Annotated in this window: 53 protein-coding genes (2 of these 53 running past the window's edge); 28 read left to right on the forward strand and 25 right to left on the reverse strand. The window is 75.3% G+C overall.

From position 1 onward, the window contains the following. Positions 1-144, forward strand: partial view of an amino acid ABC transporter permease gene (locus ACFU9A_RS03195; RefSeq protein ID WP_430573814.1) — the final stretch only. It extends 816 nt beyond the left edge of the window; the window shows 144 of its 960 coding nt (coding positions 817-960); the start codon falls outside the window, past its left edge; it ends in the stop codon at positions 142-144. A 41-nt stretch (positions 145-185) separates the two neighbouring features. Next, entirely contained in the window at positions 186-953 is a 768-nt protein-coding gene (locus ACFU9A_RS03200; protein WP_430575331.1) for an amino acid ABC transporter ATP-binding protein, read from the forward strand. Between the two features lie 15 nt (positions 954-968). Here ACFU9A_RS03200 and ACFU9A_RS03205 read toward each other — a convergent pair whose 3' ends face one another. After that, the gene (locus ACFU9A_RS03205; protein ID WP_430573815.1) at positions 969-1373 is read right to left on the reverse strand and encodes a hypothetical protein; all 405 of its coding nucleotides are present in this window, start codon (positions 1371-1373) and stop codon (positions 969-971) included. A 43-nt stretch (positions 1374-1416) separates the two neighbouring features. Further along, positions 1417-2163 (reverse strand): hypothetical protein, encoded by a 747-nt coding sequence (locus ACFU9A_RS03210; protein WP_430573816.1) that lies wholly within the window; start codon positions 2161-2163, stop codon positions 1417-1419. Positions 2164-2281: 118 nt separating this feature from the next. Here ACFU9A_RS03210 and ACFU9A_RS03215 point away from each other — a divergent pair, with 118 nt between their 5' ends. Continuing rightward, entirely contained in the window at positions 2282-2815 is a 534-nt protein-coding gene (locus ACFU9A_RS03215) for an RNA polymerase sigma factor (RefSeq protein ID WP_430573817.1), read from the forward strand. Then, positions 2812-3594 carry a hypothetical protein gene (locus ACFU9A_RS03220; RefSeq protein ID WP_430573818.1) on the forward strand — a complete coding sequence of 261 codons (783 nt, stop codon included), beginning with the start codon at positions 2812-2814 and terminating at the stop codon, positions 3592-3594. The genes ACFU9A_RS03215 and ACFU9A_RS03220 overlap by 4 nt, the downstream gene beginning before the upstream one ends. Positions 3595-3597: 3 nt before the next feature. Here the strand turns inward: ACFU9A_RS03220 and ACFU9A_RS03225 are convergent, their stop codons facing one another. The 3 genes from ACFU9A_RS03225 to ACFU9A_RS03235 all read right to left on the reverse strand — a co-directional run bounded on the left by ACFU9A_RS03225 (position 3598) and on the right by ACFU9A_RS03235 (position 6586). Continuing rightward, complete coding sequence (locus tag ACFU9A_RS03225; RefSeq protein ID WP_430573819.1) at positions 3598-4635, reverse strand: excalibur calcium-binding domain-containing protein; 1038 nt, start codon at positions 4633-4635, stop codon at positions 3598-3600. A 104-nt stretch (positions 4636-4739) separates the two neighbouring features. Then, positions 4740-5930, reverse strand: a complete 1191-nt coding sequence (locus ACFU9A_RS03230) for an MFS transporter (RefSeq protein WP_430573820.1) — start codon at positions 5928-5930, stop codon at positions 4740-4742. Beyond that, positions 5927-6586, reverse strand: a complete 660-nt coding sequence (locus ACFU9A_RS03235; RefSeq protein ID WP_430573821.1) for a GntR family transcriptional regulator — start codon at positions 6584-6586, stop codon at positions 5927-5929. The genes ACFU9A_RS03230 and ACFU9A_RS03235 overlap by 4 nt, the downstream gene beginning before the upstream one ends. An 80-nt stretch (positions 6587-6666) precedes the next feature. Between ACFU9A_RS03235 and ACFU9A_RS03240 the strand changes: the two genes are divergently transcribed. Next, complete coding sequence (locus tag ACFU9A_RS03240; protein ID WP_430573822.1) at positions 6667-10437, forward strand: TM0106 family RecB-like putative nuclease; 3771 nt, start codon at positions 6667-6669, stop codon at positions 10435-10437. A gap of 68 nt (positions 10438-10505) precedes the next feature. Here ACFU9A_RS03240 and ACFU9A_RS03245 read toward each other — a convergent pair whose 3' ends face one another. Together ACFU9A_RS03245 and ACFU9A_RS03250 are read right to left on the reverse strand one after the other, a co-directional pair. Next, positions 10506-11234 (reverse strand): hypothetical protein, encoded by a 729-nt coding sequence (locus ACFU9A_RS03245; RefSeq protein WP_430573823.1) that lies wholly within the window; start codon positions 11232-11234, stop codon positions 10506-10508. 246 nt (positions 11235-11480) lie between these two features. After that, positions 11481-11684, reverse strand: coding sequence for a cold-shock protein (locus ACFU9A_RS03250; RefSeq protein ID WP_430573824.1), 204 nt, complete (start codon positions 11682-11684; stop codon positions 11481-11483). A 268-nt stretch (positions 11685-11952) separates the two neighbouring features. On the opposite strand from ACFU9A_RS03250, the gene ACFU9A_RS03255 reads away from it, so the two are divergent. Both ACFU9A_RS03255 and ACFU9A_RS03260 read left to right on the forward strand, forming a co-directional pair. Beyond that, the gene (locus ACFU9A_RS03255; protein WP_430573825.1) at positions 11953-12807 is read left to right on the forward strand and encodes an aldo/keto reductase; all 855 of its coding nucleotides are present in this window, start codon (positions 11953-11955) and stop codon (positions 12805-12807) included. 240 nt (positions 12808-13047) lie between these two features. Continuing rightward, a complete protein-coding gene (locus ACFU9A_RS03260) occupies positions 13048-14340 on the forward strand; it encodes an ABC transporter substrate-binding protein (protein WP_430573826.1) in 1293 nt (430 codons plus the stop codon). 151 nt (positions 14341-14491) lie between these two features. On the opposite strand, the gene ACFU9A_RS03265 is transcribed toward ACFU9A_RS03260, so the two are convergent. Then, positions 14492-15589, reverse strand: a complete 1098-nt coding sequence (locus ACFU9A_RS03265) for a pectin acetylesterase-family hydrolase (RefSeq protein ID WP_430573827.1) — start codon at positions 15587-15589, stop codon at positions 14492-14494. Between the two features lie 114 nt (positions 15590-15703). Between ACFU9A_RS03265 and ACFU9A_RS03270 the strand changes: the two genes are divergently transcribed. From ACFU9A_RS03270 to ACFU9A_RS03280, 3 genes are read left to right on the forward strand one after another with little or no spacing between them, the layout of a single operon-like run. Beyond that, positions 15704-16783: a histidine kinase gene (locus tag ACFU9A_RS03270; protein WP_430573828.1), complete on the forward strand. Its 1080-nt coding sequence runs from the start codon at positions 15704-15706 to the stop codon at positions 16781-16783. Then, entirely contained in the window at positions 16731-16997 is a 267-nt protein-coding gene (locus ACFU9A_RS03275; RefSeq protein WP_430573829.1) for an ATP-binding protein, read from the forward strand. Before ACFU9A_RS03270 ends, ACFU9A_RS03275 begins: the two co-directional genes overlap by 53 nt. Next, a complete protein-coding gene (locus tag ACFU9A_RS03280; RefSeq protein WP_430573830.1) occupies positions 16994-17656 on the forward strand; it encodes a response regulator in 663 nt (220 codons plus the stop codon). Before ACFU9A_RS03275 ends, ACFU9A_RS03280 begins: the two co-directional genes overlap by 4 nt. Positions 17657-17678: 22 nt before the next feature. Here ACFU9A_RS03280 and ACFU9A_RS03285 read toward each other — a convergent pair whose 3' ends face one another. Genes ACFU9A_RS03285 through ACFU9A_RS03300 form a run of 4 tightly spaced genes read right to left on the reverse strand, consistent with a single transcriptional unit; the run spans position 17679 to position 21945 of the window. Beyond that, positions 17679-18458 (reverse strand): ABC transporter ATP-binding protein, encoded by a 780-nt coding sequence (locus ACFU9A_RS03285; protein ID WP_430573831.1) that lies wholly within the window; start codon positions 18456-18458, stop codon positions 17679-17681. Further along, on the reverse strand, positions 18455-19453 hold the full coding sequence (locus tag ACFU9A_RS03290; RefSeq protein ID WP_430573832.1) for an ABC transporter ATP-binding protein: 999 nt from the start codon (positions 19451-19453) through the stop codon (positions 18455-18457). Before ACFU9A_RS03290 ends, ACFU9A_RS03285 begins: the two co-directional genes overlap by 4 nt. 1 nt (position 19454) lies before the next feature. After that, positions 19455-20456 carry a branched-chain amino acid ABC transporter permease gene (locus ACFU9A_RS03295; protein ID WP_430573833.1) on the reverse strand — a complete coding sequence of 334 codons (1002 nt, stop codon included), beginning with the start codon at positions 20454-20456 and terminating at the stop codon, positions 19455-19457. 13 nt (positions 20457-20469) lie between these two features. Then, positions 20470-21945, reverse strand: a complete 1476-nt coding sequence (locus ACFU9A_RS03300; RefSeq protein WP_430573834.1) for a branched-chain amino acid ABC transporter permease — start codon at positions 21943-21945, stop codon at positions 20470-20472. 225 nt (positions 21946-22170) lie between these two features. Here ACFU9A_RS03300 and ACFU9A_RS03305 point away from each other — a divergent pair, with 225 nt between their 5' ends. From ACFU9A_RS03305 to ACFU9A_RS03320, 4 genes are all read left to right on the forward strand, one after another. Next, on the forward strand, positions 22171-24468 hold the full coding sequence (locus ACFU9A_RS03305; RefSeq protein ID WP_430573835.1) for a S9 family peptidase: 2298 nt from the start codon (positions 22171-22173) through the stop codon (positions 24466-24468). Positions 24469-24631: 163 nt separating this feature from the next. Continuing rightward, complete coding sequence (locus ACFU9A_RS03310) at positions 24632-25654, forward strand: 3-oxoacyl-ACP synthase III (protein WP_430573836.1); 1023 nt, start codon at positions 24632-24634, stop codon at positions 25652-25654. Further along, positions 25651-28311, forward strand: coding sequence for an alpha/beta fold hydrolase (locus ACFU9A_RS03315; RefSeq protein WP_430573837.1), 2661 nt, complete (start codon positions 25651-25653; stop codon positions 28309-28311). The genes ACFU9A_RS03310 and ACFU9A_RS03315 overlap by 4 nt, the downstream gene beginning before the upstream one ends. Further along, positions 28308-29351, forward strand: a complete 1044-nt coding sequence (locus ACFU9A_RS03320) for an NAD-dependent epimerase/dehydratase family protein (RefSeq protein WP_430573838.1) — start codon at positions 28308-28310, stop codon at positions 29349-29351. Before ACFU9A_RS03315 ends, ACFU9A_RS03320 begins: the two co-directional genes overlap by 4 nt. On the opposite strand, the gene ACFU9A_RS03325 is transcribed toward ACFU9A_RS03320, so the two are convergent. After that, a complete protein-coding gene (locus ACFU9A_RS03325; protein WP_430573839.1) occupies positions 29331-30254 on the reverse strand; it encodes a hypothetical protein in 924 nt (307 codons plus the stop codon). The two genes, ACFU9A_RS03320 and ACFU9A_RS03325, sit on opposite strands and share 21 nt — an antisense overlap. 2 nt (positions 30255-30256) lie before the next feature. Continuing rightward, positions 30257-31288 (reverse strand): SPFH domain-containing protein, encoded by a 1032-nt coding sequence (locus ACFU9A_RS03330; RefSeq protein ID WP_430573840.1) that lies wholly within the window; start codon positions 31286-31288, stop codon positions 30257-30259. Between the two features lie 108 nt (positions 31289-31396). On the opposite strand from ACFU9A_RS03330, the gene ACFU9A_RS03335 reads away from it, so the two are divergent. The 3 genes from ACFU9A_RS03335 (at position 31397) to ACFU9A_RS03345 (ending at position 33906) form a co-directional block, all read left to right on the forward strand. Then, positions 31397-32200 (forward strand): NUDIX domain-containing protein, encoded by an 804-nt coding sequence (locus ACFU9A_RS03335; protein ID WP_430573841.1) that lies wholly within the window; start codon positions 31397-31399, stop codon positions 32198-32200. 141 nt (positions 32201-32341) lie between these two features. Next, entirely contained in the window at positions 32342-33622 is a 1281-nt protein-coding gene (locus ACFU9A_RS03340) for an anion permease (protein WP_430573842.1), read from the forward strand. Beyond that, positions 33619-33906: a hypothetical protein gene (locus tag ACFU9A_RS03345; protein ID WP_430573843.1), complete on the forward strand. Its 288-nt coding sequence runs from the start codon at positions 33619-33621 to the stop codon at positions 33904-33906. The genes ACFU9A_RS03340 and ACFU9A_RS03345 overlap by 4 nt, the downstream gene beginning before the upstream one ends. A gap of 22 nt (positions 33907-33928) precedes the next feature. Here the strand turns inward: ACFU9A_RS03345 and ACFU9A_RS03350 are convergent, their stop codons facing one another. From ACFU9A_RS03350 to ACFU9A_RS03370, 5 genes are all read right to left on the reverse strand, one after another. Then, the gene (locus ACFU9A_RS03350) at positions 33929-34804 is read right to left on the reverse strand and encodes a CHAD domain-containing protein (RefSeq protein WP_430573844.1); all 876 of its coding nucleotides are present in this window, start codon (positions 34802-34804) and stop codon (positions 33929-33931) included. 80 nt (positions 34805-34884) lie between these two features. Beyond that, positions 34885-35745 carry a class I SAM-dependent methyltransferase gene (locus ACFU9A_RS03355; RefSeq protein WP_430573845.1) on the reverse strand — a complete coding sequence of 287 codons (861 nt, stop codon included), beginning with the start codon at positions 35743-35745 and terminating at the stop codon, positions 34885-34887. A gap of 84 nt (positions 35746-35829) precedes the next feature. Next, positions 35830-37098, reverse strand: a complete 1269-nt coding sequence (locus ACFU9A_RS03360) for a glycoside hydrolase family 3 N-terminal domain-containing protein (protein WP_430573846.1) — start codon at positions 37096-37098, stop codon at positions 35830-35832. Further along, positions 37095-37559 (reverse strand): SRPBCC family protein, encoded by a 465-nt coding sequence (locus tag ACFU9A_RS03365; protein ID WP_430573847.1) that lies wholly within the window; start codon positions 37557-37559, stop codon positions 37095-37097. Before ACFU9A_RS03365 ends, ACFU9A_RS03360 begins: the two co-directional genes overlap by 4 nt. A gap of 38 nt (positions 37560-37597) precedes the next feature. Further along, entirely contained in the window at positions 37598-38497 is a 900-nt protein-coding gene (locus tag ACFU9A_RS03370) for a winged helix-turn-helix transcriptional regulator (RefSeq protein WP_430573848.1), read from the reverse strand. Between the two features lie 134 nt (positions 38498-38631). Between ACFU9A_RS03370 and ACFU9A_RS03375 the strand changes: the two genes are divergently transcribed. Then, positions 38632-39882 carry an MFS transporter gene (locus tag ACFU9A_RS03375; RefSeq protein ID WP_430573849.1) on the forward strand — a complete coding sequence of 417 codons (1251 nt, stop codon included), beginning with the start codon at positions 38632-38634 and terminating at the stop codon, positions 39880-39882. A gap of 12 nt (positions 39883-39894) precedes the next feature. Here the strand turns inward: ACFU9A_RS03375 and ACFU9A_RS03380 are convergent, their stop codons facing one another. Together ACFU9A_RS03380 and ACFU9A_RS03385 are read right to left on the reverse strand one after the other, a co-directional pair. After that, on the reverse strand, positions 39895-41028 hold the full coding sequence (locus tag ACFU9A_RS03380; protein ID WP_430573850.1) for a threonine aldolase family protein: 1134 nt from the start codon (positions 41026-41028) through the stop codon (positions 39895-39897). 19 nt (positions 41029-41047) lie between these two features. Next, the gene (locus ACFU9A_RS03385) at positions 41048-42112 is read right to left on the reverse strand and encodes a LacI family DNA-binding transcriptional regulator (RefSeq protein ID WP_430573851.1); all 1065 of its coding nucleotides are present in this window, start codon (positions 42110-42112) and stop codon (positions 41048-41050) included. 116 nt (positions 42113-42228) lie between these two features. On the opposite strand from ACFU9A_RS03385, the gene ACFU9A_RS03390 reads away from it, so the two are divergent. Beyond that, on the forward strand, positions 42229-43395 hold the full coding sequence (locus ACFU9A_RS03390; protein WP_430573852.1) for a Gfo/Idh/MocA family protein: 1167 nt from the start codon (positions 42229-42231) through the stop codon (positions 43393-43395). After that, complete coding sequence (locus ACFU9A_RS03395; protein WP_430573853.1) at positions 43392-44480, forward strand: Gfo/Idh/MocA family protein; 1089 nt, start codon at positions 43392-43394, stop codon at positions 44478-44480. Before ACFU9A_RS03390 ends, ACFU9A_RS03395 begins: the two co-directional genes overlap by 4 nt. A gap of 56 nt (positions 44481-44536) precedes the next feature. On the opposite strand, the gene ACFU9A_RS03400 is transcribed toward ACFU9A_RS03395, so the two are convergent. After that, positions 44537-45667 (reverse strand): ScyD/ScyE family protein, encoded by a 1131-nt coding sequence (locus ACFU9A_RS03400; protein ID WP_430573854.1) that lies wholly within the window; start codon positions 45665-45667, stop codon positions 44537-44539. 318 nt (positions 45668-45985) lie between these two features. Further along, positions 45986-47287, reverse strand: coding sequence for an endonuclease/exonuclease/phosphatase family protein (locus ACFU9A_RS03405; protein WP_430573855.1), 1302 nt, complete (start codon positions 47285-47287; stop codon positions 45986-45988). A 126-nt stretch (positions 47288-47413) separates the two neighbouring features. Here ACFU9A_RS03405 and ACFU9A_RS03410 point away from each other — a divergent pair, with 126 nt between their 5' ends. After that, a complete protein-coding gene (locus tag ACFU9A_RS03410; RefSeq protein WP_430573856.1) occupies positions 47414-47977 on the forward strand; it encodes a GNAT family N-acetyltransferase in 564 nt (187 codons plus the stop codon). Between the two features lie 38 nt (positions 47978-48015). After that, positions 48016-48867: a VOC family protein gene (locus tag ACFU9A_RS03415; RefSeq protein ID WP_430573857.1), complete on the forward strand. Its 852-nt coding sequence runs from the start codon at positions 48016-48018 to the stop codon at positions 48865-48867. A gap of 14 nt (positions 48868-48881) precedes the next feature. Here the strand turns inward: ACFU9A_RS03415 and ACFU9A_RS03420 are convergent, their stop codons facing one another. Further along, on the reverse strand, positions 48882-49685 hold the full coding sequence (locus ACFU9A_RS03420; RefSeq protein ID WP_430573858.1) for a class I SAM-dependent methyltransferase: 804 nt from the start codon (positions 49683-49685) through the stop codon (positions 48882-48884). Between the two features lie 48 nt (positions 49686-49733). Between ACFU9A_RS03420 and ACFU9A_RS03425 the strand changes: the two genes are divergently transcribed. From ACFU9A_RS03425 to ACFU9A_RS03445, 5 genes are all read left to right on the forward strand, one after another. Beyond that, positions 49734-50111, forward strand: a complete 378-nt coding sequence (locus tag ACFU9A_RS03425; RefSeq protein WP_430573859.1) for a DoxX family protein — start codon at positions 49734-49736, stop codon at positions 50109-50111. Between the two features lie 68 nt (positions 50112-50179). Beyond that, the gene (locus tag ACFU9A_RS03430) at positions 50180-50701 is read left to right on the forward strand and encodes a toxin-antitoxin system HicB family antitoxin (protein WP_430573860.1); all 522 of its coding nucleotides are present in this window, start codon (positions 50180-50182) and stop codon (positions 50699-50701) included. 76 nt (positions 50702-50777) lie between these two features. Then, complete coding sequence (locus tag ACFU9A_RS03435) at positions 50778-51617, forward strand: DUF4097 domain-containing protein (protein ID WP_430573861.1); 840 nt, start codon at positions 50778-50780, stop codon at positions 51615-51617. A gap of 26 nt (positions 51618-51643) precedes the next feature. Beyond that, positions 51644-52456 carry an ABC transporter ATP-binding protein gene (locus tag ACFU9A_RS03440; protein ID WP_430573862.1) on the forward strand — a complete coding sequence of 271 codons (813 nt, stop codon included), beginning with the start codon at positions 51644-51646 and terminating at the stop codon, positions 52454-52456. Next, positions 52456-53220 (forward strand): ABC transporter permease, encoded by a 765-nt coding sequence (locus ACFU9A_RS03445; RefSeq protein ID WP_430573863.1) that lies wholly within the window; start codon positions 52456-52458, stop codon positions 53218-53220. Before ACFU9A_RS03440 ends, ACFU9A_RS03445 begins: the two co-directional genes overlap by 1 nt. 77 nt (positions 53221-53297) lie before the next feature. Here ACFU9A_RS03445 and ACFU9A_RS03450 read toward each other — a convergent pair whose 3' ends face one another. Next, the gene (locus tag ACFU9A_RS03450) at positions 53298-54545 is read right to left on the reverse strand and encodes an NAD(P)/FAD-dependent oxidoreductase (protein WP_430573864.1); all 1248 of its coding nucleotides are present in this window, start codon (positions 54543-54545) and stop codon (positions 53298-53300) included. A 105-nt stretch (positions 54546-54650) separates the two neighbouring features. Here ACFU9A_RS03450 and ACFU9A_RS03455 point away from each other — a divergent pair, with 105 nt between their 5' ends. Then, a protein-coding gene (locus ACFU9A_RS03455; RefSeq protein ID WP_430573865.1) for a hypothetical protein crosses the window boundary here: on the forward strand, positions 54651-54660 show its beginning. The gene runs 539 nt beyond the window's last position; the window shows 10 of its 549 coding nt (coding positions 1-10); the start codon lies at positions 54651-54653; the stop codon falls past the right edge of the window.

The raw sequence follows: 54660 nt of genomic DNA on the forward strand, positions 1-54660 counted from the left end.
CACTACGGCCGCGGGTTCGACGGCGACCGCGGTGGCCGTGGTGGCCGCGGCCCCCGCGGTGGCCGGCGCAAGCCCAGCAAGCAGGACCTCATCGGCGCGTCCGGCACCACCAAGGACGACCCCTTCCTGGAGGTGACCCCGTGAGCGACGCCACGACCCACCCTGCGAGCACGACCTCCGACGCGATGGTCGAGGTCCGCGGCGTGCACAAGGTCTTCGGCCACGGGCACGAGGCCGTGCACGTGCTCAAGGGCGTCGACCTGGACGTCGCGCGCGGCTCCGTCACCGTGGTGCTCGGGCCGTCCGGCTCCGGCAAGTCCACGCTGCTGCGCTGCGTGAACGAGCTGGAGGAGATCACCGCCGGCTCCATCCACGTCGACGGCGACCTCATGGGCTACCGCCGCGACGCCAAGGGCGTGCTGCACCGCCTGCACCCCAAGGTGATCGCGAAGCAGCGCTCCCGCATCGGGATGGTCTTCCAGCGGTTCCACCTGTTCCCGCACATGACGGCGCTGGAGAACGTCATGGAGGCGCCCGTGCAGGTGCGCGGGCTGTCCAGGACGGCGGCGCGGCAGCGGGCGCTCGAGCTGCTCGACCGCGTGGGCCTGACCGACCGGGTGGGGCACTACCCGGCGCAGCTGTCCGGCGGCCAGCAGCAGCGCGTCGCCATCGCACGGGCGCTCGCCATGGACCCGGAGCTCATGCTCTTCGACGAGCCCACGTCCGCGCTCGACCCGGAGCTCGTGGGCGAGGTGCTCGCCGTCATGAAGGACCTGGCGCGCTCCGGCATGACGATGATCGTCGTGACGCACGAGATCGGCTTCGCCCGCGAGGTCGCCGACCACGTCGTCTTCATGGACGACGGCGTGATCGTCGAGGAGGGCCGCCCCGGCGACGTGCTCGACAACCCGTCCGAGCCGCGGCTGCGCGACTTCCTCGCGCACGTGCTCTAGCCGCAGGCGGGCGCCCTAGCTCGGCACGGCCTGGCGCGGCGCCCGGACCAGGGCGACGAGCCAGACCGCGAGGGCGGCGAGCGACGCCGCGGCCCACCCGGCGACGATCTGGCGCGCCAGGTCGCGGCAGGCCAGGCGGAGTGCCTCCGGGGTCTCCGCATCGGTCATGTCGAGGCTGTCGTCGAGCAGGCCCCACACGGCCGAACCCGACATGCAGGTCGTGCCGTCGATGACGACGGGGGACAGCACGAACCACCAGCCGACACCGACCACGGCGAAGGCCAGCACGGCGAGGGCCACGAGCCCGGGCCCGACCCGCCGCCGGTGGCGCAGGACCGCCACGATCGTCGTCGCGGGGACTGCCACCAGCGCGACGGTCCACACCACGAAGACCACGACCCCGAGCTGGTCGCTCGTCACGCCACCACCTCGGCTCGTCGGTCGGATGCTCGTCGGTGGGGCCTCAGAGGGACGAGCAGGCGCCGCCCCAGTCGGTGTGCCCGACCAGGACCTTCTTCCACATGTGGGCGGAGTAGCCGCCCGCCGTCGTGCGGGTCTTGGAGATGGTGCGGGTGTCGCCGTTGCTCCAGGTGGCGGAGGCGCCGGTGAGCCAGGTGGTGCCGGTGGGGCAGCCGTCGACGCCCGTGGGCACGCGGTAGATGCGCAGGAACCCGGTGACCGACCCGGACCCGCGGTACTGCCACGAGGCGTAGATGCGGCCGCTGCTCTTCGTCAGGCACATCGTGCCCGGGCCGGACGTCGTCGCGCACCGGTCGCCCGACGGCAGGCTGAGCGTGGCGGCGTCGGACGTCGCCGCCCGGGCCGCGGTGTCGGAGGCGCCGGCGGTGTCGGCGCACTTCTCGAGCAGGTCGACGCGGTGGGTCCTCAGGTCGGCGGGGGCGCCCATCGCGAGGTTGTAGTCGGTGTCGACCTCCTCGGAGATCGTCACCTCCTCCAGGGTGCAGCCGCGGGCGGCGGCGTCGGCCTTCCAGTCGGTGGCCTCGGCGTCGGCGCGCTCCTGCGCGGCCCAGGCCTCCCACGCGTCGGCGGGGCTGCCGGGGGCCGGTACGCCCGGCAGGTTCTCGCCGGCCGCGGTGCCGTCGGTCGCGGCCTGGCTGCTGGTCGCGGCGCCGAGGGCGAGCCCCAGTGCGAGGACGGTGGCACCCAGACCTGCGGCGACGTTCCGGTGGACGTTCCTGCCTCGGCTCATGACACTCCTCGGGGGGCTCCGGCGCGCTGCTGCGACGTCGTCGTCGACGCTTGCGGTGACTACGGTGTAGCACTCGGGGGGTTGCCGGCAACTCCTGTGGTAGACGGAAGGTTTCTTTGTGGACGACGCCCACGCCCGTGAGCTGCTGACGCAGATGTGGGTGGACCAGCACGAGGCGGTGACGAGATTCGTGGCGCGTCGGGTGGAGGCGAGCCTGGTGGACGACATCGTGTCGGAGACGTTCCTGGTCGCGTGGCGCCGTCTGGCGGACGTCCCCGAGAACGCGAAGCCGTGGCTGCTCGGCGTCGCGCGCAACGTGCTCGCCACCCACCTGCGCACGCACGGCCGCTGGCGGGCGCTCGGCGTCCGGCTCGAGCGCGAGCCCTCGGCCGGCAAGGAGGGCACGGACGACCTGGCGGCCGACCGTGCCGACCTGCTGCGGGCGTGGGACATGCTGACCGACGCCGACCGGGAGGTCATCGCCCTGGTCGCCTGGGACGGGCTCACCGCCGTCGAGGGGGCGCGCGTCCTGGGGATCCGACCGTCGACGTTCTCCGTCCGTCTGACCCGGGCCCGCAAGCGGCTGCTGGCCTACTCCGGCCTGCCGTCGGAGACGGCCACCGTGCTCCAGAAGCTGCAGGAGGCGCGATGAAGTCCCCCATGATGGTCCAGCTCGCCGACCTCGATCCGGCCCGCGAGCTGCACGCGCCCGGGCGCCCCGACGACGCGGCGCTGACGGCGATCCTCGACTCCCCGCGGGCGGCCGTGCGGATCCGCCGGTCCCCGCGCCCCGCGGTCCTCGCCGGCGCGGCGGCCGCGGCCGTCGTCGCCGTCGCCGGTGTCGCGACCGTGTGGTGGCCCGGCGCGACGTCGGCGTTCGCGAGCTGGACCGCCGTGCCCACGACCCTGACGGCCGCGGAGACGGCCGAGCGCGCCGCGTCGTGCGACACGCACGCGCGCACCATCGTCACGGGCGACGACGGCCCGCGCGTCGATCAGATCGCGATCAGCCCGGTGCTCGCGGAGCAGCGTGGCGAGTACACGTACGTGCTGCTCGTCGGCGCCGGCGCCACGGGGGAGTGCCTGGTCACGTCGCAGGCGTCCGGCGCCACCGACGTCGTCGCGGGCGAGTCGGTGCCGGCCCAGCTGCCCGCCGCGCCCGGCCCGCGCGAGCTGACGACGCTCCAGTCCGGCACCGCGTCGTGGTCCGCGGGCGACACCGGCGACGGCGCGCTCACCTCCGCGTTCGGCCGCGTCGGCTCCGACGTCGAGTCCGTCGCGCTCGTCCTGACGTCCGGCGAGCGGGTGGAGGCCACCGTCGAGGACGGCTGGTGGGCCGTCTGGGCACCCGGCGAGGCATCGCTGCGCAGCACCGCCGAGCTGACCTTCACCGACGGCGCCCGGGCGGAGACGGACGTCGTCGCGCGGTAGCCCCTACTCGCCGTCCTCGCAGGCGATGCCGTTGCCGTTGGGGTCGAGCGCCCCCCGGTAGGCGGGCTGGCCGTTCTGGATGGGGGCGGCGCCGGCCTCGCGGGCGGCGTTGCAGTCCCAGTAGAACCAGGCGGAGTTCTGGTTCTGCTGGTTCTGCTCCTCCTGCTGCTTCTGCGCCTGCTGGTCCTGGAAGGCCTTCTGCTGGCTGGCGAGCTCGGCCTCCTGCTTGTCGGCGGCCTGCTCGCGCTCCTTCAGGGCGTCCTCACGCTCCTTGACGTCGGCCGACTTCGTGGTCAGCGCTTCCTGCGCGGCCTGGGCCTCGGCCTTGAGCTGCTCGGCCTGGGCGATCTTGCTGTTGGCGTCCACGAGGGCCTGGGCGGCGTCGGAGCTGCGCATCATCGAGACGGTGACGCCGAGGATGCAGCCGAGCGCGAGGCAGGCGACGGCCACCCCGCCGACGAGCAGGCTCGGCGGTCGGCCCTTGCGCGTGGACCGGGTGCGGGGAGCGGCCGCTGCGGGCGTCGCCTCGGCGGCCCGGCGCGCAGCGCGCTCCTCGCGGCCGGCGCGGAGCTTGTCGCCGACGTCGCGCAGCGCGGTCGAGACGGTGGCCATGACGGACCCGTCGTCGCCGCCGAGATGGCCGCCCGCGGGCGGCGCGGGCGGTGACGGTGCGACGGGGGGCGGGGGCGGCGGGGCGAGCGTCGCGACCGGGGCGCCGTAGGTCGCGGCGACCGGCGGCGCCCCGTACGTCGCGGTGGTGGCGACCGGAGGCGCGGCATGGACCGCGGTGGTGGCGACGGCGGGGGGCATCGCAGCGACGGCTGCCGGCGCCGCGGCGACCGCCCGGACCGGGGCCATGACGGTGGTCGCCTCGGCCGGCGTCTCGGGCCGCGACGGGCGCGCGGAGGTCAGGGCGTCGTCCACCCAGTAGTCCCAGCCCTGGGGCGCGGGTGGCCACGCGGGGTCGGGGACCCACCCGGCGTCGGGCCGGAAACCGGGGGGAACCTGCCACCCCGGGGGCGGGTTGAAACGCACAGCCATGACACTCCTCCGTCGTCGAGCGGCACCCACTATGGCGGAAACCGTCTGCCCGGGTCCATGCCGGTCCGCGTCCGACCGCGCTCGGAGGGGTGTCGACCGCGGCGTCAGGCCCCGGGGAGGTGCTTGCGATACCGCGCCAGGACGACGCCGGTCGAGACGATCCCGAGCACGACGAGCGCGACGAACAGCTGCGCCGTCGTGAACGGCGGGGTGATCGCCGCCATCACCGCGGGCGTCAGGAACCCGGCATAGGCGACCGCGTAGAACACGCCGGTCAGCCCGGCGAGGTGGCGCGGCCCGGCGATGCGCTGGACCTCCAGGAGCGCGGACGACAGGCCGATGCCCATGCCGGCGCCCGCGACGACCGCGGCGCCCACGCCCCACCACGGGCCGCCGGTCGTCACGGTCAGCCCGACGCACGCGACGGCCACGGTGAGCAGGCCCACCGCGACGGTGAGCCCGCGCGCGCTGTCGACGGCGTCGAGCCGCTTGGCCGCCGGCTGCACCACCGCGGCGACGCCGAGCGCGACCACGGTGACGAGCGTCGCGTAGGCCACGCCGAGACCCTGCGTCTGGTCGCTCAGCAGCACCGGCGCGTACCCGTAGGCGAGGGCGGCGGCGACGAAGATCCACGGGGCGACGACGGCGACCACGCCGGTGAAGCGGCGGTGGCCGGCCGCCGGGACGCGGAGCCCGCGCCACCAGGGACCGGGCGCGCCGCCGAACGCGACGGTCTCCGGCGTGCGGAGCACGACCAGGAGGAACGGCGCCGTGACGACCAGGTGCACGACGAACGGCAGCACCTCCGGCCAGGGCCCCCACTGCGCGAGGCTGCCGGCGACGAGCGCCCCCACCCCGGAGCCGAGCGTGAAGGCGAGCGAGGCGCGTCGTGCGCCCGACCCGGCGTCCGCGTCCCGGTCGAACGGGACCTGGGAGAGCTCCTTGAGCCAGCTCGTCCCGACCGACGTCGCCGTGCCGACGGTGATGCCCGCGAGCAGACGCCCGACGTAGATCGGCAGCGGGCCGAGGAACCCGAGCGCGAGGACGGCGCTGGCCGCCATCGCGCACACGGTCGCGACGAGCATGACGGGGCGGCGGCCGTACCGGTCCGACAGGGTCCCCGCGACGAGCAGCGCGGGCGCGAGGCCGAGCACGTACACGCCGAGGAACGCGTTCACGGTGGCGTCGCCGTAGCCCTGCACCTGTTCGTACATGAGCAGCACCGGGGTGAACTGGTTGCCCGCCCAGGAGCACACGAACAGCGCGGCGAACGCGCCGAGCCAGCTGCGCCTCACAGGATGCCCCGGTGCCGGCGCACGTGGTCGTGCAGCAGGTCGCAGTAGGCGTCAGCGTCGCCCTGCTCGACGGCGGCGAGCATCGCCTCGTGCTCGGCGAGCGCGGTGGCGACCTCCTCCGGACCGACGTGCAGGTGCTGGTACATGAGCCGCAGCTGCCGGTCGCGCAGCAGCCCCATGAACTGCACCGCGGTCTGGTTGCGCGACGCCCGCACGAGGACGCCGTGGAACGCGGAGTCGGCCTCGGCGAACGCGTCGACGTCGCCCTGCGTGGACGCGGCGCGCTGGCGCTCGACGTGGGCCCGCAGCTCCTCGATGACCGCCTCGGCGGGGCGCCCGTGCGCCAGGGCGCGGCGGGCGGTGGAGCGCTCCACGGCCTCGCGCATCTCCAGCACGTCGCGTGCCTCGTCGGGGGCCATGGGCACGACGGCGGCGCCGCGTCGGGGCGCGACGGCGAGCAGGCCCTCGGTGTCGAGGCGCAGGAACGCCTCGTGCACGGGGGTGCGGCTGATGCCGAGCTCCGCGGCGATGTCGCCCTCGGCGAGGAGACGCCCGCCGGGCACCTCGCCCGAGAGGATCTTCGCCTTGGTGAGCCGGTAGGCGCGCTCGGCGGCGCTGAGGGGCGGCGACGACGGGGCCGCGCTGGAGGTGGTCACCCGGGGCAACCTACGCTTGCATCCAACTTGCATGCAAGGCGGGGAGCGGGCCTGTCGGTCGCCGCTGGTAGACCGGGGGCATGTTCCTCCTCGACCCGGCCCCCACCGCCGGCGTACCCACGCCGGCACCGACGGTGGTGCACTCCGCGAGCGACCTGGTCGTGGCCGCGGGGTGCGAGTTCCGGCTGCTGCGCCGCCTCGACGAGCTGCTCGGCCGCGCGCCGCGGCGCGAGCGCGAGGCCGACGCGATGCTCGCGCGCACCGCAGCCCTGGGCGACGCGCACGAGCGCCGCGTGCTGGACGAGTACGTCGCGCGCTACGGCCGGGCCCGCCCGGGCGTCGCGGGCGGCGTCGTCGAGGTCGAGCCCCCGGCGCGGCTCACCCGGGACGCGCTCGAGGCCGCGCACGGCGCCACGCTGGCCGCCGTCGAGGCGGGGGCCGACGTCGTCGCGCAGGCGTCGTTCTTCGACGGCGAGTTCCACGGCCGGGCCGACTTCCTGCTGCGCGACCCGCTCGGCGACCCCGACGTCGGCCCGGGCGGGCACGCGGGGGCGCCGCTGCCGCGCTACGCCGTGCTCGACACCAAGCTCGCGCGGCGGGCCAAGGTGACCGCGCTGCTGCAGCTCGCCGCCTACGCCGACCAGCTCGCCGCGGCGCACGTCGACCCGACCGATGCCGTGCACCTCGTGCTCGGCACCCGCGTCACCACCACCCACCGCCTCGCCGAGCTGCTCCCGGTCCTCCAGCAGCGGCGTGCCCGGCTGCGCGACGTCGTCGCCGCGCACCGCGCCGACGACGGCCCGCTCGCGTGGGGCGACGAGCGCTTCACCGCGTGCGGGCGGTGCGAGGCGTGCGCCGAGCAGGTCGCCGCGCACCGCGACGTGCTGCTCGTCGGCGGTGTCTACGAGTCCCAGCGCGCGCGGCTGGTCGCGGGCGGCATCACGACGATCGACGCGCTGGCCGCGGCCGAGGAGGCGCCGGTCGGCATGCCGGCCCGCAGCTTCGAGCGCGTTCGCGACCAGGCGCGGCTCCAGCTGGGCACGGGGGAGCTCGGCGCCGGGGAGTGGGACGGCGAGGTGGCCTACGACGACCACGGCACCCCGGCCGTGATCCGCTGGCAGCTGCCCGACACGTCCGCCGTCCGGCGGCTGCCGGAGCCCAGCCCGGGCGACGTCTTCTTCGACTTCGAGGGCGACCCGCTGTGGTCGGACCCGCAGGGCGAGCAGTGGGGGCAGCAGACCGGGATCGACTACCTCTTCGGACTGGTGGAGCGCCCCGGCGCCGAGGGGGAGGCCCCGCCGTTCCGCGCGTTCTGGGCCCACGACCTCGCGCAGGAGCGGCGGGCCCTGGTCGACTTCGTCGACTACCTCACGGAGCGGCGGCGGACCTACCCGGACCTGCACGTCTACCACTACGCGTCGTACGAGCGCGTGCACCTGCTGAGCATCGCGGCCCGCCACGGCGTGTACGAGGAGGAGGTGGACCAGCTGCTGCGCGACGGCGTGCTGGTGGACCTCTACGCCGTCGTGCGGTCGTCGCTGCGGATCTCGGACCGGTCCAAGTCGATCAAGAAGCTCGAGCCGCTGTACATGGGGGACGAGCTGCGCTCGGGCGACGTGACCACCGCCGCCGCGTCCGTCGTCGCGTACGCCGAGTACACCGGACTGCGCGACGCCGGGCGCACCGCCGAGGCGGACGAGCTGCTGCGCGGCATCGCCGACTACAACCGCTACGACTGCGTCTCCACGCTCCGGCTGTTCGAGTGGCTCCGGGGCGCGGCCGACGTCGTCGACGCGCGGGCCGCGGCGGCCGGGGACGGCCAGGTGGTCGCGCACGACGCGACCACGCCCGCCGTCGCGCCCGCCGCCGACGCCGCGGGGCCCCGGGGGAGCGCCCCGGAGGAGACGGCGCGCCAGGCCGCGTCCCGCGAGGCGCGGGAGCGGCGCCTCGCCCTCGAGGCCGAGGTCCGCGAGCGGGTCGGGGAGGACCGCGGCGCGCGGGACGACGAGGCCGAGGCGCTCGCCATGGTCGGGGCGTCGCTCGGGTACTGGCGCCGCGAGAGCAAGCCGTTCTGGCACGAGCACTTCTCCCGCCTCGAGCTGCCCACCGACGAGTGGCAGGGCCGGCGGAACACGTTTCACGTGGAACGGGCGACGGTGGTCCGGGACTGGGCGGTCGACGACGGGCGTCGCGCGCCGGCGCGCGTGCTGGAGCTGGCCGGCCGTCTCTCCGAGGGGTCGGAGCTCGGCGTCGGGGCCACGCCGTTCCTGCTCTACGACGCGCCCGCCCCGGACGGGGTGACCGTCCCGGCGAACGCCGTGCGCGGCTACCACGGGAACGCGCTGATCCTCGACGCGGTGCGCCGCGCGACGGACGCGGGCGAGCGCGACGTCCTGGTGGTGCGCGAGCAGCTGCGCGTGGGCGCCGAGACCTTCGACGCGCTGCCGATGGCGCTCACGCCGTCCAGCGGCCCGCGCGCCGACCCGCAGGAGCAGGCGCTCGAGGACGTGGCGCGCCGCGCCCTGGCCGGCTGGGACGCCGACCGCGCGCTGCCCGACGGCCCCGGCTCCGACCTGCTGCGCCGCCGCCCGCCGCGCCTGGCCGGCGGAGGGCCGCTGCCCGACGTCGCGGGCGGCGACTTCACCGCGGCCGTGCTCGCCGCGACGCGCGACCTCGACCGCTCCTACCTGGCCGTGCAGGGCCCGCCCGGCACCGGCAAGACGCACGTGGGCTCGCACGTGATCGCCGCGCTCGTCGCCGAGGGGTGGCGCGTGGGGGTCGTGGCGCAGTCCCACGCCGCCGTCGAGAACATGCTGCGCGCGGTCGTGGAGAAGGCCGGGGTGCCCGCCCACCGGGTCGCCAAGAAGCGACAGACGGACGGCGGGTCCCCCACGGCGGTGTGCGCCGAGCTGTCCGGGGACGCGCTCGCCGCGTTCGGGGCGCGGGGCGCGTGCGTCGTCGGGGGCACGGCCTGGGACTTCGCCCACCCGGAGCGCTGGCCCGACGAGAGCCTGGACCTGCTGGTGGTCGACGAGGCCGGGCAGTTCTCCGTCGCCGCGACCCTGGCGGTGGCGCGGTCGGCCCGGCGGCTCCTGCTGCTGGGCGACCCGCAGCAGCTGCCGCAGGTCAGCCGCGGCCAGCACCCGGAGCCCGTGGACCGCTCGGCGCTCGGCTGGCTCGCCGACGGCCGTGACGTGCTGCCCGCCGGGCTCGGCTACTTCCTGGAGCGGTCGTGGCGGATGCACCCCGCCCTCAGCGAGGCCGTCTCCCAGCTCGCGTACGAGGGCCGGCTCGGTGCCCACCCCACCGCCGCGGCCCGTGGGCTCGACGGCGTCGCCCCGGGGGTGCACCACGTCGAGGTCGAGCACACCGGGCGCGGGGTCGTCTCGCCCGAGGAGGCGCAGGAGGTGGTGCGGCAGGCGGCCGACGTCGTCGGCCGGGCCTGGACGCCCGGCCCGGGCCGGCCCGAGCGGCCGCTCGAGGCGCGCGACGTCGTCGTGCTCGCCGCCTACAACGCCCAGGTGTGGGCGGTGCGGCGCGCGCTCGACGACGCCGGGCTCGCCGGGGTGCGCGTGGGTACCGTCGACCGCTTCCAGGGCACCGAGGCGCCCGTCGCGATCGTCACCCTCGCCGCGTCGTCGGCGCACGACGTGCCCCGCGGCACCGGGTTCCTGCTCTCCCGGCACCGGATCAACGTGGCCGTCTCCCGCGCGCAGTGGTGCGCGATCGTCGTCCGGTCTCCCGAGCTGACGGACTACCTCCCGCACACCCCCGAGGGGCTCGGCCGCCTCGGCGCGTTCCTCGGGCTGTGCGAGCGCGCCGTCCCCGCGCCCGCCCCGGCAGCCCGCTGACGGCCGGGCGGGCAGACGACAGGGCCGCCGGGACCGAACGGTCCCGGCGGGCCCTTGCCGTCGGGGGGTCAGAACCCGCCGAAGTCTCCGCCGCCGAAGTCGCCCCCGCCGAAGTCGCCCCCGAAGTCGCCGAATCCGCCCCCGGTGTCGCCGCCGGTGTCGGCGCCCGCGGCCTCCGTGTACCCGGCGTCACCACCCGCGTCACCACCGGCGTCACCGCCCGCGTCGCCAGAGTCGCCACCGGCGTCGCCGCCCTCGGCCCCGGCGTCGCCGGCGAAGTCCTGCGACGGGTCGCCGAAGGTCGGGCCGAAGAGCGCGCTCGCCACGGCCGAGCCGATGACGACGCCCGCGACGGTGCCGAGCAGGCTCGAGCCGACCATCGACCCGAAGCTCGGACCGCGCGCGCCGTACCCGCCCTGGCCGCGGAACGACTGCTCCAGGGTGCCGGGCCGGCGCATCTCGGCACGGGTGGCCATGCGGGCCAGGGACTGCGGGTCGTCGGAGGTCGCGCGCTCCGCCGGGGGCAGGCCGGACCCGAGGTCCTGCAGCACGCGCTGCCGCTGTTCCGGCGTCAGGCGGGCGAAGGCCTCGGCGTGCGCCTGCTCGACGGCGTCCGGCGGCGCGGTGCGCAGCAGGTAGCGGTACCGCTCCACGGCCACCTCGTCGGGGTCGCGGTGCGCCGCGGGCACGCGTCCCCCGGGCCGCCCGGCGGGCTGCTGGTCGGGGTGCGGGGCGTACCCGTGCTTGCCGGGCGACTCGCCGGCACGGGAGGCCCCGTAGTCGGGGCGCCCGGGCACGCCGTGGTACGAGCGCTCGTCGTGGGTTCTGCCGAGAAGTCGGTCGAGGAGTCCCATACGGGGTGAACGCCCGTCGCGAGGGCGCCGTTCCCGCGGGGCGGGAATTCGCCCGACGTCGTGCCGCGGATGGGCGCCGCGGGCCGCTGCGGGGGAACGAGCCCGGGAACGGCGACGGCCCGCACCCCGACGAACGGGATGCGGGCCGTGCGACTCACGCGGCCGGCCTCAGCCGGCCGGGCGGTGAGATCAGACCGGGCGGACGTTCTCCGCCTGCGGGCCCTTCGGGCCCTGCGTCACGTCGAACTCGACGCGCTGCTCCTCGTCGAGGGAACGGTAGCCCTGCGACTGGATCGCGGAGAAGTGGACGAACACGTCGGCCGAGCCGTCCTCGGGGGCGATGAAGCCGTAGCCCTTCTCGCTGTTGAACCACTTCACGGTTCCGGTGGCCATGCTTACTCCTTCAAGAGGTGTCGACGACCTCGACCGTCGAGATCGCGCATCACGGTGAATCGTCGTCAACTCTTGAAACCAAGGTCCGCCGGGCGAGAGCGTCAGTCCTGACGACGCGACCGCCGTGGCGCGGACGGAGACCGTCCGGATCGAGCGAGGCACTGCAACGGGCACAACGGTACGCGAGCGCGAGCACGGGCACCAGTGTTCCCGCACAGGTGGTCCACAGGGTGGGCGTGCCGGTGGACAGGGCCGATAGAAAGGAGTCATGACCACCTCTTCCGTCCCCTCTCTGTCCCTGCGCGGCGGCGTCGAGATCCCCCAACTCGGCCTCGGCGTCTTCCAGGTGCCCGACGACGGCACCCAGGCCAACGTCGAGCAGGCGCTCGAGCTCGGCTACCGCCACGTCGACACCGCCGCGGGCTACTACAACGAGGCCGGCGTGGGCGCCGCGCTGCGCGCGTCCGGGCTGCCGCGCGAGGACGTGTTCGTCACCACCAAGCTCCGCAACGGCGACCAGGGGTACGAGCGGGCGCTGCGCGCGTTCGAGGACTCGCGCCGAGCCCTCGGCGTCGACCGGGTGGACCTCTACCTCGTCCACTGGCCGGTGCCGAGCGCCGATCTGTACGTCGAGACGTGGCGCGCGTTCGAGAAGCTGCTCGCGGACGGCGCCGTGCGTGCCATCGGGGTCTCGAACTTCCTGGTGGAGCACCTGGACCGGCTCGTCGCCGAGACCGACGTGGTGCCCGCGGTGAACCAGATCGAGGTGCACCCCACGTTCCAGCAGGCGGCGCTGCAGCAGCACTGCCGGGACCTCGGGATCGCCGTCGAGGCGTACTCGCCGCTCGGCCGCGGCGCCGACCTCGACGCCCCCGCCGTCGTCGCGGCGGCCACGGAGCCGGGGGTCACGCCGGCGCAGGTCGTGCTGCGCTGGGCGGTGCAGCAGGGTCGCGTCGTCATCCCCAAGTCGCTGTCCGCGGAGCGGCAGGCCACCAACCTGGACGTCTTCTCCTTCGAGCTGTCGCCTGCGCAGGTCGCGTCGATCGACGCGCTGGAGGCGGGCGTGGCGGGGCGCACGGGTGCCGACCCGGCGACCGCCGCGTTCACGCAGATGCGCGACTGACGGATCCGCGAGCCGCGGCATTCCGCGCGACGGCGGCCGGTCCGGTGGGTACACCGGGCGGGCCGCCGTCGGCGTTCCCGGGACCGTTCGCCGGGGCGAGTGTGACGCACATAACAGGTTCGTCACGATCTGCGGGGAGTGACGCGCACGACACGTCCGGGACATACAGTCTCGCTACGTTCAGCGGCACTGAATGCGGTGTTGAGCCGCGAATGTCCCACCTCCAAAAGGGGATACAGCATGATCCGACGAACCACGGTCGCCAAGGGCTTCGCCCTCGCGGCAGTCCTCAGCCTGGGCCTCACGGCGTGCGGCTCCTCCGACGGAGGTAGCGGCGACAGCACCGATGGCGGCGGAGGCGGCTCGGCCGAGCCGCTGAAGATCGGGACGATCCTTCCGGTCACCGGCACGCTCGCCTTCCTCGGCCCGCCCGAGATCGCCGGCGTCGGCCTCGCCATCGAGGACATCAACAAGGCTGGCGGAGTCCTCGGCAACGACGTGAAGGTCGAGTGGGGCGACTCGGGCGACAGCACCGACCTCTCGGTGGCCAAGAGCACCGCCACGGACCTGATCAGCAAGGGCGTGTCCGTCGCGATCGGCGCGGCGTCCTCGGCCGTCACGCTGGGCGTGGTCGACCAGTTCGAGGAGGCCGGGGTCATGGAGATCTCGCCCGCGAACACGGCCAAGGACCTCTCCGGGTACGGCGACTTCTTCGCCCGCACGGCCCCGCCGGACACGGTGCAGGGCGCGGCCCACGGCTCGCTCATCCTCGACGACGGCCACTGCAAGGTCGGCTTCCTCGTCCAGAACGAGGCGTACGGCACCGGCCTGCGGGACGTCATCGAGGACACGCTCAAGAAGGACGGCTGCGAGGCGGTCTACGGCGGCAAGGGTGCCGGCAACGAGTTCGCCCCGGGTGAGACCAACTTCGGCGCCCAGGTGACCGCGCTGCTCGCGCAGAAGCCCGACGCCATCTCGATCGTCGCGTTCGAGGAGACCGTCGCCATCGTCAACGAGCTCGTGGCGCAGGGCTGGGACTTCAAGGGCGACACGTACTTCGTCGACGGCAACCTCTCCAACTACGGCGACAAGTTCGACAAGGGCACCCTCGACGGGGTCCAGGGCACGCTGCCCGGCGCGCAGGCCGACGACGCCTTCCGCGAGCAGCTCAACACCTGGTACGCGGACAACGAGAACGGCAAGCTCGAGGACTACTCGTACTCGGCCGAGTCGTACGACGCCACGGTCCTCGCCGCCCTCGCGGCGGTGAAGGGCGAGGCCACGGACGGCGAGACGATCTCGAAGAACATCCGCGCGGTGTCCGGGGCCGACGGCGGCACGGAGGTCACGTCCTTCGCCGACGGCGTGAAGGCGCTCGAGGCCGGCGAGGACATCCACTACGTCGGCAAGTCCGGCATCGGGCCGCTCAACGAGTCGAACGACCCGACGTCCGCCTTCATCGGCATCTACAAGTACGGCGCCGACAACACGTACACCTACCAGAAGCAGATCGAGGGCAAGATCGAGGAGTAGTCACCTCCATCGAGCCGTGACGACGGCCCGGCCGCTCCCCGTGAGCGGCCGGGCCGTCGTCGTGCCACCCGGATCTGGCATCGAGCGTGCTGAATTGATCCTCAAACCGGGAGCTCGAGGATCAATTCAGCACGCTCGATGCGGCCGGGGGCTACGCGGCGGCGGAGCAGTCCGCGCACCGGACGTCGGCGGGCGGGTCGTCCCCGACGAGGTCGGCGATCCAGTCGACGAGGCGGACGCCGTCGACCTCGGTCGTGTAGAACGCGTCGAACTCGAAGATCCCGTGCCCCGCGCCCGGCGCGGTGTAGCTGTGCACGGGCACCCCGGCGGCCTCGATCCGCTCCTCGTTGGCGTCGATCTGGGCGAGGAGGTCGGGCGGGTCCCCGGGGATCCAGCGGGCCACCTCGGAGGACGCGTGAGGGTCGTAGGCGTAGTCGAACCGGCCCAGCACGAGATCGGGGTCGTGGCGGCCGGCCCGGACCCAGAACGCCGGGGGTCCCCAGTCGCGGGCGGCGAGCCCGTCGACCGCCCAGTCGGGCGCGGCGTCGTAGGCGCCCCACCGGGCGTCGAGCACGCCCTCGTCGAGGTCCGGGTGGTCGGGCCAGGCGCCGGACTGGGCGCCGAGGACGGTCACCCTCGCGTCGGGCAGGAGGTCGGCGACGAGCCCCCCGTAGACCGGCGCCGCCACCGAACCCGCGGTCTTCCCGATGACGACGACGTCCGTGGCGTCCGGGTACGTCGCGGCGAGGTGGTCGAGCGCGGCCCGGCCGTTGACCGCGCCGCGGTGCTCGACGGTCAGGCCGGGCGCGTACTCCTGGGTGGCGTCGCCCAGGTGCGCGTCGCCGGTGCAGGAGCTGACGTAGACGAAGGACCAGTCGCGGAACGGGTTGTCCCTGCGGGTGACGTCGAACATCCCCGTGCGGTTCTCCGGCTCGGTGCCCTGGATGTTCCAGTCGTAGACGCCGCTGTCGCCGTGCTCGCCGGTGAGCGCGCAGGTGGCCGCGTCCCAGCAGACGCCGCCCCCGTTGAGGAAGAGCACGACCCGCTTCGTGTCGGCGCGTCGTTCCCAGAAGTGGAACTCGCTGCCGTCGGCGCACCGGCAGTCGGCGGGCGCCGCGACGGTGTCCCACTCGAGGCCGGGCGTCGGTGTGCAGGCGCCCAGCGCGGACGCGAGGGCGACGAGGAGGAGGGCGGTCGTCGTCGACCTGCGGTGCCGGGGGAGGCCGTCACGGCGGCGGGCGGGAGTCATGGGTCCAGGCTGGCCGGCGGTCGGCCCGCCGCGCACCCGCCCCAGGTCGGGTCCGCACCCCCGACGTGCGACGGGTGTCCGGCGGATGGGCCCGGGCCTACTGTGAGGAGCGCCATGAACACTCCCGCACCGGCCCGCCGGGGCGCCCTGCGCAGCCCGTGGCTCCAGGACGCCGGCCTCGCTGCGCTGCTGCTGGCCGGCACGGTCGCCGTGGCGGGCTCCGCGGGCGGCGTGGCGCCGGGGCGCGCGGTCGCGGGAGGGGTGGCGACCGCCCTCGGCGTGGCGGCCGTGGCCGCGCGGCGCCGGTGGCCTGTGCCGGCCGTCGGTGCGGCCCTCGTCGGGGCCGTGGTGCGGATAGCGCTGGGCGCCGGGCCCACCCCCGCCGAGCTCGCCGTGCTCGTCACCCTGTACACGGTCGCGGCGCGCCGGCCGCGGCGGACGTCGCTGGTCGTGCTGGGCGCGGCGCTGGCCGTGGTGACCGCCTGGACCCTGGTCGTGGCCGCCGACGGCGGAGGCCGGCTGCTCGGCGGCCCGTTCGGCACCGGCGGGGAGACGGTCGGCGAGACGCCGGGGGGCGCCGCGACCGGGCCGGGCTCCTGGGGCGGGATCCTCGTCCTCGGTCCTCTGCTGGCGGGGTCGTGGGCGCTGGGGTGGGGCGTGCGGTCGCGCCGCGCCTACCTCGGTGAGCTCGAGGCACGGGCGCGCGACCTGGAGCGCGAGCGCGACCAGCAGGCAGCCCTCGCCGTCGCGGCCGAGCGCGCTCGCCTCACGCGCGAGATGCACGACGTCGTCGCGCACGGCCTCGCCGTCATCGTCACGCAGGCGCAGGGCGGGGCGGCGGCGTTCGAGCGCCGTCCTGCCGACACCCTGGCCGCCCTGGACGCCATCGTCGCGACCGGTCGCGAGTCGCTGGCCGACATGCGACATGCGGCAGGCGCTGGCGCCGGGCGACGGGCCGGACGACCGGCCGGGCGACGCCCCACGTCCGGAACCCGGCCTCGCGGAGCTGGCCGGCCTCGTCGACCGCGTGCGCCGGGCGGGCACGCCCGTCGCCCTGCACGTCGACGGCGTCCCGCACCCCCTGGCGGCTACGTTGGACGCCGCGGCGTACCGCATCCTCCAGGAGTCGCTGACGAACACGATGCGGCACGCGGGGCCCGGCGCCGCGGCCCAGGTGCTCGTCTCGTACGGTGACGGCGCCCTGACCCTCCAGGTGAGCGACGACGGGACGGGCCGGGCCGCCCTGCACGACGGCGACGGCGGGCACGGGCTGCGGGGCATGCGGGAGCGCGCCGCCCTGCTGCGGGGCGAGGTGACCGCCGGGCCGGGCCCGGGCGGGGGCTATGTCGTGCACGCCCGGCTGCCGCTCGCGCCCGCCGTGCCCCGTGAGCGGGAGGCGGCGCCGTGACCCGGGTGCTCGTCGCGGACGACCAGGCCCTGATCCGGACCGGCCTGCGGATGATCCTGGAGAACGCGGACGACATGGAGGTCGTCGGGGAGGCGGACGACGGCGCCGCCGCGGCCGACCTGGCCGCCGAGACCCGCCCCGACGTCGTGCTGATGGACGTCCGGATGCCCGGCGTCGACGGGCTGGAGGGCACCCGGCGCATCTGCGCCGCGCAGCCGGACGGCCCGCGCGTCCTCGTCCTCACGACGTTCGACCTCGACGAGTACGTGTACGCGGCGCTGCGGGCCGGGGCAGGAGGCTTCCTGCTCAAGGACGCGCTCGCCGCCGACCTGCTGTCGGCGATCCGCGCCGTGGCCCGGGGCGACGCGATCGTGGCGCCGCCGATCACGCGGCGGTTGATCGAGCGGCACATCGGCACGTCGGGCGACCCGCTCCCGCGCACGGCGGCGGAGCTCGACCTCCTCACCGCGCGCGAGCGCGAGGTGCTGGGGCTGGTGGCCCGTGGGCTGTCCAACGCCGAGATCGCCGCCCGCCTCTTCGTCACCGAGGCCACGGTGAAGGGACACGTCAGCGCCGTCCTGGCGAAGCTCGGGCTGCGCGACCGGGTGCAGGCGGTGATCTTCTCCTACGAGTGCGGGCTGGTCCGCGCGGGCACGTGAGGCCCGCGCGGACCCGCTGTCCCTACTCGGTGTCCTCCTCCGCGAGGGAGCCGAGGTAGAGGGAGATGACCTTCGGGTCGGACTGCAGCTCCCGCCCGGTGCCGGTGTACGCGTCCTTGCCCTGGTCGAGGACGTAGCCGCGGTCGCAGATCTGCAGGCAGCGGCGGGCGTTCTGCTCGACCATGATCACGGACACGCCGGCCTTGTTGATCATGCGGGTGCGCAGGAAGGTCTCGTCCTGGCGGACGGGGGACAGGCCGGCGGACGGCTCGTCGAGCAGCAGCACGGACGGGTTCATCATGAGGGCCCGCGCCATGGCGACCATCTGCCGCTCGCCGCCGGACATGGCGCCGGCCCGCTGGGTGCGGCGCTCGTGCAGCACGGGGAAGAGGTCGCGGATGAACGACCACCGCTCGTCGAACACCTTGGGCCGCAGGTAGACGCCCATGCGCATGTTCTCCTCGACGGAAAGCGAGGGGAACACGTTGTTCGTCTGCGGCACGAACCCGACGCCGCGGGCCACGAGGGCGTTCGCCTTCATGCCCGTGATGTCGTCGCCCTCGAGCGTCACCGTGCCGGAATGGATCTTCACCAGCCCGAAGAGCGCCTTGAGGAGCGTGGACTTGCCCGCGCCGTTGGGGCCGATGATGCCGACCAGCTCGCCCTTGCCCACCTCGATCGAGCAGCCGTCGAGGATGTGGACGCCGGGGATGTAGCCGGCGACGAGGTTGTCGGCCCGCAGCAGCAGCTCCTTGCCCTCGGGGACGCCGCCGCGCGCGTTCTCGGTCAGGGTGTCGGTCATCGCTTCTCCTCCTCGGCCTCGAGACGGGCCAGGATCTCGGGGTCGAGCAGGGAGTCGTCCCCGAGGTCGGTGTCGTGGTGGGCGCCGAGGTACGCGTCGACGACGGCCTGGTCCTGCATCACCGTCTTCGGCGGGCCCTCGGCCACGATCCGGCCCTCGGCCATCACGACGACCCAGTCGGAGATGTGCCGCACGGCGTGCATGTCGTGCTCGACGAACAGCACGGTCATGCCCTCGTCGCGCAGCGCCTGCACGTGCCCGAGCAGCGACTGCACGAGGGCCGGGTTCACACCGGCCATCGGCTCGTCGAGCATGATCATCGTCGGGTCGGTCATGAGGGCGCGGGCCATCTCGAGCAGCTTGCGCTGCCCGCCCGAGAGCGACCCGGCGAAGTCGTCCGCCTTCGCGTCGAGCTTGAAACGGGCGAGGATCTCCATCGCCTTCTCGGAGGCGGCCTTCTCGTGAGCCTGCCAGGTGAACGGGAGCCACGACAGCCAGAAGCGCTCGCCCGGGTTCTTCGGGGCGGCGAGCAGCATGTTCTGCAGCACGGTGAGCCGCGACAGCGCCTTGGTGAGCTGGAACGTGCGCACCATGCCCGCCTTGGCGACGCGGGCGCCGCTCTTGCCGGCGATCGAGTTCCCCTCGAAGCTCCAGCGCCCGCTCTGGGGGGTGTCGAAGCCGGTGAGGAGGTTGAAGAACGTCGTCTTGCCGGCGCCGTTCGGGCCGATCAGCGCGGTGATGGCGCCGCGCTGCACCTCGAGGTGCTCGACGTCGACCGCCGTCATACCGCCGAACCGGCGCACGACGTCGTCGGCCACGAGGATGGCGTCCGGCTTGGGCGCCCCGACGACGGCCTCGACGTGCGCGAGGTCGTCGCGGGCCTCCGCCGCGACGGCGGAGGTGGGGGCGACGGCGGCCGCCGCGGCGGCGTCGACGACGGACTCGGGCTCGGGGGAGGTGCCGGCGCCCTGGCCGGCCGAGGTCTCTTCGGACATGTCAGCGGACATTGAAGGCCAGCTCCTTCTTGTTCCCGAGGATGCCCTGCGGCCGGAAGATCACGAGGAGCATCAGCGTGATACCGACCAGCATGCCGCCGATCTGCTCCACGTTGGTGGTGCTGATGATCTCGCCCACCCCGGTGTTCTCGGACAGGGCGCGCATCCCGGTGCGCATGAACATGTAGGCGCCGAAGAAGATCATCGCGCCGAGGACCGGCCCGAAGACGGTGGCGGCACCACCGAGCAGCAGCACGGTCCACACGAAGAACGTCATCGTGCGGCCCATGGCGTCGGGCGCGATCGTGATCGGCAGCACGTAGATCACGCCGCCGAGGGCGCCGAGCATGCCGCCCAGCACCAGCGACTGCAGCTTGTACGAGTACACGTTCTTGCCGAGCGCCCGCACGGCGTCCTCGTCCTCGCGGATGCCCTTGAGGACGCGGCCCCACGGGCTGCGGGTGACGAGCCACACGAACAGCAGGGCCAGGGCGACGACGCCCCACGCGAAGATCCGCGTCCACCAGGAGTCGGACCCGGTGTTGATGTACTCGATGGGTCCGAGGGCGGTGCGGCCGTCGGGCAGGGGCGACAGGTCCTGGAAGGTGCCCTTGTAGTTGCGGCCCTGCAGGCCGGAGGCGCCGCCGGTCCACTCCTGCAGCCACGTCGACCGCCCGATCCAGCGGATGATCTCCGCCGCGGAGATGGTGACGATGGCCAGGTAGTCACCGCGCAGCTGCAGCGTCGGGATGCCGAGGATCAGCGCGAACAGCAGCCCGGCGGCCAGCGCGACCACCAGCGCGAGGAAGAACGGTGCGCCGGCGATGGTCGCGATGCCGAAGCCGTACGCGCCGAGCAGCATGAAGCCGGCCTGGCCCATGTTGAGCAGCCCGGTGTACCCGAAGTGCAGGTTGAGGCCGATCGCCGCGATGGCGTACGCCGCCGTCGTGGGGGCGATGAGCTCGGCGAGCGACTGGGTGAGGATTCTGAGGAACTCGTCCATGGTCGGTCTCCCTTCAGCCGATCCGCTCGCGGCGGCCGAGGATGCCCTGCGGCCTGATCAGGAGCACGAGGATGAGGATCACGAGCGCCGACGCGTACCGCAGGTCGCTCTGGATCACGAGGTTGGACAGCTCGACGACGAGGCCGATGAGGATCGACCCGACGAGGGCGCCGAACGCGGTGCCGAGCCCGCCGAGGGTCACCGCGGCGAACATCAGCAGCAGGAGCTGCACGCCGACCTGCCAGTTGAACGACCCGAACGAGATGCCCCACATGAGGCCCGCCAGCGCCGCGAACGCGGTGGCGAGGATCCACACGATGCGGACCACCTTGTCGGGGTCGATGCCGGTCGCCGAGGCGAGCGCCGGGTTGTCCGACACGGCGCGGGTGGCCCGCCCGAGACGGGTGCGCGTGAGGAACAGCGCGAAGCCGATCAGGCAGACGAGCGCGACCGCCATCGAGATCCACGACGTGGTGCTCAGCGTGATCCCGAGGAGGGTCAGCGGCCGCGGGTTGGCCGACAGGATGCGCTCGGACCCGCCGCCGATGAGGAGCTGGATGACGTACTGCAGGGTGATCGACAGACCGATCGACACGATCATCAGCTGCATCACGGGGGTGCCGCGGCGGCGTAGCGGCCGCCAGATCGCGGCGTCCTGCGCGAGACCGGTGAGGGCGCACAGCACGATGGTCAGCGCGCCGCCGAGCCAGATCGACATGCCCCACTGGTTGATGGCGATGAAGCCGAGCGCCGCGCCGAGGGCGAACTGCTCGCCGTGGGCGAAGTTCGACAGCCCGGTGGTGCCGAAGATGAGGTTCAGGCCGATGGAGGCGAGGGCGAGCAGCAGGCCGAAGCGGATGCCGGAGCCGAACTGCTGCCACACCTGGCCCCAGGTCAGGTCGCCCTCGGAGGCGTCGCCCTCCGGCGCGGTGCTCACGCCGTCGCCGTCGGTGGTGGTGGTGCCGTCCTCGGCGGGGGCGCTCGTGGAGGCGTCGGCCGACGGGCTGGCGTCGCTCTCGGCCGCTCCCCCGAGGAGGAAGGCCGCGCGGCCCGTGCCGCCGGTCTGGGCGACGACCTCCGTCGTCGTCTCCGCGGGCGGTGCCTGGCCGGCGGGGAGCGAGGACGGGTCGAGGGTGACCGTGTACCGGCCGACCTCCTCGACGGCGATCGAGATCCGGTCCGTGGTGGTGGTGATCGTCTCGTCGAACCCGCCCGGCCCGGTGATGGTGAGCTTTGCGTCCGCGACGGGGTCGCCCGCCTCGTCGACCACCCGGACGGCGATACAGGCCGTCGTGTCGTCGGGCTTGCAGTCGGTGGCGATGTCTGTGGCTGTGCTGGTGGTGCCGGCGGCTGTGGTGTGTGCCGCGCTCTGTGTCCCTGGACTCGCCTGCGCTGGTGGTAGGGCGAGCGCCAAGGGCGCGAGGGCGATCGCGAGTGCAGCCGCGGTGCGGCGCAGCACGATCCCCCTGGTCGGTCGGTCCGTCGTCATCGGCCGGGTCCTCCGTAGGTCGGTGTCGTTCCCCGGGCGAGCCCGGGGTACCACCCGCTCGCCCCGTCGATGCAGGGACACTAAAGGCCCCATGTATCCGCGGGGTTTCGCGAGCGTGCCGTGAGTGTAGCGACGAAAATGTGACCCACCTGACAGATCCAGGTCACAGTCCTGCATCACGCGGGTGGATCCTGGCCCGGCCCCGGTGGCACCTAGGCTGGCCGCGTGCCCGACGACCTGACGCCCGCCGCCGAACCCATCCCCACCTCGGGAGACGCCGCCCCGGCGGCCCCGGCCCCCACCTCGGACGACGCGCCCGTCGAGACCCCGGCGGACGCCCCGGCCGAGGCGCCCGTCGCGGAGCGCCGCCCGACGGTCCGCTCGCACCACGGCGACGACGTCGTCGACGACTACGAGTGGCTGCGCGACAAGGACTCGCCCGAGGTGCTGGCCCACCTGGCCGCGGAGAACGCGTGGACGCAGGCGCAGCTCGCGCACCTGGCGCCGCTGCGGCAGGACGTGTTCGACGAGATCAAGGCGCGCACGCTCGAGGCGGACCTGTCCGTCCCCGTCCGCATGGGCGGCTCCTGGTACTACACCCGCACCGAGGAGGGTCGGCAGTACCCGATCCACGCCCGCGTGCCGGCCGCGGGCGAGTGGGCGCCGCCGCGGATCGAGCCGGGCACGGTCCCGGCGGGCGAGCAGGTGCTGCTGGACCAGAACGCCGCGGCCGACGGCCACGACTTCTTCTCCCTCGGCTCGTTCGACGTCTCGGAGGACGGCGCCCGCTTCGCGTACGCCGTCGACACCACCGGCGACGAGCGGTTCACGCTGCGCGTGCGCGACCTGACGACGGGCGAGGACCTGCCCGACGTCGTCGAGGACACGTTCCCTGGCGCGGTGCTCACCCCGGACGGCCGGTACGTCTTCTACCCGACGGTCGACGACGCGTGGCGGCCGTACCGGGTGTGGCGGCACGAGGTCGGGACCCCGGCGGCCGACGACGTGCTCGTGCTCGAGGAGCCCGACGAGCGGTACTGGGTGGGCGTGGGCCTGACCCGGTCGCGCCGCTACCTCGTGGTCGAGCTGGGCTCGAAGACGACCAGCGAGGCGCGCGTCCTGGAGGCGGACGACCCGACGGGCGACCTCCGCACGGTCTGGGAGCGCCGCGACGGCGTCGAGTACACGGTGGAGCACGCCGTGCTGCCGACGGGCGACGACGGCCCCGGTACCGACGGGCGCGACGCGCTGCTCGTCCTGCACAACGACGGCGCGGAGAACTTCGCGCTCGTGACCACCGACGTCCCCGCGCCGGGCGCCGGCCCCCTCGACCCCGCGGCGGCGCGCGTCGTGGTGCCGCACGACCCGGACGTGCGGCTCGACGGCGTGGACGCGTTCGCCCACCACGTGGTGCTGAGCCTGCGGCGGGAGGCGCTGCCGCGCGTCGCCGTCGTCGACCTCGCCGACACCGCCCGCGCCACGCCGGACCAGCCGTGGACGGCGCGGGAGATCGACGTCGACGAGGCGCTGTTCTCCGTGGCGCTCGACGCGAACCCCACCTGGGAGCAGCCGCTGCTGCGGGTGCAGCACACGTCGTTCGTCACGCCCGCCACGGTGCTGGACGTGGACCTCGCCACCGGCGAGCGGCACGTGCGCAAGCGGCAGCCCGTGCTGGGCGGCTACGACCCGGCCGACTACGTGCAGCGCCGCGAGTGGGCCACGGCCGAGGACGGCACGCGGGTGCCGATCAGCCTCGTGTGGCGCAAGGACGCGGTGACGCTCGACGGGTCCGGCACCCGCGCGGAGCCCGCGCCGCTGCTGCTCTACGGGTACGGCGCGTACGAGACGAGCATCGACCCCTACTTCTCCGTGCCGCGCCTGAGCCTGCTGGACCGCGGCGTCGTGTTCGCCGTGGCCCACGTGCGCGGCGGCGGCGAGCTGGGCCGGCACTGGTACGACGACGGCAAGCTGGAGCACAAGGCGCACACGTTCTCCGACTTCGTCGCGTGCGGCCGCCACCTCGTGGAGTCCGGCTGGACGGCGCCGGAGCGCATGGTGGCCGACGGCGCCAGCGCGGGCGGGCTGACCGTGGGCGCGGCGCTCAACCTGGCGCCCGGCCTGTTCGCCGGCGTGCTCGCCGGGGTGCCGTTCGTCGACGCGCTCACCTCCATGCTCGACCCGGCGCTGCCGCTCACCGTCGTCGAGTGGGACGAGTGGGGCGACCCCCTGCACGACGCGGAGGTGTACGCCCGCATGAAGGCCTACACCCCGTACGAGAACGTGCCCGACGACGCGTCCGCCTACCCGCGGGTGCTGGCCACCACGTCGCTGCACGACACCCGCGTGCTGTACGTGGAGCCCGCCAAGTGGGTGGCGCGGCTGCGGGCCGCCGGCGCGCCCGCGCTGCTGAAGATCGAGATGTCCGCCGGTCACGGCGGCGTGTCCGGCCGGTACGCCCGCTGGGAGGAGATCGCGTTCGAGCACGCCTGGACGCTCGACGTGCTCGGCGCCGCGCGGCGATGACCCGGCGGGGGTGAGATCTGGCGTGGCCGATCCCACACGGCGTCGCTGGAACGGCGGGCGCGTCCCGGACGTCGTACCGTCGCGGGGCCGGGGTCGTGTGGGCCCCGGTCTCGTCGTCGTGGAGCCGGCACCGTGCACGCACGTCCGGTCGTCTGGAGCTCGTGTGTCAGGGAACGCCACCACCAGGTTCGCCAACGTCTCGCTGCTGGCCGTGACCAGCCGCCTGCCCTCCGGCGTCCGGACCTCAGCGGAGGTCCAGGGGCGGCTCGCCCCGGCGCTGCGGAGGCTGCGGCTGCCCACCACGCTGCTGCAACGCGTGGCCGGGGTGCGCGAGCGGCGCGCGTGGGCCGCGGGCGAGGACGTGGACGACGCGACCGTCGCCGCGGGCCACGAGGCGCTGCGCGTGGCGGGCGTCGAGCCCGCCGACGTGGGCCTGCTGATCAACACCTCCGTGACCCGCCGGCACCTCGAGCCGTCCGTCGCGGTGCGGCTGCACCACGGGCTCGGGCTGCCGTCGTCTGCGGTGAACTTCGACGTCGCGAACGCGTGCCTCGGCTTCATCAACGGGATGAGCCTCGCGGCCGGGATGATCGACTCCGGCCAGGTCCGCTACGCCGTCGTCGTGGACGGCGAGGACGCCGACATCATCCACGACCGCACCATCGAGCGGCTGCTGCGCGAGGAGCGCAGCCGCGACGACTTCATGCAGGAGTTCGCGTCACTCACGCTCGGCTCGGGCTCCGCCGCCGCCGTGCTCGGCCGCGCGGACGAGCACCCCGAGGGGCACCGCGTGGTGGGCGGCGTGACGCGCGCCGCGACCCGGTTCCACGACCTGTGCGTGGGCAGCACCGAGGGCATGTTCACCGACGCGAAGGCCCTGCTCGACGGCGGCCTGGAGCTCGTCGTCGACGCGTGGAAGGACGCCGTCGCCGACTGGGACTGGTCGGGGATGGACCGGTACGTCACGCACCAGGTGTCGCGCGTGCACACCGACGCGATCGTCGAGGCCGTCGGCCTGGACCGCACCAAGGTGCCCACCACGTACGAGCGGCTGGGGAACGTGGGGCCGGCGTCCGTGCCGATCACGCTGGTGGAGCAGCAGGACACGCTCGCCGCGGGGGACCGCGTGCTGCTCATGGGCGTGGGCTCGGGCATCAACACCGCGATGCTCGAGCTCGCCTGGTGACGGGCGTCGTGACCCACCCCGTGCCCACCCTGCGCCCCGCCGACACCGTCCCGCCGGGCCTGCCCGGCCTCGACCCCCGGTACAGCCACGTGCTGACCGACGCGCGCGGCGGGTCGTGGCACTACCTCGACAACGGGCCGGAGCTCGCCGCGCGCGGCGTCGAGCCCGTCGGCACGGTGCTCGCCGTGCACGGCAACCCCACCTGGTCGTACCTGTGGCGGCGGCTGGTGACGGACGCCGTGGCCGCAGCCCGCGCGGGCGCCCCGGCCTGGCGCGTCGTGGCCGTCGACCAGCTCGAGATGGGGCTGTCCGGGCGGACGGGCGAGCATCGCCCGCTGGCGCGCCGCGTCGCCGACCTCGGCGCCTTCACCGACGCGCTGGGCCTGACGGGGCCCGTCGTGACGCTCGGCCACGACTGGGGCGGCGTCGTCTCGCTGGGCTGGGCCGTGGACCACCCCGACCAGCTCGCGGGCGTCGCGCTCCTCAACACGGCGGTGCACCAGCCCGACGACGCGCCCGTGCCGGCGCCGCTGCGGCTCGCGCTCGCGGGTCCCGTGCACCGGCTCGGCACCCGCACCACGCGCGCCTTCCTCGAGACCACGCTGGCGCTGGCCCGACCGCGGCTCGCGGCCGACGTGGCGGAGGCGTACCGCCTGCCCTACCTCGCCGCCGGCGAGCGCGACGGCATCGAGGGCTTCGTCGCCGACATCCCGGTCGACGACGCGCACCCCAGCGCGCCCGAGCTGGCACGCATCTCGGCCGGCGTCGCGCGCCTCGCCGTGCCCGCCGTCATGCTCTGGGGCCCGCACGACCCGATCTTCTCCGACCGCTACCTGGACGACCTGGCGCGCCGGCTGCCGCACGCGCACGTGCACCGGTTCGCCGGTGCCGGCCACCTCGTCGCCGAGGACGCGGAGTGGACACCGCCCGTGCTGGAGTTCCTGTCGGGGGTGCTTCCGGCGGACGGGCGGCCCGAGCTTCCCGACCCCTCCGCCTCGTCCGACCGCTCCCCGTCGTTCGTGCCGCTGTGGGCGGGACTGGACGCCCGGGCCGACGACCCGGGCCCTGCCGTGCTGGACATGACCACGGACGGCGCGGACGGCCGGCCGTTCACGGCGAGCTGGCGGGCGCTGGACCGGCAGGTGCGGCGCGTCGCCGCGGGCCTGCACGCGATCGGGGTGCGCCGGGGCGACCGGGTGTCGCTGCTGGTCGAGCCCGGCCCCACGCTGACCGCCCTGGTGTACGCGTGCCTGCGGATCGGCGCGGTGGTCGTGGTGGCCGACGCCGGTCTGGGTGTCCGCGGGCTGACGCGCGCGCAGCGGGGGGCGTGGCCGCGGTTCGTCGTGGCGCAGCGCAAGGGCCTGGCGGCCGCGCGGGCGCTGGGCTGGCCCGGGGTGCGGATCTCCGCCGAACCGCTCCCCGCCCCGGCGCGGCGCGCGCTCGGCGTGACGCACGAGCTCGTCGACGTCGCCCGCGCGGGCGAGGGCCGGGACCTGCCGCCCGAGCCCGGCCCGCACGACGAGGCCGCCGTGCTGTTCACCTCCGGCTCGACGGGCCCGGCCAAGGGCGTCGTCTACCGGCACGCCGAGCTGTCGGCCCTGCGCGACGCGCTCGCGGCGCACTTCGACGTCGGGCCCGGGACCGGCCTGGTCACCGGCTTCGCGCCCTTCGCGCTGCTCGGCCCCGCCCTGGGCACGCGGTCGGTGACGCCGCGCATGGACGTGTCCTCGCCGCGGACCCTCACGGCCCGCGCCGTCGCCGACGCCGTCCGGGCCTCCGACGCGCGCATCGTCTTCCTCTCCCCGGCCGCGATCCTCAACGTCGTGGCGACGGCGGACGCGCTGGACGACGACGACCGCGCCGCCCTCGGCCGCGTGCGCACGTTCCTGTCCACGGGGGCGCCGATCTCCGCCGCGCTGCTGGGCTCGGCCGCCGAGCTCATGCCCGCCGCGACCGCGCACACGCCGTACGGGATGACGGAGTGCCTGCTCGTCACCGACGTCACGCTCGACGGCATCCGGCAGGCCGCGGCGGCGCCCGACGACGGCGTCTGCGTGGGCCGGCCCGTCGGCGGCGGCGAGGTGCTGGTGAGCGCGCTCGACGCCGACGGCGCCGCGACCGGCGCGCCGTCCGCCGCGCCGGGCGTGCTCGGCGAGGTGCTGGTGCGCGCCGGCCACCTCAAGGAGCGCTACGACCGTCTGTGGCTCACGGACCTGGCCGCGGAGCGGGACACCCCGCCCGGGCGCTGGCACCGCACCGGCGACATCGGGCACCTGGACGACCAGGGCCGGCTGTGGATCGAGGGCCGCCTGTCGCACGTGCTGCGCACCGCCGACGGCCCGCTCGCGCCGGTGGGCCCCGAGCAGCACGTGGAGCGCGTCCCCGAGGTGCGGCGCGCCGCCGTCGTCGGGGTCGGCCCGGCCGGGCTGCAGCAGCCCGTGGCCGTGGTCGAGACCGTGGAAGGCGTGCGGCGCCCCGCGCTCGCGCCCGAGGCGCTCGCGGCCGCCGTCCGCGCGGCGTCGCCCGTGCGGCTCGCGGCCGTGCTGGTGGTGCCGCGGATGCCCACCGACGTGCGGCACAACTCCAAGGTCGACCGCGCCCGCCTCGCCGCGTGGGCGGACGGCGTGCTCACCGGCGGCCGCTGGGGGACGCCGTGACCGCCCGGCCGACCGTCCTCGTGACCGGCGCGTCGGGGCTGCTCGGCGGCGCGGTGGCCCGCGCGCTCGTGGCCCGCGGGGACGACGTGCGCACCCTGCAGCGGCGGCCGTCCGGCGTCCGGGGCGCGGCGGACGTGCTCGGCACCGTGACCGACCCGGACGTCGTCGCGCGCGCCGTCGACGGCGTCGGCGCCGTGGTGCACCTCGCCGCCAAGGTGTCGCTGGCCGGGGACCCCGCCGAGTTCCGCGAGGTGAACGTGGGCGGCACGCGGGCCCTGCTCGACGCCGCCGAGCGCGCGGGGGTGGCGCGGTTCGTCCAGGTGTCGTCCCCGTCCGTCGCCCACCTGGGGGCGTCGCTGGTGGGCGTGCCGGCCACGCCCGCGGACCCCGAGCGTGCCCGCGGCGAGTACGCGCGGACCAAGGCCGCGGCCGAGGTGCTCGCGCTGGGCCGGGACGGCGTCGGCGGCGGGCCCCGCGTGGTCGCCGTGCGCCCGCACCTCGTGTGGGGGCCGGGGGACACGCAGCTCGTGGAGCGCGTCGTCGACCGCGCGCGCCACGGGCGGCTGCCGCTGCTCGGGCACGGCGCGGCGCTCATCGACACCCTCTACGTGGACAACGCCGCCGACGGCATCCTCGCCGCCCTCGACCGCCTCGACGACGCGCCCGACGTCGTGGGCGGCCGCGCCTACGTGCTGACCAACGGCGAGCCGCGCACCGTCGCGGACCTGCTCGCCGGCATCTGCCGCGCCGCGGGCGTCACGCCGCCCGCGTGGCGCGTGCCCGCCGGCCTGGCACGGTCCGCGGGCGGGCTCGTCGAGGCCCTGTGGCGCGTGCGCCCCGGCGCCGACGAGCCGCCGATGACGCGCTTCCTCGCCGAGCAGCTGTCCACCGCGCACTGGTTCGACCAGCGCGCGACGCGCCGCGACCTGCGCTGGACGCCCGCCGTGGGCGTCGACGAGGGGATGGCGCGGCTGGCGGCCCACTACGTGGGGACGGCGCCCCCGGCGGCGTCGGCGAGGTCAGGGCCGCACGAGCCGTAGGGGCTGGGCGCCCGCGCGCACCGTCACGGTCTGCCCCCAGGTGGCGACCAGCCGGTCGTCCTCCATGCCGTCGCCGAAGACGACGAGCCGGTCGGAGGCGACGGTGAGCGCCACCTCGTCCCCGGGCTCCACCGTGCCCTCGGTGAGCGACGTGCCCGTGCCGGGCGACGGCCACGCCTCGCGCACGAACCAGCCGAGCCGGTCGTCCGTCCGGCCCGGTGCGGCGCGCCCGCCGCGGTCGTGCGCCAGCGACGCCCACCAGCCCGTGGCGCCGGTACCCGTCGCCACCAGCAGGCCCGACGACGACTGCCGCTCCGTGCCCGCCGCGCAGCGCAGCGCGTACCGCGCGCTCTGGTGCGACGGGTGGCCCACGAACACCTCGTTGAGCGCGGTGAGGCGCTGCCCGTCGTCGAGGTCCGCGCGCACCGTCGTGAGCGCGTCGACCGGCAGCAGGGCGGCGAGGTCCGGGGCGCCGGAGCGCGCCGGCGGCTCGCCGTCCAGGCCGCGGAGCAGGCGCGCGGCGGCCGCCACCGAGTGCCGCACCAGGACGCCCGCGTTGCTGCCGGGCTCGGGGTCGACGCCGAGCACCGGCTGGCCGTCCAGGTACTTCGCGACGTTCGCGACGAGGCCGTCCTGGCCGACCACCACGACGACGTCCTCCGGCGCGACCAGGAACCGCGACAGGTCGGCCCGCTCCACGTCCGCCCGCGCCCACCCGGCGGGCAGGGCCGCCACCACGGCGTCGCGGGCGGCCGCCAGCGTGTCGTGCCGCTCCTGCACCTCGGCGAGCGTGCGGCCCCGCGTGCGGAGGAAGAACTCCGCCTGGCCGCGGGTGCCGTGCCGGTCCAGCAGCTCGTCGAGCTCGGTGCGGCGGTGCACGACGACCGCCCGGCGGCGCAGCATCGTCAGGCCGCCGTCCGGGCCGGGGCGTCGCCGCCCAGCGCGCCGCCCACCAGGGTGCCCAGCACGCCGGTGAGCAGGTCCGGGGTGACGGTGAGGTGCTGCACCTCGGGCAACGACCGGGCGGCGTCCCGCAGCGCCAGGGCGACCAGCGTGCTCTGGCCGGCCTCCGCGTAGGCGGCCATCCGGGCGCTCTCGGCCGCCGCCTCCGCCTCGCCGACCGTGCGCACCTGCTCGGCCCGGGCGTCGGTCTCGAGCCGCGAGCGCTCCGCCCGCGCCCGGGCCTCGACCATCGCGGCCGCGGCCTGCTCCTCGGCCTCGCGGCGGGCGTTGGCGCCCTCCTGGGCGACGAGGCGCTCGCGGCGGGTGGCGAGCTCGATCTTGCTGGCCAGCTCGTTCTCGGCGATGGCGCGCTCCCGCTCGACGGCCAGCGCCCGGCGCTCGTACGTGGCCCGGTCGGCCTCGGCCTGCACGTGCTCGCGGGCAGGGGTCTGCAGGGCGCGCTCGACGTCCTTCTCGGGGCGGACGGCGAGGACCTGGACGCCGACGACGGCGATGCCGGTCGCGACGAGCCGCGGGTCGGTGGGCAGCTCCTCGGTGAGGAGCGCGCGGACGCGGGGCACCCCCGAGGTCATGGCCTCGGCGAGGGTCATGGCGGCGAGCACGTCGGTGGCGTGGCTCTGGGCGAGCTGGCCGACGATGGTCGTGACCTGGTCGCGGCCCGCGGTGCTGGTGGCGCCGTCGTGGGGGTCGACGGCGAAGTCGAGCCGCTGCGAGGCCGTGACGGGGTCCGCGAACCGGTAGGTGACGTTGGCCTGGACGGTGACGTCCTGGTGGTCGGCGGTCACGGCGTGGAAGAAGACGGGGAGCTCCTGGTCGTCCACGGGCACCTCGCTGAGCACCGACGTCGTGGGCCGGAACCAGAAGGCCTGCCCGACGCCCTCGTGGGCGACCCGGCCGCGGCGCAGGTGCACGACGTGCCCCGTGGGGCTGCCGAGGAAGTGCCGGGTCCAGGGGTAGCTGCGGACGGTGGCCATGACGGTCCTTCTTTCTCGTCAGAGTGACAATTAATTGATGTCACGCTGACGATAACCAGCGTCGCGAGTTCTCGTCAACCTGACGACAAAGCGGGTAGGGTGGCGGTCATGGGACGAGCGGACCAGGACGCACCGGCGCGCGACGGCGGCACGACGGTGCCCCCGGGCGCCGCGCTGCTGCCCGTGACGGTGGACGTCGTCGCCCTCACCGTGCGCGACCACGCGCTGCAGGTGCTCCTCGTCGAGCGCGGCGTCGACCCCTACCGCGGCGCGCTCGCCCTGCCCGGCGGGTTCGTGCTGCCGGGGGAGCGGCTCGCCGCCGCGGCCACCCGCGAGCTCGAGGAGGAGACCGGCGTCGTGCCGCCCGGGCACCTCGAGCAGCTCGGCACGTACGGGCCCCTCGGCCGCGACCCGCGCGGCCCCGTCCTGGCGGTGGCGCACCTGCTCCTGGCGCCCGACTTCGGCGTCGTGCGCCCCGGCTCCGACGCCGGCGCCGCGGCCTGGCACCCCGTCGCGGACCTGCTCGACGGCGCGGCGACCCTCGCGTTCGACCACGCGCGCATCCTGGCCGACGGCGTCGAGCGCGCCCGGTCCAAGCTCGAGTACTCCCCGCTCGCCACGGCGTTCTGCGGGCCCGAGTTCACCGTCGCGGAGCTCCGGCGCGTCTACGAGGCGGTCTGGGGGGTGCGCCTCGACCCGCGCAACTTCTCGCGCAAGGCCACCGGAACCCCCGGGCTGCTCGAGGAGACCGGCCGCTCCACCTCGGGCGGGGCGGGCCGCCCCGCGGCGCTCTACCGGGCCGCGCGAGGCGCCACCCCGGGCGGCCCCGACGACCGCGCCGAGCGGCCGGACGACGGCCCCGCGGTCGTCCCCGCCGTCATCGACCCGCCCCTGCTGCGCCCCCGCGACTGAGCCCGGGTGGGCCCGCGCGGGTCGGCCGCGCCACGCGCGACGTCGACACGCCGCCCCAAGATGAACAACAGGTGAACAGTCCCGGAACAGTTCACCGAACGGTCGACGGGCGGTCGAAAACCCTCAGGTTCACCCCCCACGATGGGTGGCGTGACCGAGACGCTTCTGCTCGCGCTCGTCGTCGTGACGGCCCTCGCGTTCGACTTCACGAACGGGTTCCACGACACGGGCAACGCGATGGCCACCTCCATCGCCACCCGAGCCCTCAAGCCCCGGACCGCCGTCGCGCTGTCCGCCGTCCTCAACCTCGTCGGCGCGTTCCTCTCCCTCGCCGTCGCCGCCACGATCGCCAAGGGCATCGTCGACGCGGGAGTCATCACGCTCCCCGTCGTCCTCGCCGGGCTGGTCGGCGGCATCGTCTGGAACCTCATCACCTGGCTGCTCGGCATCCCGTCCAGCTCCTCGCACGCCCTCGTGGGCGGCATGGTGGGCGCGGTGCTCGCCGCCGTCGGCACGTCGGGCGTGCTGTGGTCCGGCGTCGTCGCCAAGGTGCTGGTGCCCGCCCTCATCGCCCCCGTCGTCGCGATCGCGGTGGCCGGCCTCGGCACCTGGCTCGTGGCCCGCCTGACCCGCGGCGTCCCGCAGGACGTCACCAACCGCGGCTTCCGCTGGGGCCAGATCGGCTCCGCGTCGCTCGTCTCCCTGGCGCACGGCACCAACGACGCGCAGAAGTCGATGGGCATCATCCTGCTCGCGCTCATCGCGGGCGGCGCCGTCCCGGCCGACTCGGGCGTGCCGTTCTGGGTCATCATCAGCTGTGCCGTCGCCATGGCGCTCGGCACCTACCTGGGCGGCTGGCGCGTCATCCGCACGCTCGGCAAGGGCCTCGTCGAGATCGACACCCGCCAGGGCATGGCCGCCGAGACGTCGTCCGCCGCCGTCATCCTGCTGTCCAGCCACTTCGGCTTCTCGCTCTCCACGACGCACGTCGCCACCGGCTCCGTGCTCGGTTCCGGCGTCGGCATGCCGGGCGCCACCGTGCGCTGGAAGGTCGCGGGCCGCATGTTCGTGGCCTGGATGGTGACCCTCCCGGCCGCCGGCCTGGTCGGTGCCCTGTGCCACTGGCTCGAGTCGTCCATCGGCGGCACGGCGGGCACGCTCGCCGTCTTCGCGCTCCTGGTCGTCGTCTCCGCCGCGATCTGGATGGTGTCGCGCCGCAAGCCGGTCGACCACACCAACGTCAACGAGGCCTGGGACGAGGAGAAGGGCGCGTCCGTCGAGGCCGTCGCCGCCACCACGGGCGAGGCCGGCGGCGAGCGCGTCGCGCCGGTCCCCGCGGTCGCCACCGCGTCGTCCGTCGCCCCCGCCGTCGGGGCCGTGTCCTCCGTCGGCACCGCGTCGAACCAGAAGGTGGGAGCATGACCGACTTCATCGAGTGGGGCGCCCTCGGCCAGGTGCTCGTCGCCGGGCTGATCATCGGCGCCGGCATCCCCGCGCTGTTCGCCCTCGGGCTGCGGCTGCTGGCCGGCACCACCACGGAGGCCCCCGCGGCCGGCACCGCGTCGGACGCCGACGCCCCCGGCCCGCGCGTCATCGCCATCCCGCGCCCGTCGCCGGCCCGCCTCGCCGGCGCGATCGCCTGCATGGGCGTCGTGGTCGGCGCCATCGCCTTCGGCCTGGTCTTCCTGGTCTCCGGCGGCCACTGACCGTCCCCTCGAGGGGACCAGGTCAGCGGGCGAGGTCCTCGGCGGCGGCCGCGAGAGCCCGCGCGGCGCGCTCGTCGCCCAGGGCGGTGCACGCCGCGACGGCGGCGGCCGTGCGCGGCCCGGACAGGCCGGCGAGGGTCGTGCGCAGCACGTCGGCGTCGTGCACGGTGCCCAGCAGGTCCTGCAGGCCGCGGTGGCGGTCGGCGACGTCGGCGGCCCACCGGTCGGTCGCGGCGTCCCCCGAGGTGGCGAGCACCTCGGCGGCGTAGCGCGCGCGGCGCGCGGCCTTGCGCAGCCGGTGCACCGCCTCCGGCGCCGGGCGGGGGCCGTCCCACGGCTCCGCCCACGACACCACCGGTCCCGCGCGGCGCCGCACCCGCGCCAGCTCGTGCTCGACGCCCGGGCGCAACGCCGTCGCGGCCCCGGCACCCGGGTCGCCCGCCAGCGGCGGCGCGACGGCGAGGGCGTCCAGGCGCGCCGTGAGGTCCCGGCAGCGGGGCGACGCGAGCGCCTCCGCCACTCCCTCCCGTGCGTCGTCGTGCGCGGCCCGCAGCGCGCCGTCGAGCGCCACGATCCCCCCGCGCACCCGGGGGTCCGCCTCGACGAGGTCGGCGGCGAGGGTCGCGAGCCCCGCGCGCCGCACCTCGGCGTCGCGCGCCGCCCCGAGCGTGCGCACCCACCACGTCAGCGCGTCGAGCGTGCCGTCCTCCGGGTCCAGGAACGGCCAGAACGCGCGGAGGGTGCCCCGCAGCCGCCGGACCGCCACGCGCGCGTCGTGCACCGCCTCGGGCGCGCCGGGGCCCGAGGCCGCGACGCGCACGTCGTCGTGACCGCGCAGGATCGCCTCCGCCTGGGAACGGATCGCGTCGGTGAGCACCTCGCCGGCCGTGCGGGCCATGCTCGATCGTCGCCCCGCCGGAGGGCGCCCGCCCGCGGCGCAGGCTGGACGCGGGGGGGGGGGGGGGGGCGGCGGCGTGCTCAGGCGCGGGCGGCCGTGAGCGCGAGCGTGAACCCCCGCTGCACGAAGCTGCCCCCGGCGTCGTCGATCGCCGCCCCGAGCCCGTCCAGGACGGCGCGCAGCTGCTCGGCCGGCAGGCGCGTCGCGAGGCCGGTCGTGGGCACCCAGTCGAGCCACTCGTCGCGCGTGTACGTGCGCTCCCAGTCGAAGCGGTGCTCCCGGGGCTCGGCGAACCGGCCGCCGGCGCGCACCCCGTCGGCGGCCCGGGCGACCATCGGCGCGTAGCCGTCGATCGACGTCCTCGTCCCCGCCGTCGCCATCGGCGACCCCGGCAGCACCCGCGCGTAGACGGCCGCGAACGCCGCGGCGAGGTCCGGCGGCGGGTCGCCCGCGTTCCAGAACACGCTGAGCTCCCCGCCGGGGCGCAGGACGTCGGCGGCGCGCGCCGCCCCCGCGTCGGGGTCCACCCAGTGCCACGTCTGGCCGGCGGTCACGGCGTCGAACGAGCGCCCCGCCGGGTCCCACTCCTCGAACCGGGCGACCTCGACCTCGGTGCCGTCGCGCCGCGCGACCTCCGCCATCCGGTCGTCGACGTCCACCCCGAGCACGTCGCACCCGGCGGCCCGCAGCTGCCGCGCGACGATCCCCGTGCCCACCCCGACGTCGAGCACGCGCGGCGCCCGCCCCGCCGCCGCGACCCGCCCCGCCGCCGCGACCCGCCCCGCCGCCGCGACCCGGCCCGCCGCCGCGGCGACGGCCGCGATCAGCGCGTCCGGGTACCGCGGCCGGGCGCGGTCGTAGCGGTCCGCGTCGACGCCGAACGACGAGGCGACCTGGCGGAGCTCCGCCGGGTCCGGGACACCGGGCGCTGTGCTGGTCATCCCGTCAGCCAAGACCCGACCGTCGCGCCGCGCAACGGTGTTCGCGGCCGGCGGACCCGGGCGGCCGCTCGACGCTCGCCGGGGTCAGCCGGGGAGGTCGGCCTTGGCGGCGAGCACGCGGCGCGCGGACGCGTCGACCTTCTTCGCGAACGCCGGGTCCTTGCGGGCCTTCGCCACGAGGGCGTCCGCCATCGCGGGCGCGACGGACGGGTCGGCCGACGCGAGCACCAGGTCCACGCCCGCGTCGACGGCCTCGACGGCGCGCCGGCCGGGCGACCAGCCCTGCACCTGCACGGCGGCGGAGAGGTCGTCGGTCATGACGACGCCGTCGAACCCGAGCTCGCCGCGCAGGAGGTCGCCGACGACGACGGGGGAGAAGGCGGCGGGGGCGTCGGGGTCGATCTCGTCGTAGACGGCGGTGGACATCATCACGAACCGCGTTCCGGCGTCGATCCCCTGCGCGAAGACGTCGACGGACGGGTCGTCGCGGGTGGTGACGTCGTCGGTCACGTGGGCGGTGGTGTCCGTGTTGGACGTGACGCGGCCGAGCCCCGGGAAGTGCTTGATCACGGGCTCGACGCCGGCCGCGCGCTGCCCCGCGGCGAACGCGTCCGCGGAGCGCACCACGCTCTTCGGCGTGTACCCGTAGTTGCGGTGGAAGTAGCCGATGGGCGGGTTGTCCGCGGCGTCGGCCTCGTCGACCAGGTCCATCACGGGCGCGAGGTTGAGGTTCACGCCGGCGTCGGAGAGCTCGTCGCCCCACCCCCGCGCGCGCTCCCGGAGCGTGGCGGGCTTCCACGTGGCCTGCTCCGTGGCCTCCGGCATGTCGGAGAAGCCCGGGCCGCGCAGCACCTGGACCTTGCCGCCCTCCTGGTCGGTCGCCACGAGCAGGGGGGTGCCGTGCGTGGAGCGGGCCGAGACCAGCGCGGTGTACCGGTCCACGAGGTCGCGCGTGGCCTCGACGCCCGCGGTGCTGCGGCCGTGCAGGAAGACGTTGCCCACGTGGTCGTCGCGGATCGCGTCGGCGCTCACGGCGGCCGGGTCGCTCAGCGACACGCCCACCATGACCAGCTGGCCCACCTTCTGCCGCAGCGTCCAGCCGGCGAGCACGTCGTCCGGCTTCTCGGTGGCCTCGCCGGTGGGCTCGGGGCTGCCCGAAGCCGTCGGGGTGGGGCTCGTCGTCGCGGTGGGCGTCGGGGAGGGGGTGGGCGACGGCGGGGCGCTGGTCGCGGGCGGCGCCGACGACGTCCCGGGCGCCGGCGACGGCTCGCCCGCCGGGCCCGAGCAGGCGGCGAGGAGGGCTCCGGCGGCGAGGAGCGCGGCGAGGCGGGCGGCCCCGCGGCGGGGGGTCACGCCCGTCGGGCAGGGGCACCGTCGCGATGGGCGAGGGTGGCCAGCGCGTCCTGCCAGTGCGCCTGCGAGCTGCTCGCGTGCTGGGCCGTGTCGATGTTCTCCTGTCGCACGGACACGACGGTACCCGTCTCGTCCGCTTCGAGAAGAATGCGGATCTCGTGGTAGTTGTCCGGGACGTCAGCGAGCTCCGCCAGCGGCGAGAAGTGGGTGAAGTGCAGCAGCCGGGGGCGCTCCACGGCGATCACCACGCCCTTGTCGGCGAACTGGCGGCCGAAGAAGTGCCCCTCGAAGGTCACCGGGCTGCCGGGCTGGAAGTCCGTCTCGATGTTCGCGCCCAGCATCCACCGCGCGCCCGGGTGCATGAGCTCGGCCCACACCCGCTCGGGCGGCTGGGTCACGTGGATCGACGCCTCCGCGACGTGTGGGTAGCGGTGCGGGGACGCGCTGCTGGGGCTGGTCATGGGGGGTTTCCTTCCGCCGGCTCCGGTAGGTCTCGACCCTATCCCCGGGGCTGGGCGGGTGCCCCGTCGCGGGCGAGCTCGCGCACGAGGCCGAGCACGTCGTCGACCGACTGCGCGGGGTCGGTCACGGGCGCCTGCACGTGCCGCACGACGCCGGCCGGGTCCACGAGGAGGGTGACCCGCTTGAGCCGGTCCGCGCCGCCCGCCCGGAACAGGGGCAGCCGCAGCGCGGAGGCGGCGAGGCCGTCCTGGTCGGACGCGAGCAGGTAGGGCAGGTCCGCGTGCGCGGCGAACGCCGCCTGCTGCTCGGGGTGCTGGGTGCTCACGCCGAGCACCCGCGCGCCCGCGGCGTCGAGGTCGGCGTGCCGGCGTCCGTAGGTGACGCACTCGAGCGTGCAGCCGCTGGTGCCGGGCACGTCGCCCCAGTGGGGCGGGTACCCGTGGGTGCCGGGGGCGTAGGCGCCGGGGAAGAAGAACAGCGCGGTCCAGCGGTCCGGGTCGACGAGGTGCACGGTGGAGCCGTCGTGGGCGGCGAGCGCGACGTCGGGCACCCGCGTGCCCTCCAGCGCGCGTGCGCGGGCGAGGTCGCCGTCGCCGAGGTCGCCGCTCAGCGTGCCGTCCCCCATGACGAACCGCGTGCCCCACTCCTGCAGGGCGAGCAGCACGGGGAGCAGCCCCTCCCCGCGCGCCGTGAGCCGGTAGTCGTGGCGGGGCGGCCGGTCGGAGTAGGGCACCTTCTCGAGCACGCCGTGCTCCACCAGCGACCCGAGCCGCTCGCTGAGCGCCCGTCGAGACAGGCCGAGCTCGCGGTCGAAGCCCTCGAACCGGGTGATGCCGGCGGCGGCCTCGCGGACGATCAGCAGGCTCTGCCAGTCGCCGACGACGCCGAGGGACTGCGCGATGCCGCACGAGCTGTCGACAAGGTCCTCGCGGCGCATGGTGGTCATCCTCTCGCCGGGCCGGGGTGTGCGTCCATCCCGCGTCGTGGAGTAAGTTCCATTCTGGAACTTACCAACGACGGCGCCGCACCGCCTGTTCCCGGCGGCGCCGTCCCGCAGCGAGGAGGTGGCCCGTGGCCACGAGTGCACGGCCGTTCTGGACCTACTGGGCCGCGAGCACCACCAGCGGGGTCGGCACCGCGGTCACCGCCGTCGCGCTGCCGCTCACGGCGGTGACCGTGCTCGACGCCGGACCCGTGGAGACCGGCGTGCTGGCCGCGTCGTCGTACCTCGCCTGGGTGGTGCTCGGGCTGCCGGCCGGCGCGATCGTGCACCGGCTCCCGCTGCGCGCCACGCAGGTCGTGGCCGACCTGGTCCGGGCGGCGGCGGTCCTCGCGCTGCCGCTCGTCTGGTGGCTGGGCGAGCTCTCGCTGACCCACCTCGTCCTCGCGGCGCTCGCGGTCAACATCGCCGAGGTGTTCTTCTTCACCGCCAACACCACGTTCCTGCCCACCGTGGTGCCGCAGCACGAGCTGACCAGCCGCAACAGCCTCGTCTCCGGCACGCAGGCGGCCACGCAGCTCGGCGGCCCGTCGGTCGCCGGCCTCCTCGTGCAGGCCGTCGGGGCGGTGCCCGCGCTGCTGGTCGACGTCGCCTCGTACGTCGCGTCCGCGCTGCTGCTGCGGCGCCTGCCCGAGCGGCGCGAGCCGGCCCCGGGCGACGGCGAGGCGCGCCCCGGCATGGGCCGGATGATCGCCGAGGGCTGGCGGTTCGTCGTGCGGCACCCCGTCATGGCGCCGGCCACCTGGTGGGCCTGCGCGGTGAACCTCGTGTGCGGCGTCCAGGCCGGCCTGTTCGCCCTCTACCTGGTGCGCGACCTCGACGCCCCGCCCGCGATGGTCGGCGTGCTGCTCGCCGCCGACGGCGTCGGCTCGCTCCTCGCCGCGGCCGCCACGCCGTGGCTCGTGCGCCGGTTCGGGTCGGCGCGCGTGCTGCTGGTCGACGGGCTGTTCGGGTTCGCCGGTGCCCTGCTGATCCCGCTCGGGGCCGGCACCCTCGGCTGGCTGTGCTTCGCCCTCGGGACGCTCGTGTTCGGCGCGTCCGTGGTGCCGGGCAGCGTCGTGACGCGCACCTACCGCCAGGTGGCCAGCCCGCCCGCGCTGCTGTCCCGCGTGATGGCGACCGTCCGGTTCGTGTCCTGGAGCATGATCCCGCTCGGCTCGCTGGCGGCCGGCGTGCTCGCCGCGCACGTGGGCAGCCGGGCCGTGCTGCTCGGCTCCGCGTTCGTCCTGCTGCTGGGCCCGCTCATCGTGGGCCTCAGCCCGGTGCGCCGGCTGCGCGACCTCGAGGACTTCGAGACGCCGGCGGAGCTGGTGCCGGCCTGAGGCCGACCGATCTCAGGCCAGGGCGTCGGCCGCCGCGGCGACGAACGCGTCGACCGTCTCCGGCGTGGTGTCCCACGCGCACATGAGCCGCACCTCGACGCGGCCGGGCGTCTCGCCGCCGGCCCAGTCGTAGAAGCGGGCGACGGCGCGCAGCCGGTCGGCGGCGTCGCGGGGGAGCGTCGCGAAGACGGCGTTCGCCTCCGTGGGCCGTGTGACGCGCACGCCGTCGTCGTCCGAGCCGGGCAGGGCCTCGAGCCCCGCCCGCAGCCGGTCCGCCATCGCGTTGGCCTGCGCGGCGTTGCGGTGCCACAGCGGCTCCGTGTCGCCAGCCGTGTCGCCCGCCTCGCCGAGCAGGGCGAGGAGCTGCGCGGAGACGAACCGCGTCTTGGACGCGAGCTGCATCGTCGCCTTGCGCAGGAACGGCACCGCGGCCGACGCCGCCTCCCGGGCGCGGGCGGACGCGGCGTCCGGTGCGTCGTCGGGCCCGAGGACGAGGACGGCCTCGCCGAGCATGCCGCCGTTCTTCGCGGCCCCCAGGGACACGACGTCCACCCCGGCGTCGGTGGTCAGGGCGCGCAGCGAGCAGCCGAGCGCCGCCGCCGCGTTCGCCAGGCGGGAGCCGTCCACGTGCACGGCCATCCCCAGGTCGTGCGCGACGTGGGTCAGCGCGCGCAGGTCGTCGAGCGCGTACACGGTGCCGAGCTCGGTGGACTGCGTCAGGGAGAGCACGGCGGGGTGGGCGCGGTGCACGTCGTCGCGCTGCCCGGCCCACCGGGCCACGTCGTCGGGCGTGATCCGGCCGTCCACGGACGGGCAGGCGAGCAGCTTGAGGCCGCCCACCCGCTCGGGCGCGCCGTTCTCGTCGGTGTTGACGTGCGCGACGTCGGAGACGACGACGCCGCCCCAGCGCGGCGACAGCGCGGTGAGCGAGACGACGTTGGCCCCCGTGCCGTTGAGGACCGGGAAGGCGAGCGCGCCCGCGCCGAACACCTCGCGCACGCGGGCGTCGAGGCGCGCCGTCCAGGGGTCGTCGCCGTACGCGACGGCGTACCCGTCGTTGGCGGCCGCGACCGCGGCGAGCACCTCCGGGTGCGCGGGCGCGTAGTTGTCGGAGGCGAACGGCGGCAGGGTGCGGGGGGCGGTCACGCGCCCCAGGGTACGGCCGTCACCGGGGAGGTCCCCCGGTGCCGTCGGCGGGGGCGCCGGGCAGCTCTCCCGTCGACTCGCGCCACACGATGCGGTGGATCGGCGAGCCGGGACCCGGCCGGGGCTCGCCGCGCATCGTGGCGACCAGCGTGCGCATCGCGGCCCGGCCCGCCTCGGGGAAGTCCACGTCGACCGTGGTGAGGGAGGGCATCATCAGCGCCCCCATCTCGAAGTTGTCCCAGCCGGTGACGACGAGGTCCTCCGGCACCGACCAGCCGCGCTCGGCGGCGCCGCGCACCACGCCCGCGGCGAGGTAGTCGTTCGCGGCGATCACGGCCAGGGGCGCCGCGTCGGCGGGGATCTCGGCGACCGCGCGGCGCGCGTCGTCGCCGGACCACGATCCACCGACGACGCCGACGGACACGACGTCGCCCGTGGCGGGGTCCGCGGCCGCGCGCGCGACCGCCGCCAGGTAGACGTCGTGCCGGGCCCGCGCGGAGGCGAACTGGTCGGGGCCGCCGACGTGCACGAAGCGGCGGTACCCCGCGGCGACGAGCGTCCCGACGAACACCTCCACGGTGCTGGCGTCGGCCAGGTCGCCGAGGCTGCGCATCTCCTCGTCGAACGTCGCCTCGGCGACGACCGGGGTGCCGCCGTCGTCGGCCGCGCCCGGGGCCGGGTCGGTCAGCACCTCGGGCAGCACGGGCACCAGGGTGAGGACGCCCTCGTACTGGCCGCTCGCGGCGAGCTCGCGCACGCGGGCGGTCCGCTGCTCGACCGTGCCGTCGACGGTGTGCGTCTCCATGACGTACCCCGCGGCCTCGGCCACCTCGCCGGCCCCGGCGAGCAGCCGGAGCTGGTGATCGAGCGTGGCCCCCGTGACCACGGCGAGCCGCCCGGACCGCCGCGTGCGCATGGACCGCGCGGCGAGGTTGGGGCGGTAGCCGATGGACCGGGCCACCTCCAGCACGTGCTCGCGGGTGGCCGCCGAGATCGTGCCGCGCCCGGTGAGGGCGTAGGACACGGCCGCCTGCGACACCCCGGCGAGGCGCGCGACGTCGCGGCTGGTGGGCGGGCGGGACATCGCCACAGTATGACCTCCCTCGTCCTTCGCCTTGACAGGGCTGCGGCCCGCAGCCAGGCTGTTCACCGCATGATACGTATCATGCCTGACCGCCAGCTCGTTCCATCGGAGGAACCATGCTCACCATCGGGATCGTCGGCACCGGCGGCATCGCCCGCGCCCACGTCGCCGGTTATCAGCGCTTCGGCGACGAGTGCGAGATCGTCGCGCTGTGCGACCCGGCGCCCGGCCGGGCCGAGGCCATGCGCGCGGAGCTCGGGCTCGAGGGTGCCCGCGTCTACGAGGACGCCGCCGAGATGCTCGCCGCGGAACAGCGGATCGGACGCCTCGACCTCGTCAGCGTCGCGACGCCGCCGTCCACGCACGCCGCGCTGTCCGTCGCCGCCCTCGAGGCCGGCGTCGACGTGCTCGTCGAGAAGCCGATGGCGCCGTCGCTCGAGGAGTGCGACGCCATGATCGCCGCGGCCGAGAAGCACGGCCGGCTGCTGTCCGTCGTCGCCCAGAACCGCTTCCGCGACGACATCGCCACCCTCAAGGAGGTGCTCGACTCCGGCCTCGCCGGGCCCGTCACGCACGCCCAGGTCAGCTCGGCCTGGTGGCGCGGCACCGAGTACTACGACCTGTGGTGGCGCGGCACGTGGGAGAGCGAGGGCGGTGGCTGCACCCTCAACCACGCCATCCACCACCTCGACATGACCCTGTGGATGCTGGGCTCGCCGAAGGCCGTCACGTCGGTCCTCACCAACGCGGCGCACGAGAACGCCGAGGTCGAGGACCTGTCGGTCAGCGTGCTGCAGTACGACCGGGCGCTCGCCGAGGTGACCGCGTCCGTGGTGAGCCACGGCGAGGAGCAGGCCATCGTCGTGCAGGGGCGCGACGCGCGCGTCTCGCAGCCGTGGAAGGTCGTGGCGGAGACCGCGAACCCCGCCGGGTTCCCGACCAAGGAGGGGGACGCCGAGCGCGTCGCCGCGATCGAGGCGGTGGCCGCGGCGCACCGCCCGCTGGAGCACACGGGCCACGCCGGGCAGATCGGCGACATGCTCGCCGCGGTGCGCGAACGCCGTCGCCCCGCCGTCACCGGCGAGGACGGCCGGCGCGCCATCGAGCTGGTCACCGCGATCTACGAGGCGGGCGTCGAGCGCCGCACCGTGGACCTGCCGCTGAGCGCCGACGACCCGTACTACCGCACCGGCACGCTCGTCGAGCGCGCCCCGCACTTCTTCTCCAAGACCGCGTCCGTGGGCGAGCTGCCCGGCAAGATCATCGTGGGGGCCAAGGCATGAGCGCGAACCCGACCGGCGGCGCCAGCGGCGCCGCGTACGCGCCGGAGCCGGTGCCGGCTCCCGTGGTGGAGCCGGGCGAGTTCGTCTTCGCCGCGACGAGCCTCGACCACGGCCACGTGTACGGCATGTGCGAGGGCCTCGCGGGCGCCGGCGGCACGCTCAAGTGGGTCTACGACCCCGACCCGGCCAAGGTCGAGACGATGCGCAGGAAGTTCCCGGACGTCCGGGTCGCGCGCAGCGAGGCCGAGATCCTGGACGACGCCGAGGTGCGCCTCGTCGCGGGCGCCGCGGTCACCTCCGAGCGCGCGCCGCTGGGCCTGCGGGTCATCGAGGCCGGCAAGGACTACTTCACCGACAAGGCGCCGCTGACGACGCTCGAGCAGCTCGCCGCCGCCCGCGAGGCGACGGCGCGCACGGGCCAGAAGTACGCCGTCTACTACTCCGAGCGGATCCACGTCGAGGCCGCCGTGCTCGCCGAGCAGCTCGTGGACCGCGGGGCGATCGGCCGGGTGCTGCAGGTCATCGGCCTGGGCCCGCACCGGCTCGGCACCGGCCGCCCCGACTGGTTCTTCGAGAAGGACAGGTACGGCGGCATCCTGTGCGACATCGGGAGCCACAACTTCGACCAGATGCTGCACTACGCGGGGGCGAAGGACGCGGAGATCAGCCACGCGGCGATCGCCAACTACCACCACCCGGACCACCCGGAGCTGGACGACTTCGGCGAGGCCGGCATCGTCATGGACAACGGCGCCACCGGCTACGTGCGCGTCGACTGGTTCACGCCGGACGGGCTGAGCACGTGGGGCGACGGCCGCACGATCATCCTCGGCACCGACGGGTACGTCGAGCTGCGCAAGTACGTCAACGTCGGCACCGGCGAGGGCGGCGGGCACGTGTTCCTCGTCGACGGGAAGGGCGAGCACCACCTGGTCGCGAACGGCCAGGTCGGCTTCCCCTACTTCGGGCGGCTCATCCTCGACTGCCTCGAGCGCACCGAGAACGCGATGACGCAGGAGCACGCGTTCAAGGCCGCCGAGCTCAGCGTCCTCGCGCAGCAGCAGGCGCGGGTGCTCACGCCCTGACCCGACGAGCCCGACCCTGCCCCACGTCGTGGGGCAGGGTCGGAGGGCGTCGCCCGTCAGTGGCCGTGCCCGTACGACCTGGGCAGGTCGATCCGCACCAGGTGGCCGTCCGGCGGCGCGTCGTCCGCGGGCAGCGCGTTCGTGGTGGCCAGGAGGTCGCCGTGGTCCCACTCGAGCCCGGCGGGCAGCGGCGTCTCGACCACGGTGCGGTTCCCGTGGTGCGTCACCCGCGTGATCCTGCCGCCGAACAGCTCGGCGACGTACACGTCCCCCCGCGGCGAGACCGCGACGTTGGTGGCCCCGGCGAAGCCCTTCGCCACCCGGTGCACCGAGCCCCAGCGCGGGTCCACCGTGTAGACGGCGCCCCGGGCCCCGAGGCTCGCGTCCTCCGGCCCGCCCGGCAGGGTGGTCACGTAGAGCTTGCCGTGCGGCCCCACCTCGACGTCCGTGGGGACGGGCTCGAACCAGTAGGTCAGGCCGACGGCGCACTCCGGGATCCCGTTCGCGGCGGCGGCCTCGGCCGTCACCACCGCGGGCTGGGCCGGCAGCACCGCGACGGTGCGTACCCGGCCGCGCTCGCTCACCGACACGATCGCGTTCATGCCGGCGTCGGCCACGTAGGTGGTGCCGTGCTTGGTCGTGGTGCCGTACGGGTGCGAGTCCTCGAGGCCCTTGTACCTCCCGGGCATGTCCGCCGGGAACTGGTCCAGGCAGGACTTCGGGGCGTGGCGCAGGCCGTAGGTCACGTGCCCGTCCGGGTTGTGGGCGTTCTCGAAGGCCCGCAGGTCCGCGACCTGCCGGGCCTGACCGACCGGGTCGCCCTTCCGGTCCACGCGCAGCTTCCAGAGGCTGGAGCCGATGGGCTCCTGCGGGCCGCTGAGCACCGTCTGGGTGAAGGTGACCGTGCGGCCCTTGAACGACACGCCACCGACCTCGTTGCCGCCGGAGGAGTAGATCACGTCGGTGGAGCCGTCCCGGGCGACGTTCGTGAGCAGCCCGGCGAAGTTCTGGGTGACGAAGGTGTGGCCCCGGGGACCTGCGGCGAGCGTCAGCGGGGAGACCAGGCCGGAGGCGATGGTCGTGACGGTCGGCGGGCGGGGCGTGGGCTTGCCGTGCGCGACGGCGGGGGTGGCGGCGAGCAGCAGCGCCGACGTTGCTGCGGCCACCACGGTGAGGACGCGTCTCATGGGTGCTCCAAGGTGCTGCCCGGCTCGCGACCCGTCGCGCGAGGCGCGGCGGCGGGCCGGGCTCGGTGGACTGGCGGGCCGGCGGGTCGAGGCCGTCGGCGGTGGCGCGCGCCGCACGTGCGACGGGTGCGAGGGACCGGCTCCGGGCCGGTCGGGTCCCTGCGCTCGGCGGGCACGACATGCTCCACGGCGAGCACAGCACTCCCCACCCTGCACCCGACCCGCGAGCGGTCGCCACACGCGGGCCGCGGTGCAGCGGGTGAGAAATCCGTATGGATGCCCAGGTCAGCGGCCTGCGACGGTCGTCGCGGGCGACGGTCAGCGGGTCGCGACGTCCACCCAGACGAGCCGGTGGTCGCTCGACGGGAACGGGTAGACGCCCGTCAGCCGCGACAGCGGGTCCGCCTGCGCGGGCCAGAACACCCCGGCGTCGCGCACCCTCAGGCCCTTCGACGGCAGCACGTAGTCGGCCCTCAGGTTGCCGGGTGCGGCGTCGGAGAAGTCCGCGGTGTCGAGGGCCGGGTCGCCCCAGTGGGTCGCGTTGGCGCCGCCCTGCAGGGTCGCCGCCTCGATCGCGCCGGCCGACGTCGGCCGCGGGTCCGTGATGCGCGGGTTGTCCAGCAGCTGGTCGATCGCCATGTTCACGGAGTCGCCGTCGAGCGGGTCGGCGTTCTGGTCGCCGACGACGACGAACCGCTCGCCCGGCTTCAGGCCGCCGCGCCCGCCCTCGTCGTCGTAGATGTAGCGGGACGCGACGCCGGGTGTCACGTAGTCGGCCCAGAAGCGGATCTCGTCGTGGTTGCGGCGGCCGTTGCGGTCCTCCGGGCCGTCGAACGTGGGCGGCGTCGGGTGCGCGGCGAGCACGTGCACCGTCCGCTTCCCCACGCGCACCGGCACGTCCCAGTGCGACTTGCTCGAGAGCCGCACGACGTCCAGCTCGGCGGGGGAGTACCAGTCGTCCGGCTCCGCCGTCGCCGGGTCGTCGGGCAGCAGCGCGCCCGGCATGTCCTTCCACAGGAACTGCTGGAACGTGCGCACGTTCCTCGTGTCGATCGGGTACTTCGACAGCACGACCATGCCGTACTGGCCCTCGAACTCCCCGAAGCCGAACGCGTCGTTGCCGCCGCCCACGGTGCCGTCGTTGTCGAGGTCGAAGCCGCTCGGGACCCCGGTGTTCGACGGCGCGGTGTACGCGTAGCGGTAGCGGACCGGGTCGGCACCGCCCTGCGGCACCTGCAGGTAGTTCTCGCGGAACAGGTCCACGCCGGCGTGCGCGGCGTCGTAGTCGAACTCGTTGAGCAGCACCACGTCCGGGTCCGCGCGCTGGATGACCTCCGCGACCGTGCGCGCCTGCGCGTCGTCGCCCGTGGACAGGTCGGCCTGCAGCTCGCCCTCCGTCGCGCGGTTCAGCGACAGGTTGTAGGTGGCGACGCGCAGCGGGGTGCTCCCGCTCCCGCCGTCGTGGCCGTGCCCGTGGCCGGTGCCGCCGGCGCTCGCCGCCAGCGGCGTGACGGCGAGGCCCGCACCGAGGGCGAGCGCGGCCGCGGCGGTCACGGTGCTGCGAGCGGCGGTGCGACGGGTGGCGGCGCGGGCTTCGGGGGCGCGGCGGCGGGAGGTCATGGAGGCCACGGTAGGGAGCGGGGCGGCCCGGGGGAAGGGCGCCACGGCGACCTGTGGATGAACGCCAGGTTCGCGGGTGACGGGCCGGGTCCGGATGGGCCCGCCGCCGCGGCTAGGGTCGGTCGCATGGGAGTCCTCTCCGCCCGCGGGCCCGCGATCGTGCTCGAGACCGACCGCCTGCGGCTGCGCCCGTGGCGGGTCGAGGACGCGCCGGTCCAGCGGGAGCTGTGGGCGGAGCGCGACCCTCGCGTCCCCGAGCACCGTCGGATCGACGCCGCCGGGCGGCCCACCCTCGAGGACGTCGAGGCCTGGGTCCGCGACGGCGCCCGGCCGCCGGCGCGCGGGCTGCTGGCCGTGGAGGTCGTGGCCACCGGCGAGGTCGTCGGGTACTGCGGCCTGATCGACGGCGACGCCGGCACCGGGGACGAGCCGGAGCTGGCGTTCGAGCTGCTGCGCCGGACGTGGGGCCGCGGGTACGCGACCGAGGCGGCCCGTGCCGTCCTCGGCTGGGCGCGGGAGTCGGGCTGCGCCCGGGTGTGGGCCACCGTGCGCGACTGGAACACCGCCTCGCGCCGGGTGCTGGCCAAGGTGGGCTTCGTGGCGAGCGGCCGCGTGGAGGCGGACGCCGTGCACGGCGACTCGCTGCACCTCGTGACCGACCTGACGGCGGGACCGGCCGGGACGGTCTGACGCTGCCGGTGTCGGGGGCGGGGAGCAGGGTGGGGGGCATGACGCACACCTACCCGCACGGTGTCCCGAGCTGGATCGACCTGGAGGTGGCCGACGTCGACGCCGCGCTCGCGTTCTACGGCGCGCTGTTCGGCTGGTCGTTCACCGAGAAGCTGCCGCCCGGCGCGCCGGGCCGCTACGTCGTCGCGTCGCTCGACGGCACGGACGCCACCGCCGTCGCGGCGTTCGCGACGCCGGACCCGGGGGCGCCCGCCGAGGGCGCCGTGGCGTGGAACACCTATCTCGCGGTGGACGACGCGGCCGCCGCCGCGGCGCGGGTCGCGGAGCTCGGCGGGCAGGTCGTGACGCCGCCCGAGCCCGTGGGCCCGCCGGGGTCGGTGGCGGGCACGATGGTCCGCTTCCGCGACCCGCAGGGCGCGCCCGGACGGCTCTGGCAGGCGGGCACCCGGCCGGGGGCCCAGGTGGTCAACGCGCCGGGCACCTGGAACTTCAGCAACCTGCGCACGCCCGACGCCGGGGCGGCGCTCGCGTTCTACGGACCGCTGCTCGGCTGGGCGGTCGACCCGGAGCTCGCGATCGGCATGGCGCGCGTGCCCGGGTACGGCGACCACCTCGCCGCGACGTCCGACCCCGACATCCACGACCGGCAGGCGGGATTCGCCCCGCCGGGCTTCGCCGACGCCGTCGCCGGGATCGAGCCCACCGACGGGCCCGCGCACTGGTCGATCGTGTTCGCCGTCGCCGACCGGGACGCGGCCGCCGAGGCCGCGCGGCGCGCCGGGGGCGCCGTGGTCTCCACGGACGACAACGCGTGGGTCCGCGCCGTCACCGTCCGCGACCCGTTCGGCGCCGAGCTGGTGCTCTCCCAGTTCGCACCCCAGGGCGCCTGACCGAGGGGGCGACCTCAGGGGCGGCGCGCCTGCACCCACATCACCGGCGTGTCCATGAACGTGGCGCGGTCCACCTCGCGCGCGTCGGCGAGACCTGCGTCGGTCAGCAGCCGCTGGATGCCGCCGTCGGCGTTGTCCTCCCGGTGCTGGTTCACGCCGATCTCGTGGTGCCGGTGGCCGTCGTGCCCGCGGTCGCGCGCGTCGCCGTGGCCGGAGCCGTGCCCGTGCCCGCCGCCGTGCCCGCCGCCGTGCCCGCCGCCGTGCCCGCCGCCGTGGTCGTGTCCCGGGGCGTCGAGGTCGGCGATCGTGACGAGCCCGCCGGGGCGCAGCACGCGCCCGAGCTCGGCGGCGAACCGCCGCTTCTCGTCGAGCGGCACGTGGTGCAGGGCGAGCGAGGAGACGACGTGGTCGACGCTCGCGTCCGCGGCGGGCAGCCGGTCCGCGAAGCCGCGCACGAGCGTGAGGGAGCCGCGCCGCCTGACCCGTCGTCGCCGCGCCTTGCGGGCCGCGCGGCGCAGCGCCGCGCCGTCCGGGTCGACGCCGGTCACGGCCGCGTCCGGCACCTCCCGCAGCACCGTGAGCGCCAGGTTCCCGGTGCCGCAGCCGACGTCGAGCACGTGCTGCCCGGGGGCGATCCCGGCCAGCTCGACCGTGCGGCGGTGCAGGCGCCCGGCGCGGCGCCACCAGCTCTGCACGTCGTACCAGGGCATCTTCCACGCGCTGCTCATGCCGGGCAGGTACGCCCGGTCCGTCTCGTCCGGCCGCACGTCGTCGAACAGCCGCACGCCGGTGCGAGCGCCTCCTGCCGAGCTCTCCATCCCCGGCACGCTACCGTGCGCGCGCCGGGCGCCCGATACGGTCGGGGCATGTCCCGCACCCCGCACCTGCTCGCCGCCGGGCTGGCGGCGACCCTGACCGCCGCCGGTGCGTTGCACCTCGCCCGCCCCCGGGTCTTCGAGGGGCTGATCCCGACTGCCCTCGGCTCGCCGCGCGCCTGGGTGTACGGCAGCGGCGTGGCCGAGCTCGCGTGCGCCGTGGCGGTCGCGGTGCCCGCCACCCGGCGGGCGGGCGGGCTCGCGACGGCCGCCCTGTTCGTGGCGGTGTTCCCCGGGAACGTGAAGATGGCGCTCGACTCCCGTCCCGGCGCCCGCGCGTGGGCGCGCCGCCCCGCGGTCGCCTGGGGGCGCCTGCCGCTGCAGGTCCCGCTCGTCGCCTGGGCCTGGCAGGTCTCCCGAGGCGTGTGACACCACGTCGCGCAACTCGTGACACCAAACCTCTTGCGGTGACACCACGGTGGTGTCATAGTGGAGCCATGGACCTCACGAGATACGTCGACGAGCTGCAGCGGCAGCTCGGGACCGCAGCCGCCGCGGGCGGCGACGAGGCGAGGGAGCTCGCCGGTCGCCTGACCGCTCCGCTCGACGCCGCCGCTCGCCTGGTGCTCCTCGAGGCCCTCTCGAACGCGGCGGGCGAGATCTCCGCGGAGCTCGCCCCGGGGTCGGTCGACATCCGCCTCCGTGGCGGGTCGCCCGAGTTCGTCGTCACCGTCCCCCGGGTCTCGGCCGAGGCTTCGGCCCCGGAGCCCGGCGCGGACGCGGCGCCGGCCGCGCCCGCCCCGGAGCCGGAGGGCGGCGCCACCACCCGCACCACGCTCCGCCTGCCCGACCACCTCAAGTCCCAGGTCGAGGTCGCCGCCGCCCGCGACGGCATCTCCGTCAACACGTGGCTCGTCCGCGCGGTCGCCGTCGCGCTCGAGCAGTCCACCGGACGCCCGGCCGCGCAGGCCCGTCCGCAGCAGCGCGGCTCCGGCCGCGTCACCGGCTGGGTGCGCTGATCCCCTCGCGACACCACGCCGCTCCGCCGTCCCACCCTCCCTGACACCACGCCGACACCATCGTTGGAGCCCCGTCATGCCCACTTTCCCCGCCACCCAGCCCGTCCCCGTCGTCGTCGACGTGCCCTTCGCCAACGTGCACGTCGTCGCCGGGGAGCGTGACGACGTCGTCGTCACCGTGCTGCCCACCAACACCAAGTCCGGCAGCGTGCGCGCCGCCGAGGCCGTGCGGGTCGACCGGGACGGCGACGCCGTCTCGATCACCTACCCCGGCTCGTGGAAGCAGTACGTGCTCCCGTTCGCGTCCGGCACCGCGGACATCACCGTCGAGCTCCCCGAGGGCTCGTCGCTGAGCGGCAAGGCCGGGTCGCTGTACGCCGAGGGCGCGCTCGGCGCCGTCGACATGACCCTGTCGGCGGGCAACGCCCGCGTGGACGACGTCGAGCGGCTCGACCTCAAGGTCTCCGCCGGTACGGCGACCGCCGGCCGCGTCACCGGGAGCCTGGACGTCAAGGTCTCCGCCGGGTCCGTCTTCCTCGACGAGGTCTCCGGGGACGGCGCGATCCGGGCGAGCAACGGCACCACCACGGTCGGCTCCGTCACCGGCACCCTCGAGGTGCACGGGGCGCACGGCGACATCGCGGTGAGCCGCGTCCGCGGCACCCTGACCGCCAAGTCCGCCCACGCCAGCATCCGGGTCAACGACCTCGAGTCCGGCGCCGTCACCCTCACGTCCTCCTTCGGGTCGATCGAGGTGGGGGTGCCCGAGGGCACCGCCGCGTACCTCGACGTCTCCTCCGAGAACGGCTCCGTCCGCAACCTGCTGACCCCCACCGAGGGGCCGGTCGAGGACGAGAACACCGCAGAGATCCACGCCAGCACCGGCTTCGGCGACGTCGTCGTCCGCCGGCCGTGAACGACACAGGAAACGGAGCACCGGACATGACCACGGAACAGACCACCGGCCAGACCCCCGCCGCCATCCGGGTGCGGGGCATCGAGAAGTCCTTCGGCGAGCTGCACGTGCTGCGCGGCGTCGAGCTCGACGTCGCGTCGGGCAGCATCTTCGCGCTGCTGGGCTCGAACGGCGCCGGCAAGACCACGCTGGTGCGCATCCTGTCGACGCTGCTCAAGGCCGACGCGGGCACCGCCGTCGTGCACGGGTTCGACGTCGCGGACAAGCCCGGCGACGTGCGCGAGTCGATCAGCCTCACCGGCCAGTTCGCCGCCGTCGACGAGGTCCTCACCGGACGCGAGAACCTCGTGCTCGTCGCCCGGCTGCGGCACCTGCCGAACCCCGGCGAGATCGCCGACGACCTGCTCGCGCGGTTCTCCCTCACGGAGGCCGGCGCGCGCCGGGCGGGGACGTACTCGGGCGGCATGCGTCGTCGCCTCGACATCGCGATGAGCCTCATCGGCCACCCGCCGATCGTCTTCCTCGACGAGCCCACGACCGGGCTGGACCCGCAGGCCCGCATCGACGTGTGGCAGACCGTGAAGGCGCTCGCGCAGGGCGGCACCACGGTGCTGCTCACCACGCAGTACCTCGACGAGGCCGAGCAGCTCGCGGACCGGATCGCGATCCTGCACGAGGGCACGATCATCCAGAACGGCACGCTCGCCGAGCTCAAGCAGCTCCTCCCCGCCGCCGAGGTCGAGTACGTCGAGAAGCAGCCGTCCCTCGAGGACGTCTTCCTCGCGCTCGTCGGCACCACCGCCACCACCGACCAGAGCAGCACCGGAAAGGAATCCTGATGACCGCCCACGTCCTCGGCGACACCCGCGTCCTCACGGGCCGCTCGCTGCGCCACATCCTCCGCAGCCCCGACACGATCATCACCACCGCGGTGACGCCGATCGCGCTGATGCTGCTGTTCGTCTACGTCTTCGGCGGCGCCATCAACACCGGCTCCGACGAGTCGTACATCAACTACATGCTGCCCGGCATCCTGCTCATCACGATCGCGTCGGGCGTCGCCTACACGTCCTACCGGCTGTTCCTCGACATGCAGGGCGGCATCGTGGACCGCTTCCAGTCCATGCCGATCGCGCGGTCGAGCGTGCTGTGGGCGCACGTGCTCACGTCGGTCGTGGCGAACGTGGTCTCCGTCGCGATCGTCGTCGCGGTCGCCCTGATCATGGGCTTCCGCACCGGGGCGTCGGTGGGGGCCTGGCTCGCCGTGGCCGGGATCCTCGTCCTGTTCACCCTCGCGCTGACCTGGCTGGCCGTCATCGCCGGCATCTCGGCCAAGACCGTGGACGGCGCGAGCGCCTTCAGCTACCCGCTGATCTTCCTGCCGTTCATCAGCTCGGCCTTCGTGCCCACCGAGACGATGCCGGCCCCGGTCGCCTGGTTCGCCGAGCACCAGCCGGTGACGTCGATCGTCGACACGATCCGGGCGCTGTTCGCCGAGCAGCCCGTCGGCACGGACATCTGGGTCGCGCTGGGCTGGCTCGTCGGGATCCTGCTGATCGCGTACGGCGTCGCCGTCTCGGTCTACCGGCGCCGGATCGGCTGACGCCTCGCGCACGGCAAGGGCCGCACCGGGATCCTCCCGGTGCGGCCCTCCGGCGTCTCCGGTCCGGGCGCCTCGGTCTAGGCGACCGGGACGTCGGCCGGTCGCGCGGGCTCGGCGACGTCGGCCCGTGCCCCGGCGGCCGCGGCCCGGGCGGCGAGCACGTCCCGGCGTCGCGGGTCACCGACGAACGACGGGTAGCGCATGATGCCCGGTCGGCGCGCCTCCCAGGTGAGGCCCTGGACGGTGCTCCGGCAGACGAGCTCCTTGAGCCACGCGCCCGCCCGCGCGCCGAGCCGGCCGCCGAGGAAGACGCGGACGGGGACGTCGTCGCGCCGGGCGAACTGGAACAGCCCCGCGCCCCGCCCCAGGCTGAGGCACTGGCCGACGAAGCCGACCGTGACCGGCGCCGGCTCCGTGCCGGCGAGGCGGGCGAGCAGCGTGTTCCCGGCGCCTCCGCCGAGCTGGCCGGCGGCCTGGCAGCTCATCCGGAACGGCAGGTCCGACGGTGCGGCGGCGTCGCCCGCGGCCACGATGCGCTCGTCGTCCAGGCTGGTCAGCGTCTCGTCCGTGCGCAGGCGGCCGGCGTCGTCCGTGGTCAGCCCGCTGCGGGCCGCGAGGCCCGCCGCCCGGAACCCGACGGTCCAGACGGTGACGTCGCTCGGCACGTCGCGGCCGTCGGCGAGCTGCACGGCGTCGCGCGTCACCGCCGTGACCGTGGCGCGCGGGCCCTGGAGGATCGTGACGCCGAGCCGCACGAGCTGCTCCTCGACCGCGCGCCGGCCCCGCGGGTGCAGGTACGGCCCGAGCAGGTCGCCGCAGACCAGCGTCACCGCGCGGCCCTGCTCGGCCAGCTCCGACGCGGTCTCGATGCCGGACGGGCCCGCGCCGACCACCGTCACCCGGGCCGCGGGACCGGCGGCCGCGAGGGCCGGGACCAGCCGGTCGGCCTCCTCCAGGCTCGCCAGCGCGAACGCGTGCTCCGCCGCGCCGGGCACGGACGGCGCCGCGCTGCCGCTGCCCGCCGCGTACACCAGCCAGTCGTAGGCGAGCGTGCCGCCGTCGGCCAGCACCAGGCGGCGTGCGGGGGCGTCGATCCGGTCGACGGTGGCGACCTCCAGCCGCACCCCCTCCGCCAGCACGCTCGTGTAGTCCGCGACCGCGGCGTGCGTGCCCGCCGCCCGCTGGTGCAGCCGGATCCGCTCCACGAACTGGGGGCGGTCGTTGACCAGCGTCACCGTCACGTCGTCGCGCTTCGTCAGGCGGTTGGCCGCCGTCACGCCGGCGTACCCGCCGCCCACCACCACGATCTGGGTCCTGTGCGACATCTCGTCTCCTCGGTCGGTTGCTCGATGATCGTTGCTCACGGTGACGACGAGACGAGGGGCGGAGGTGTGACAGGGCGGCAGGCGGCGGTGCCGTACTGTGCGCGCGTGCCTACCG

The organism is Isoptericola sp. NPDC057653, from assembly GCF_042799955.1.
In the GTDB taxonomy this organism is placed as follows: domain Bacteria; phylum Actinomycetota; class Actinomycetes; order Actinomycetales; family Cellulomonadaceae; genus Isoptericola.

Excerpts from the sequence above, each read along its gene's own strand:
- ACFU9A_RS03345 (WP_430573843.1), top strand. The coding sequence starts at position 33,619 with ATGACCGACTTCATCGAGTGGGGCGCCCTCGGCCAGGTGCTCGTCGCC.
- ACFU9A_RS03350 (WP_430573844.1), bottom strand. The coding sequence starts at position 34,804 with ATGGCCCGCACGGCCGGCGAGGTGCTCACCGACGCGATCCGTTCCCAG.
- ACFU9A_RS03300 (WP_430573834.1), bottom strand. The coding sequence starts at position 21,945 with ATGACGACGGACCGACCGACCAGGGGGATCGTGCTGCGCCGCACCGCG.
- ACFU9A_RS03420 (WP_430573858.1), bottom strand. The coding sequence starts at position 49,685 with ATGGAGAGCTCGGCAGGAGGCGCTCGCACCGGCGTGCGGCTGTTCGAC.
- ACFU9A_RS03415 (WP_430573857.1), top strand. The coding sequence starts at position 48,016 with ATGACGCACACCTACCCGCACGGTGTCCCGAGCTGGATCGACCTGGAG.
- ACFU9A_RS03430 (WP_430573860.1), top strand. The coding sequence starts at position 50,180 with ATGGACCTCACGAGATACGTCGACGAGCTGCAGCGGCAGCTCGGGACC.
- ACFU9A_RS03290 (WP_430573832.1), bottom strand. The coding sequence starts at position 19,453 with ATGTCCGAAGAGACCTCGGCCGGCCAGGGCGCCGGCACCTCCCCCGAG.
- ACFU9A_RS03400 (WP_430573854.1), bottom strand. The coding sequence starts at position 45,667 with ATGAGACGCGTCCTCACCGTGGTGGCCGCAGCAACGTCGGCGCTGCTG.
- ACFU9A_RS03250 (WP_430573824.1), bottom strand. The coding sequence starts at position 11,684 with ATGGCCACCGGAACCGTGAAGTGGTTCAACAGCGAGAAGGGCTACGGC.
- ACFU9A_RS03200 (WP_430575331.1), top strand. The coding sequence starts at position 186 with ATGGTCGAGGTCCGCGGCGTGCACAAGGTCTTCGGCCACGGGCACGAG.
- ACFU9A_RS03255 (WP_430573825.1), top strand. The coding sequence starts at position 11,953 with ATGACCACCTCTTCCGTCCCCTCTCTGTCCCTGCGCGGCGGCGTCGAG.
- ACFU9A_RS03260 (WP_430573826.1), top strand. The coding sequence starts at position 13,048 with ATGATCCGACGAACCACGGTCGCCAAGGGCTTCGCCCTCGCGGCAGTC.
- ACFU9A_RS03225 (WP_430573819.1), bottom strand. The coding sequence starts at position 4,635 with ATGGCTGTGCGTTTCAACCCGCCCCCGGGGTGGCAGGTTCCCCCCGGT.
- ACFU9A_RS03445 (WP_430573863.1), top strand. The coding sequence starts at position 52,456 with ATGACCGCCCACGTCCTCGGCGACACCCGCGTCCTCACGGGCCGCTCG.
- ACFU9A_RS03365 (WP_430573847.1), bottom strand. The coding sequence starts at position 37,559 with ATGACCAGCCCCAGCAGCGCGTCCCCGCACCGCTACCCACACGTCGCG.
- ACFU9A_RS03275 (WP_430573829.1), top strand. The coding sequence starts at position 16,731 with ATGCGGCACGCGGGGCCCGGCGCCGCGGCCCAGGTGCTCGTCTCGTAC.
- ACFU9A_RS03390 (WP_430573852.1), top strand. The coding sequence starts at position 42,229 with ATGCTCACCATCGGGATCGTCGGCACCGGCGGCATCGCCCGCGCCCAC.
- ACFU9A_RS03295 (WP_430573833.1), bottom strand. The coding sequence starts at position 20,456 with ATGGACGAGTTCCTCAGAATCCTCACCCAGTCGCTCGCCGAGCTCATC.
- ACFU9A_RS03325 (WP_430573839.1), bottom strand. The coding sequence starts at position 30,254 with ATGCTGCGCCGCCGGGCGGTCGTCGTGCACCGCCGCACCGAGCTCGAC.
- ACFU9A_RS03265 (WP_430573827.1), bottom strand. The coding sequence starts at position 15,589 with ATGACTCCCGCCCGCCGCCGTGACGGCCTCCCCCGGCACCGCAGGTCG.
- ACFU9A_RS03335 (WP_430573841.1), top strand. The coding sequence starts at position 31,397 with ATGGGACGAGCGGACCAGGACGCACCGGCGCGCGACGGCGGCACGACG.
- ACFU9A_RS03270 (WP_430573828.1), top strand. The coding sequence starts at position 15,704 with ATGAACACTCCCGCACCGGCCCGCCGGGGCGCCCTGCGCAGCCCGTGG.
- ACFU9A_RS03435 (WP_430573861.1), top strand. The coding sequence starts at position 50,778 with ATGCCCACTTTCCCCGCCACCCAGCCCGTCCCCGTCGTCGTCGACGTG.
- ACFU9A_RS03370 (WP_430573848.1), bottom strand. The coding sequence starts at position 38,497 with ATGCGCCGCGAGGACCTTGTCGACAGCTCGTGCGGCATCGCGCAGTCC.
- ACFU9A_RS03355 (WP_430573845.1), bottom strand. The coding sequence starts at position 35,745 with ATGACCAGCACAGCGCCCGGTGTCCCGGACCCGGCGGAGCTCCGCCAG.
- ACFU9A_RS03340 (WP_430573842.1), top strand. The coding sequence starts at position 32,342 with ATGGGTGGCGTGACCGAGACGCTTCTGCTCGCGCTCGTCGTCGTGACG.
- ACFU9A_RS03425 (WP_430573859.1), top strand. The coding sequence starts at position 49,734 with ATGTCCCGCACCCCGCACCTGCTCGCCGCCGGGCTGGCGGCGACCCTG.
- ACFU9A_RS03220 (WP_430573818.1), top strand. The coding sequence starts at position 2,812 with ATGAAGTCCCCCATGATGGTCCAGCTCGCCGACCTCGATCCGGCCCGC.
- ACFU9A_RS03440 (WP_430573862.1), top strand. The coding sequence starts at position 51,644 with ATGACCACGGAACAGACCACCGGCCAGACCCCCGCCGCCATCCGGGTG.
- ACFU9A_RS03240 (WP_430573822.1), top strand. The coding sequence starts at position 6,667 with ATGTTCCTCCTCGACCCGGCCCCCACCGCCGGCGTACCCACGCCGGCA.
- ACFU9A_RS03385 (WP_430573851.1), bottom strand. The coding sequence starts at position 42,112 with ATGTCCCGCCCGCCCACCAGCCGCGACGTCGCGCGCCTCGCCGGGGTG.
- ACFU9A_RS03285 (WP_430573831.1), bottom strand. The coding sequence starts at position 18,458 with ATGACCGACACCCTGACCGAGAACGCGCGCGGCGGCGTCCCCGAGGGC.
- ACFU9A_RS03450 (WP_430573864.1), bottom strand. The coding sequence starts at position 54,545 with ATGTCGCACAGGACCCAGATCGTGGTGGTGGGCGGCGGGTACGCCGGC.
- ACFU9A_RS03210 (WP_430573816.1), bottom strand. The coding sequence starts at position 2,163 with ATGAGCCGAGGCAGGAACGTCCACCGGAACGTCGCCGCAGGTCTGGGT.
- ACFU9A_RS03405 (WP_430573855.1), bottom strand. The coding sequence starts at position 47,287 with ATGACCTCCCGCCGCCGCGCCCCCGAAGCCCGCGCCGCCACCCGTCGC.
- ACFU9A_RS03330 (WP_430573840.1), bottom strand. The coding sequence starts at position 31,288 with ATGGCCACCGTCCGCAGCTACCCCTGGACCCGGCACTTCCTCGGCAGC.
- ACFU9A_RS03410 (WP_430573856.1), top strand. The coding sequence starts at position 47,414 with ATGGGAGTCCTCTCCGCCCGCGGGCCCGCGATCGTGCTCGAGACCGAC.
- ACFU9A_RS03395 (WP_430573853.1), top strand. The coding sequence starts at position 43,392 with ATGAGCGCGAACCCGACCGGCGGCGCCAGCGGCGCCGCGTACGCGCCG.